The organism is Candidatus Microbacterium phytovorans, assembly GCA_029202445.1.
Classification (GTDB): domain Bacteria; phylum Actinomycetota; class Actinomycetes; order Actinomycetales; family Microbacteriaceae; genus Microbacterium; species Microbacterium phytovorans.
The window spans coordinates 1,198,332-1,255,523 of sequence record CP119321.1 but is presented as its reverse complement, the minus strand read 5'-3'; the positions used below and the strand labels follow the sequence as shown (position 1 = coordinate 1,255,523).

Annotated in this window: 55 protein-coding genes and 1 riboswitch (2 of these 56 running past the window's edge); of the genes, 30 read left to right on the top strand and 25 right to left on the bottom strand. The window is 69.3% G+C overall.

Annotated elements, in window-relative coordinates:
- The 5 genes from P0Y48_06035 to ilvA all read left to right on the top strand — a co-directional run.
- Positions 1-411, top strand: the 3' end of a protein-coding gene (locus P0Y48_06035) for an alanine racemase (protein ID WEK14751.1). Its footprint begins 822 nt before the window's first position; 411 of the gene's 1,233 nt are visible here — the last part of the coding sequence; its start codon lies beyond the left edge, outside the window; the stop codon is at positions 409-411.
- Positions 408-1,721 (top strand): D-arabinono-1,4-lactone oxidase, encoded by a 1,314-nt coding sequence (locus P0Y48_06030; GenBank protein ID WEK14750.1) that lies wholly within the window; start codon positions 408-410, stop codon positions 1,719-1,721. Before P0Y48_06035 ends, P0Y48_06030 begins: the two co-directional genes overlap by 4 nt.
- A 77-nt stretch (positions 1,722-1,798) precedes the next feature.
- The gene (locus P0Y48_06025) at positions 1,799-2,365 is read left to right on the top strand and encodes a LemA family protein (protein WEK14749.1); all 567 of its coding nucleotides are present in this window, start codon (positions 1,799-1,801) and stop codon (positions 2,363-2,365) included.
- Between the two features lie 77 nt (positions 2,366-2,442).
- Entirely contained in the window at positions 2,443-3,624 is a 1,182-nt protein-coding gene (locus P0Y48_06020) for an AI-2E family transporter (GenBank protein WEK14748.1), read from the top strand.
- On the top strand, positions 3,624-4,865 hold the full coding sequence (ilvA, locus tag P0Y48_06015) for a threonine ammonia-lyase (GenBank protein WEK15022.1): 1,242 nt from the start codon (positions 3,624-3,626) through the stop codon (positions 4,863-4,865). The genes P0Y48_06020 and ilvA overlap by 1 nt, the downstream gene beginning before the upstream one ends.
- A gap of 18 nt (positions 4,866-4,883) precedes the next feature.
- Here ilvA and greA read toward each other — a convergent pair whose 3' ends face one another.
- Positions 4,884-5,375 (bottom strand): transcription elongation factor GreA, encoded by a 492-nt coding sequence (gene greA / locus P0Y48_06010; protein WEK14747.1) that lies wholly within the window; start codon positions 5,373-5,375, stop codon positions 4,884-4,886.
- 81 nt (positions 5,376-5,456) lie between these two features.
- Positions 5,457-5,858, bottom strand: coding sequence for a DUF4307 domain-containing protein (locus P0Y48_06005; GenBank protein ID WEK14746.1), 402 nt, complete (start codon positions 5,856-5,858; stop codon positions 5,457-5,459).
- 66 nt (positions 5,859-5,924) lie between these two features.
- On the opposite strand from P0Y48_06005, the gene P0Y48_06000 reads away from it, so the two are divergent.
- Entirely contained in the window at positions 5,925-6,236 is a 312-nt protein-coding gene (locus P0Y48_06000; GenBank protein ID WEK14745.1) for a hypothetical protein, read from the top strand.
- Here the strand turns inward: P0Y48_06000 and P0Y48_05995 are convergent.
- Positions 6,208-6,912 carry a hemolysin III family protein gene (locus P0Y48_05995; GenBank protein ID WEK15021.1) on the bottom strand — a complete coding sequence of 235 codons (705 nt, stop codon included), beginning with the start codon at positions 6,910-6,912 and terminating at the stop codon, positions 6,208-6,210. The two genes, P0Y48_06000 and P0Y48_05995, sit on opposite strands and share 29 nt — an antisense overlap.
- A 101-nt stretch (positions 6,913-7,013) precedes the next feature.
- On the opposite strand from P0Y48_05995, the gene P0Y48_05990 reads away from it, so the two are divergent.
- The 3 genes from P0Y48_05990 (at position 7,014) to P0Y48_05980 (ending at position 10,501) form a co-directional block, all read left to right on the top strand.
- Positions 7,014-7,799 (top strand): isoprenyl transferase, encoded by a 786-nt coding sequence (locus P0Y48_05990; GenBank protein ID WEK14744.1) that lies wholly within the window; start codon positions 7,014-7,016, stop codon positions 7,797-7,799.
- 44 nt (positions 7,800-7,843) lie between these two features.
- Positions 7,844-8,980, top strand: a complete 1,137-nt coding sequence (locus P0Y48_05985; GenBank protein WEK14743.1) for an aminotransferase class V-fold PLP-dependent enzyme — start codon at positions 7,844-7,846, stop codon at positions 8,978-8,980.
- A 165-nt stretch (positions 8,981-9,145) separates the two neighbouring features.
- Positions 9,146-10,501, top strand: coding sequence for a PhoH family protein (locus tag P0Y48_05980; GenBank protein ID WEK14742.1), 1,356 nt, complete (start codon positions 9,146-9,148; stop codon positions 10,499-10,501).
- A gap of 85 nt (positions 10,502-10,586) precedes the next feature.
- On the opposite strand, the gene P0Y48_05975 is transcribed toward P0Y48_05980, so the two are convergent.
- The 8 genes from P0Y48_05975 to xseA are packed head-to-tail and all read right to left on the bottom strand — an operon-like array spanning position 10,587 to position 17,357.
- A complete protein-coding gene (locus tag P0Y48_05975; protein ID WEK14741.1) occupies positions 10,587-11,465 on the bottom strand; it encodes a metal-dependent hydrolase in 879 nt (292 codons plus the stop codon).
- 4 nt (positions 11,466-11,469) lie between these two features.
- Positions 11,470-12,123 (bottom strand): response regulator transcription factor, encoded by a 654-nt coding sequence (locus P0Y48_05970; GenBank protein ID WEK14740.1) that lies wholly within the window; start codon positions 12,121-12,123, stop codon positions 11,470-11,472.
- On the bottom strand, positions 12,120-13,097 hold the full coding sequence (locus tag P0Y48_05965; protein ID WEK14739.1) for a HAMP domain-containing sensor histidine kinase: 978 nt from the start codon (positions 13,095-13,097) through the stop codon (positions 12,120-12,122). The genes P0Y48_05970 and P0Y48_05965 overlap by 4 nt, the downstream gene beginning before the upstream one ends.
- A 10-nt stretch (positions 13,098-13,107) precedes the next feature.
- Positions 13,108-14,502 (bottom strand): class II fumarate hydratase, encoded by a 1,395-nt coding sequence (locus P0Y48_05960; protein WEK15020.1) that lies wholly within the window; start codon positions 14,500-14,502, stop codon positions 13,108-13,110.
- 50 nt (positions 14,503-14,552) lie between these two features.
- Positions 14,553-15,152 carry a carbonic anhydrase gene (locus P0Y48_05955; protein WEK15019.1) on the bottom strand — a complete coding sequence of 200 codons (600 nt, stop codon included), beginning with the start codon at positions 15,150-15,152 and terminating at the stop codon, positions 14,553-14,555.
- Between the two features lie 38 nt (positions 15,153-15,190).
- Positions 15,191-15,808: a DUF4245 family protein gene (locus tag P0Y48_05950; GenBank protein WEK14738.1), complete on the bottom strand. Its 618-nt coding sequence runs from the start codon at positions 15,806-15,808 to the stop codon at positions 15,191-15,193.
- Positions 15,808-16,029, bottom strand: a complete 222-nt coding sequence (locus P0Y48_05945) for an exodeoxyribonuclease VII small subunit (protein ID WEK14737.1) — start codon at positions 16,027-16,029, stop codon at positions 15,808-15,810. The genes P0Y48_05950 and P0Y48_05945 overlap by 1 nt, the downstream gene beginning before the upstream one ends.
- Entirely contained in the window at positions 16,026-17,357 is a 1,332-nt protein-coding gene (gene xseA, locus P0Y48_05940; protein ID WEK14736.1) for an exodeoxyribonuclease VII large subunit, read from the bottom strand. Before xseA ends, P0Y48_05945 begins: the two co-directional genes overlap by 4 nt.
- Positions 17,358-17,416: 59 nt before the next feature.
- Here xseA and P0Y48_05935 point away from each other — a divergent pair, with 59 nt between their 5' ends.
- The 3 genes from P0Y48_05935 (at position 17,417) to P0Y48_05925 (ending at position 21,193) form a co-directional block, all read left to right on the top strand.
- Positions 17,417-18,478 carry a 4-hydroxy-3-methylbut-2-enyl diphosphate reductase gene (locus P0Y48_05935; GenBank protein ID WEK14735.1) on the top strand — a complete coding sequence of 354 codons (1,062 nt, stop codon included), beginning with the start codon at positions 17,417-17,419 and terminating at the stop codon, positions 18,476-18,478.
- On the top strand, positions 18,475-19,017 hold the full coding sequence (locus tag P0Y48_05930) for a DUF6264 family protein (protein WEK14734.1): 543 nt from the start codon (positions 18,475-18,477) through the stop codon (positions 19,015-19,017). The genes P0Y48_05935 and P0Y48_05930 overlap by 4 nt, the downstream gene beginning before the upstream one ends.
- Before the next feature lie 133 nt (positions 19,018-19,150).
- Positions 19,151-21,193: a peptidoglycan DD-metalloendopeptidase family protein gene (locus tag P0Y48_05925; protein ID WEK14733.1), complete on the top strand. Its 2,043-nt coding sequence runs from the start codon at positions 19,151-19,153 to the stop codon at positions 21,191-21,193.
- 109 nt (positions 21,194-21,302) lie between these two features.
- Here P0Y48_05925 and fbaA read toward each other — a convergent pair whose 3' ends face one another.
- On the bottom strand, positions 21,303-22,331 hold the full coding sequence (gene fbaA, locus P0Y48_05920; protein WEK14732.1) for a class II fructose-bisphosphate aldolase: 1,029 nt from the start codon (positions 22,329-22,331) through the stop codon (positions 21,303-21,305).
- A 199-nt stretch (positions 22,332-22,530) separates the two neighbouring features.
- On the opposite strand from fbaA, the gene glpX reads away from it, so the two are divergent.
- Together glpX and P0Y48_05910 are read left to right on the top strand one after the other, a co-directional pair.
- On the top strand, positions 22,531-23,520 hold the full coding sequence (gene glpX / locus P0Y48_05915) for a class II fructose-bisphosphatase (GenBank protein WEK14731.1): 990 nt from the start codon (positions 22,531-22,533) through the stop codon (positions 23,518-23,520).
- Between the two features lie 128 nt (positions 23,521-23,648).
- Positions 23,649-23,840 carry a UDP-N-acetylmuramyl pentapeptide phosphotransferase gene (locus tag P0Y48_05910; GenBank protein ID WEK14730.1) on the top strand — a complete coding sequence of 64 codons (192 nt, stop codon included), beginning with the start codon at positions 23,649-23,651 and terminating at the stop codon, positions 23,838-23,840.
- 18 nt (positions 23,841-23,858) lie between these two features.
- On the opposite strand, the gene P0Y48_05905 is transcribed toward P0Y48_05910, so the two are convergent.
- Together P0Y48_05905 and P0Y48_05900 are read right to left on the bottom strand one after the other, a co-directional pair.
- Positions 23,859-25,121: a DNA recombination protein RmuC gene (locus tag P0Y48_05905; GenBank protein ID WEK14729.1), complete on the bottom strand. Its 1,263-nt coding sequence runs from the start codon at positions 25,119-25,121 to the stop codon at positions 23,859-23,861.
- Positions 25,122-25,167: 46 nt separating this feature from the next.
- Positions 25,168-25,770, bottom strand: coding sequence for an exonuclease domain-containing protein (locus tag P0Y48_05900; protein ID WEK14728.1), 603 nt, complete (start codon positions 25,768-25,770; stop codon positions 25,168-25,170).
- 81 nt (positions 25,771-25,851) lie between these two features.
- Between P0Y48_05900 and P0Y48_05895 the strand changes: the two genes are divergently transcribed.
- The 5 genes from P0Y48_05895 to P0Y48_05875 all read left to right on the top strand — a co-directional run bounded on the left by P0Y48_05895 (position 25,852) and on the right by P0Y48_05875 (position 29,754).
- A complete protein-coding gene (locus tag P0Y48_05895; protein ID WEK14727.1) occupies positions 25,852-26,598 on the top strand; it encodes a class I SAM-dependent methyltransferase in 747 nt (248 codons plus the stop codon).
- A 1-nt stretch (position 26,599) separates the two neighbouring features.
- Positions 26,600-27,211: a dihydrofolate reductase family protein gene (locus P0Y48_05890; protein WEK14726.1), complete on the top strand. Its 612-nt coding sequence runs from the start codon at positions 26,600-26,602 to the stop codon at positions 27,209-27,211.
- Positions 27,212-27,291: 80 nt separating this feature from the next.
- On the top strand, positions 27,292-28,032 hold the full coding sequence (locus P0Y48_05885) for a hypothetical protein (protein WEK14725.1): 741 nt from the start codon (positions 27,292-27,294) through the stop codon (positions 28,030-28,032).
- 58 nt (positions 28,033-28,090) lie between these two features.
- Positions 28,091-29,164 (top strand): redox-regulated ATPase YchF, encoded by a 1,074-nt coding sequence (gene ychF / locus P0Y48_05880; GenBank protein ID WEK14724.1) that lies wholly within the window; start codon positions 28,091-28,093, stop codon positions 29,162-29,164.
- An 86-nt stretch (positions 29,165-29,250) separates the two neighbouring features.
- Entirely contained in the window at positions 29,251-29,754 is a 504-nt protein-coding gene (locus P0Y48_05875; GenBank protein ID WEK14723.1) for an AAA family ATPase, read from the top strand.
- 263 nt (positions 29,755-30,017) lie between these two features.
- Here the strand turns inward: P0Y48_05875 and P0Y48_05870 are convergent, their stop codons facing one another.
- A complete protein-coding gene (locus P0Y48_05870) occupies positions 30,018-30,566 on the bottom strand; it encodes a type 1 glutamine amidotransferase (GenBank protein ID WEK14722.1) in 549 nt (182 codons plus the stop codon).
- A 274-nt stretch (positions 30,567-30,840) separates the two neighbouring features.
- Here P0Y48_05870 and P0Y48_05865 point away from each other — a divergent pair, with 274 nt between their 5' ends.
- Positions 30,841-32,172, top strand: coding sequence for a CotH kinase family protein (locus P0Y48_05865; protein WEK14721.1), 1,332 nt, complete (start codon positions 30,841-30,843; stop codon positions 32,170-32,172).
- 24 nt (positions 32,173-32,196) lie between these two features.
- Here P0Y48_05865 and P0Y48_05860 read toward each other — a convergent pair whose 3' ends face one another.
- Together P0Y48_05860 and P0Y48_05855 are read right to left on the bottom strand one after the other, a co-directional pair.
- Positions 32,197-32,787, bottom strand: a complete 591-nt coding sequence (locus tag P0Y48_05860) for a carboxymuconolactone decarboxylase family protein (GenBank protein ID WEK14720.1) — start codon at positions 32,785-32,787, stop codon at positions 32,197-32,199.
- A gap of 72 nt (positions 32,788-32,859) precedes the next feature.
- Positions 32,860-34,362 (bottom strand): MDR family MFS transporter, encoded by a 1,503-nt coding sequence (locus P0Y48_05855; GenBank protein WEK14719.1) that lies wholly within the window; start codon positions 34,360-34,362, stop codon positions 32,860-32,862.
- Between the two features lie 121 nt (positions 34,363-34,483).
- On the opposite strand from P0Y48_05855, the gene P0Y48_05850 reads away from it, so the two are divergent.
- Both P0Y48_05850 and P0Y48_05845 read left to right on the top strand, forming a co-directional pair.
- Positions 34,484-35,122: a DUF1345 domain-containing protein gene (locus tag P0Y48_05850; GenBank protein WEK14718.1), complete on the top strand. Its 639-nt coding sequence runs from the start codon at positions 34,484-34,486 to the stop codon at positions 35,120-35,122.
- Between the two features lie 66 nt (positions 35,123-35,188).
- On the top strand, positions 35,189-37,114 hold the full coding sequence (locus tag P0Y48_05845; protein ID WEK15018.1) for an ABC transporter ATP-binding protein: 1,926 nt from the start codon (positions 35,189-35,191) through the stop codon (positions 37,112-37,114).
- A gap of 27 nt (positions 37,115-37,141) precedes the next feature.
- Here P0Y48_05845 and P0Y48_05840 read toward each other — a convergent pair whose 3' ends face one another.
- The 6 genes from P0Y48_05840 to P0Y48_05815 are packed head-to-tail and all read right to left on the bottom strand — an operon-like array spanning position 37,142 to position 43,871.
- A complete protein-coding gene (locus P0Y48_05840) occupies positions 37,142-38,116 on the bottom strand; it encodes a glycosyltransferase family 2 protein (protein ID WEK14717.1) in 975 nt (324 codons plus the stop codon).
- The gene (locus P0Y48_05835; protein WEK15017.1) at positions 38,113-39,279 is read right to left on the bottom strand and encodes a cysteine desulfurase family protein; all 1,167 of its coding nucleotides are present in this window, start codon (positions 39,277-39,279) and stop codon (positions 38,113-38,115) included. Before P0Y48_05835 ends, P0Y48_05840 begins: the two co-directional genes overlap by 4 nt.
- A 1-nt stretch (position 39,280) precedes the next feature.
- On the bottom strand, positions 39,281-40,183 hold the full coding sequence (gene nadC / locus P0Y48_05830) for a carboxylating nicotinate-nucleotide diphosphorylase (protein WEK14716.1): 903 nt from the start codon (positions 40,181-40,183) through the stop codon (positions 39,281-39,283).
- Positions 40,183-41,847 (bottom strand): L-aspartate oxidase, encoded by a 1,665-nt coding sequence (gene nadB / locus P0Y48_05825; protein WEK14715.1) that lies wholly within the window; start codon positions 41,845-41,847, stop codon positions 40,183-40,185. The genes nadC and nadB overlap by 1 nt, the downstream gene beginning before the upstream one ends.
- Positions 41,844-43,163, bottom strand: coding sequence for a quinolinate synthase NadA (gene nadA / locus P0Y48_05820; protein WEK14714.1), 1,320 nt, complete (start codon positions 43,161-43,163; stop codon positions 41,844-41,846). Before nadA ends, nadB begins: the two co-directional genes overlap by 4 nt.
- Before the next feature lie 3 nt (positions 43,164-43,166).
- Positions 43,167-43,871 carry an NUDIX domain-containing protein gene (locus tag P0Y48_05815; protein ID WEK14713.1) on the bottom strand — a complete coding sequence of 235 codons (705 nt, stop codon included), beginning with the start codon at positions 43,869-43,871 and terminating at the stop codon, positions 43,167-43,169.
- Between the two features lie 119 nt (positions 43,872-43,990).
- Here P0Y48_05815 and P0Y48_05810 point away from each other — a divergent pair, with 119 nt between their 5' ends.
- From P0Y48_05810 to gcvP, 4 genes are all read left to right on the top strand, one after another.
- Positions 43,991-45,175, top strand: a complete 1,185-nt coding sequence (locus P0Y48_05810; protein ID WEK14712.1) for a MarP family serine protease — start codon at positions 43,991-43,993, stop codon at positions 45,173-45,175.
- Positions 45,176-45,230: 55 nt separating this feature from the next.
- Positions 45,231-45,326: riboswitch (glycine riboswitch) on the top strand.
- Between the two features lie 154 nt (positions 45,327-45,480).
- Entirely contained in the window at positions 45,481-46,620 is a 1,140-nt protein-coding gene (gene gcvT, locus P0Y48_05805) for a glycine cleavage system aminomethyltransferase GcvT (protein WEK15016.1), read from the top strand.
- Entirely contained in the window at positions 46,617-46,997 is a 381-nt protein-coding gene (gene gcvH / locus P0Y48_05800) for a glycine cleavage system protein GcvH (GenBank protein ID WEK14711.1), read from the top strand. Before gcvT ends, gcvH begins: the two co-directional genes overlap by 4 nt.
- 53 nt (positions 46,998-47,050) lie before the next feature.
- On the top strand, positions 47,051-49,864 hold the full coding sequence (gene gcvP / locus P0Y48_05795) for an aminomethyl-transferring glycine dehydrogenase (protein WEK15015.1): 2,814 nt from the start codon (positions 47,051-47,053) through the stop codon (positions 49,862-49,864).
- Here the strand turns inward: gcvP and P0Y48_05790 are convergent.
- Entirely contained in the window at positions 49,861-50,646 is a 786-nt protein-coding gene (locus P0Y48_05790; GenBank protein ID WEK14710.1) for a type II CAAX endopeptidase family protein, read from the bottom strand. The two genes, gcvP and P0Y48_05790, sit on opposite strands and share 4 nt — an antisense overlap.
- A 156-nt stretch (positions 50,647-50,802) precedes the next feature.
- On the opposite strand from P0Y48_05790, the gene P0Y48_05785 reads away from it, so the two are divergent.
- The 3 genes from P0Y48_05785 (at position 50,803) to P0Y48_05775 (ending at position 55,608) form a co-directional block, all read left to right on the top strand.
- Positions 50,803-52,674 carry an ABC transporter family substrate-binding protein gene (locus P0Y48_05785; protein WEK14709.1) on the top strand — a complete coding sequence of 624 codons (1,872 nt, stop codon included), beginning with the start codon at positions 50,803-50,805 and terminating at the stop codon, positions 52,672-52,674.
- Between the two features lie 218 nt (positions 52,675-52,892).
- Positions 52,893-54,428: an ABC transporter permease gene (locus P0Y48_05780; protein ID WEK14708.1), complete on the top strand. Its 1,536-nt coding sequence runs from the start codon at positions 52,893-52,895 to the stop codon at positions 54,426-54,428.
- 1 nt (position 54,429) lies between these two features.
- Positions 54,430-55,608, top strand: a complete 1,179-nt coding sequence (locus P0Y48_05775) for an ABC transporter permease (GenBank protein ID WEK14707.1) — start codon at positions 54,430-54,432, stop codon at positions 55,606-55,608.
- Here P0Y48_05775 and P0Y48_05770 read toward each other — a convergent pair.
- Positions 55,599-56,204: a PH domain-containing protein gene (locus P0Y48_05770; GenBank protein WEK14706.1), complete on the bottom strand. Its 606-nt coding sequence runs from the start codon at positions 56,202-56,204 to the stop codon at positions 55,599-55,601. The genes P0Y48_05775 and P0Y48_05770 overlap by 10 nt on opposite strands.
- Before the next feature lie 29 nt (positions 56,205-56,233).
- Between P0Y48_05770 and P0Y48_05765 the strand changes: the two genes are divergently transcribed.
- A protein-coding gene (locus P0Y48_05765; protein ID WEK14705.1) for an ABC transporter ATP-binding protein crosses the window boundary here: on the top strand, positions 56,234-57,192 show its 5' portion. Its footprint extends 811 nt past the window's final position; 959 of the gene's 1,770 nt are visible here — the first part of the coding sequence; it begins with the start codon at positions 56,234-56,236; its stop codon lies off the right edge, out of view.

The following is a 57,192-nucleotide window of genomic DNA, read 5'->3' as shown; positions in this document are numbered from 1 at the left end:
ACCACGGCCGGCAGCGGACTGCTCGCCGGGCATCTCTTCGACGGCTACCGCGCGTTCGAGCCCGCACCCGCGGCGGCGTTCGCGCTCGAAGTCGTCCGCAAGCCCACCGCCGACATCGCGACGGTGCTCGGCGGCGGATGGGTGGCATCCGGTCCGCCCCTCGCATCCCGTCAGGCGCGGCCGGTCTGGCCGGAAGGGCTGCGCACCCTCGACCGTGAGGGCACAGGCGAGGTGCAGACCCCCCTCCAGGGTGAGGCGGCGAAGTCGTTGCGCGTGGGCGACCGCGTATGGTTCCGGCACGCGAAGAGCGGCGAGCTCGCCGAGCGCGTCGATCGTTACCTCTTGACGTCCGGCGCAGCGCTTGTCGGCGACACCCCCACGTATCGAGGCGAAGGGAAGAGCTTCCTGTGACCCGACCCGGCGGCCTTTGGCAGAACTGGTCCCGCACCGAGCGCGTGCGTCCGCAACGCGTCGAGTATCCGCCCACGGTGGCCGCCGTCCGCCGCTCGGTGGTGGCGGCGGCGGCCCGTGGGCTTCCGATCAAGGCGGTGGGCGCGGGCCACAGTTTCACCGGCATCGCCGTCTCGCCCGGGGTGCTCCTCGAGCTCGACGATCTGTCGGGTCTCGTCTCGGTCGATCGCGAGCAGTCGCGGGTGCGGATCCTCGCGGGTACACGACTCCACCGCATTCCCGGCCTCCTCGCGCCGTACGGGCTCGCGATGGAGAACCTCGGCGACATCGACCGGCAGTCCATCGCCGGTGCGATCTCGACCGGCACCCACGGAACGGGCAGTCGCTTCGGGGGCATCGCCACGCAGATCGTCGGGGCCACGCTGGTGACCGCGGACGGTGAGCTGCTGACGGTCGATGACGAGGAGAACCCGGAGCTCCTGCCTGCGGTGGCGCTGGGGCTCGGGGCGCTCGGCATCCTCGTCGATGTCACGATCCAGTGCGTGCCGGCATTCGTCGTGCAGGCGGTGGAGCGGCCGGAGCCTCTCGACGACGTGCTCGCGCACCTCGAAGAGCGTTTCGCGGACGCCGATCACTTCGAGTTCTACTGGTTCCCGCACACCGACGTCGCGCTCACCAAGACGAACACCCGGCTCCCCGCCGACACCCTCACCGCTCCGCAGCCGCTCCTGGCACGCTGGGTCGATGACATCCTCGTGGGCAACGGCGTCCACCAGGCCGTCTGCTCGGTCGGGCGCACGGTCCCGGCCGCAGTGCCCGCCATCAACCGGCTCTCCGCGAAGGTGTGGGGCGACCGCTCCTTCTCCGATGCCTCGCACCGCGTCTTCGCGACCGCGCGCGGCGTGCGCTTCCGCGAAATGGAGTACGCCGTGCCCGTCGACCGGCTGGGCGATGCGTTCCGCGGCCTGCAGCGTGTCGTGGCGGAGCACGGCCGACCTATCGAGTTCCCCGTCGAGGTCCGCACCGCGGCCGCGGACGACCGCTGGATGTCCACGGCCTACGGCCGGGCGAGCGGCTACATCGCCGTGCATCGATACTGGCGAGCCGACCCGACCGCGTACTTCGCCGCCGTCGAAGAGGTGATGCGCGCCCACGGAGGCCGACCCCATTGGGGAAAGATGCACACACAGGATGCCGCGAGCCTCCGCGCGCTGTATCCGCGCTTCGACGACTTCGTCGCGCTCCGCGACCGCCTCGATCCGCAGCGCCGCTTCCGCAACGCCTATCTCGACCGTGTGCTCGGTGGGTAAGGCCTGGGAGTGGGGTCCACGCGCGTCGGAGGCCCCCGCAACCCCGGCTAGGATGAGCACACACTGATGGGAGCCGTATGGAAATCCTGATCCCCGTATTGATCGTCGTCGGTCTCGCCGTGATCGTCGGGATCTACCTGTGGGCCACATACAACTCGCTCGTCGCGCTCAACGTGCGCGTCGACGAGGCCTGGAGCGACATCACGGTGCAGCTGAAGCGGCGAGCCGACCTCCTGCCCAACCTCATCGAGGCGGTCAAGGGTTACGCAGCGCACGAGAAGGCGGTCTTCGAGAACGTCACGCGGGCCCGGGCCGAAACGCTCACCGCGTCGTCGCCGGTGGATGCCGGTGTCGCGGAGGGGCACATGCAGCAGGCGCTGAAGTCGCTGTTCGCGGTCGCCGAGGCATACCCGCAGCTGCAGGCGAGCCAGAACTTCTTGCAGCTGCAGCAGTCGGTCGTCGACACCGAGGACAAGATCCAGGCGTCACGCCGGTTCTACAACGGCGGCGTGCGCGAGCTGAACACGAAGATCAAGGTGTTCCCCAACAACCTGTTCGCCCGCAACCTGGGCTTCTCGGAGCGTGAGTTCTTCGAGGTCGTCGACGGTGCGGCGATCGCCGAACCCCCGCGCATCCAGTTCTGAGATCCCTCGCGACGTCACCCGGGTGCCGGTTCGTCTCCGTGCCCTTTCGGGTATACAGCGGGTCGTAGACTGACGAGATGACCGATCCGAAGCCACGCGGGTCCCTCCTCGACTCGCTCCGCTCGCGGACGGTGTCGACGGAGATCGGCGGTTCGTTGCCCCGCGGGCTGCGGGTCGCGACGGCGTATGCGTGGCGCTTCGTCGTGATCGCGGCGGCGGCCGCCATCTTCATCTGGATCGTCATCCAGTTGAAGCTGCTCGTCATTCCGCTGCTCATCGCCCTGCTCGTCACGGCCCTCGTCTGGCCGGCCTTCACGTGGATGCTGCGGCACCGCGTCCCGAGGTGGCTCGCGCTCATCGTCAGCGTCGTCGGCACGATCGCGATCGTGTCCGGTTTGCTGTACCTCGCGATCTGGCAGATCACCCGGGAGTGGGCGTCGGTGCGATCGCGCACGGTCGAGTCGGTGGCGCAACTGCGCGACTACCTCATCGACGGGCCGCTGCACCTGACCGCCCAGCAGATCGACGGCCTTCTCGCCCAAGGCTGGACCCTGCTTCAGCAGCAGGCGGAGCTCCTCCTGTCGGGGGCGCTCGTCATCGGGTCCACCCTGGGTCACGTCGTGACGGGCGCGCTGCTGACGCTGTTCATCCTGCTGTGCACGCTGGCCGACGGCGGCGGTATCTGGCGGTGGGTCGTCAGGCTCTTCCCGTCGCGTGCCCGCGAGGCTGTCGACGGGGCCGGCCGCTCCGGCTGGGTCACGGTCGTCACCTACGCGCGCACGCAGCTGTTCGTCGCGACGATCGACGCGCTCGGCATCGGACTCGGCGCCTTCCTCCTCGGGGTGCCCCTCGCCATTCCCGTGGCGGTGCTCGTCTTCCTCGGGTCGTTCATCCCCTTCGTCGGCGCGGTGGTGACCGGCGCACTCGCGGTCTTCCTCGCCCTCGTCTACAACGGCCCGTGGGTGGCGCTGTGGATGCTGCTCGTCGTCCTCGGTGTCCAGCAGCTCGAAGGCCACGTCCTGCAGCCGCTCATGATGGGCGCCGCGGTGAAGGTGCATCCGCTGGCCGTCGTCCTCGTCGTCGCCGGCGGCGCGATGATCGCCGGCATCCCCGGAGCCCTCTTCGCCGTCCCTCTCGCCGCATTCATCAACGTCGTCGCCCTGTATCTGTCGCGACGGCAATGGGAGACCGGCGGCATGCCCGGACCCGAAGATCTCATCTGGAGCACCGTGCCCCGCCCGAGGAGGACGCCCGCGTGATGGAGTCGACGCAGCTCACCCACCCCACCCTGACGGAGTTCGAGGATGCCGCCGCCTTCCTGCGGGATGTCGCCGTGCGCACGCCGATCGACCTGTCCGAGCATCTGAGTGATGTGCTGGGTACGACGGTCCACCTGAAGCTCGAGAACCTCCAGCGCACGGGCTCTTTCAAGATCCGTGGCGCTGCCTACCGCTTGTCGCGCCTCACGGCGGAGGAGCGGGCGCGCGGAGTCGTCGCGGCTTCGGCGGGCAACCACGCGCAGGGAGTGGCCCGCGCCGCGCAGAAGCTCGGCATCGCGGCGACCATCTTCATGCCGCTCGGTGTTCCCGTGCCCAAGCTCCTCGCCACCCGCGGTTACGGCGCAGACGTCATTCTCGAGGGAGAGACGGTGGAGACGCCGCTGCGCTTGGCGGCTGAGTTCGCGGCCCGCACCGGCGCCGTGCTCATCCACCCCTTCGATCACCGTGACGTCATCGTCGGCCAGGGCACGTTGGGGCTGGAGATCTACGACGACGTCCCCGACCTCGACACCGTCGTGCTCGGGATCGGCGGCGGCGGCCTCATCGCCGGTGTCGCTGCAGCAGTCAAGGCTCGCGCTGCCGCCGAAGGCCGCACCGTTCGGGTGATCGGCGTGCAGGCCGCCAACTCGGCCGCGTACCCGTCGTCGCTGGCGGCGGGGGAGCCGCTCACGGTCGAGACGACGCCCACGATCGCCGACGGCATCGCGGTGGCGCGTCCGGGCGACGTGCCGTTCGAGGTGATCCGCGACCTCGTCGACGAGGTGGTGACGGTCACCGACGACGACATCGCACGCGCGCTCCTCGTGCTGCTCGAACGCGCGAAGCAAGTCGTCGAGCCCGCAGGTGCCGTGGGAGTCGCGGCGATCCTCGCCGGGAAGGTGGCCGCGACCGGGACGACTGTGGCTGTGCTGTCCGGCGGCAACATCGACCCGCTCCTGCTCCAGCGCGTCGTCGCACACGGGCTCGCGGCATCCGGTCGCTACATGACGCTGCAGATCCCGCTGCCCGACCGGCCAGGCCAGTTGGCGCGCGTGTCCGAGCTCCTGTCCATCGCCGGTGCCAACGTCACCGAGGTGCTGCACACGCGGCACGGGCAGGGGCTTCAGATCAGCGAGGTGATCCTGCAGCTAAGCGTCGAGACCAGGGGCGAGGAGCACCGCGCCCATGTCATCTCGGTGCTCGAAGGCGCGGGTTTCCAGCCGCGTGTCATGCCCGACTGAGGCGACAGGCCTCCCGGCTCACTGACCCGCGTAGGTCTCGACCTTCACGACCTCGACGGCGATCTCACGGCCGTTCGGCGCGGTGTACGAGGTCTTCTCGCCCTCACGGAGGCCGAGGATCGCGGCACCCAGCGGAGAAGCTTCGCTGTAGACGTCGAGCTCGGAGTTTGCGGCGATCTCCCGGTTCCCGAGAAGGAAGATCTCTTCGCCGCCCGCGACGATCGCGGTGACGACCGTGCCGGACTGCACGGTGCCGTCGGACTCCGGCGCCTCGCCCACCTGCGCGTCCTTCAGGAGGTGCTGGAGTGTGCGGATGCGCGCCTCCTGCTTGCCCTGCTCGTCCTTTGCGGCGTGGTAGCCGCCGTTCTCCTTGAGGTCGCCCTCTTCGCGGGCGGCCTCGATGCGCTTGGCGATCTCCTCGCGTCCCGTCGTGGAGAGGTGCTCGAGCTCGGCGACGAGCCGGTCGTAGGCGTCTTGGGTGAGGAAGGTCACGGTGCTGTCGCTGGACACGTCGACTCCTTGGTGGTCGTGTTCGGTGGTAAACCGAACGCCCCGGCGAACGTGCCGGGGCGTGAAAGGTGTCGGATCAGACTACGGGATCCAGCAGGAGGTCACCAAACCGGTGGTGGCCAGCGCCGTCGTGGGGATCGTCTCGCTGAAGCGCCGTGCGTGAGCCGGGTCGGCGGGATACTCGACGATTCGCCAGCCGACGATCCCGTGTTCGGTGTCCTGCGCCTCCAGCGCGCAGGCGACGGGCTCTCCGGCGCGCAGTGTCACCTGGAAGTCCACGGTGATGCCGTGCGCGTCGACGGAGTGGAAGCCCGTGGTGTCGACATCGACGGAATCCATGGTGCGCGCAACGGTCGTCCAGCCGAAGTACCCGATCACGACGGCCGCCAGCACACCGCCTACGATCCAGCGTGTCCGGCGGACTCGCGACGACACGCGCCCGTACCGATCGTCGAGCAGGGCGGTGGTTTCGGGGGAGGTCATCTCGGCATCCGTGACGTTCTAGGCTGGACTTCCAGGCTATGCGCTCTGCGCGCGGAACGAGGACAGATGCAGCCGCTCACGTGGATAGCGACCAACACTCCGTTCGTGCCGTCGCCGTCGCCGTCCGTGAACCCCGACACCGTGACACCGGGTGTGGCGGGCTTCATCGCGATCGCCGTCATCGCGCTGGCCGTGGTCTTCTTGCTGATCGACATGATCCGCCGCATCCGCCGGGGCCGGTACCGTGCGGAGATCGCGGAGCAGCTCGACGCCGAAGAGGCCGAAGAGGCCGCCGCCCGCGCCGCGGAGGAGGCTGCCGCTGTCGACGGTGACGCGGCCGGCGACGACGTCACCCCGGAAGGCCCAGCGAAGGGCTGAAAGGCTCCAGCGCGATCAACAGGCACGCCGTCCAGTGGCAGAGGAACGCCAGGACCGTGCAGACGTGGAAGATCTCGTGGAACCCGAAGTGGCCCGGCCACGGATTGGGACGCTTGAGCGCGTAGACGATCGCGCCGCCGGTGTACAGGAGGCCGCCGACGATGACGAGCACCATCATCGCGGCGTTGGCGTTCAGCAGGTCGACGAGGTACATCACCGCCGCCCATCCGAGCAGCAGGTAGAGCGCGACGTAGAGCCAGCGCGGCGCGTGGATCCAGAAGACGCGGAACAGGATGCCGACCAGCGCTCCCGACCACACCAGGATCAGCAGCAGCGTGCCCTTGTCCGGAACGAGCGCGAGCACGGCGAGCGGCGTGTACGTGCCCGCGATCAGCAACAGGATGTTGGCGTGGTCGATCCGTTTCAGGACGGCTTTGGTCTTCGGCCCCCAGTCGAAGCGGTGGTACAGCGCCGAGTTACCGAACAGGAGGAGGGACGTCGCCATGAAGACGGCGCTGGCCCACTTCGCGGTAGCGCCCTCGGCCACGACGATCAGCACGATCCCGGCAGCGATCGCAACGGGGAACGTGGCCGCGTGGATCCAGCCCCGCCAGGTCGGCTTCAACTCGACGTGGGCACTCGCGGAGGCCGCGTCGATCAGAGGGAGCTGGGGCATCTCGGCCCCGTCATCGGTGGCGGTCACGCTTCCGAGCCTACGCCGCGCGGTATGCCGCGTCTCACATACGGGACAGAGGTTGCGAGCGGTAGCGTAGAGCCGTGACGGCGAACCGCGCGGGTGAGGGCAAAGGGCTGCTCTACCGTCTCTACAGTTCGCGTCTTCGACGCCGACTCACGCCGCAGACGGTGCCGCACCATGTTGCGATGATGATCGACGGCAACCGGCGGTGGGCACGCCAGGCCGGGTACGCGACGGTCGCGCACGGCCACCGTGCGGGTGCCGCCAAGATGCGGGAGTTCCTTCGCTGGTGCGACGACCTCGGCATCCGGGTCGTGTCGCTCTATCTGCTGTCGACCGACAATCTCTCCAAACGTGACTCGGAGGAGCTCGCCGACCTCATCGAGATCATCGCCGAGCTGGCCGACGCGATCTCTCACGAACCCGACTGGCGCGTCCAGCACGTGGGCCGCGCCGAGATGCTGCCCGCGGATCTGGCACGCGCGCTGCGCACCGCGGAGGAACGAACGGCCGGCAATACGGGTCTGCACGTCAACCTCGCGGTCGCGTACGGCGGTCGCAGCGAGATCGTGGATGCCGTCCGCCGCATCATCGGCAAGCATCAGGAACGCGGCGGTTCTCTCGAGGAGCTCGCGGCGAGTCTCACCCCCGAGCAGATCGGCGAGCACCTGTACACGGGCGGCCAGGCCGATCCTGACCTCGTCATCCGGACATCGGGGGAGCAGCGGCTCAGCGACTTCCTCCTGTGGCAGTCGGCGCATTCGGAGTTCTACTTCGTGGAGGCGCTCGGACCCGACCTGCGCGAGGTCGACTTCCTCCGGGCGATCCGCGACTTCGCGTCGCGAGATCGCAGATTCGGCAGCTGACCCGGCCGACAGTGCAGCTTCATCCTCCGTGACAGACTGGAGGGGTGATCGAGTTGGAGTCGTACCTCGAGACGTTCGACGAGGAGCCGGGGTATCTCGACTGGGCCGCGTTCGGGCCGCTGTCGCCGGCGGTGCAGGCAGAAGCGGCCGCCGATGCGGAGCTCCTCGCCACGGGACGTCGATCGGGCATCGGTCTCGTGGCCGGCCGCGTCGACGAGGCGCGGACGCTCGTAGCCGAACTCCTCGATGCGCCGGTAGAGGAGGTCACCCTCCAGCCGTCCACCTCGGTCGGCCTTCTGCACGCCTTCTTCGGACTCACCGGCGATGTCCTCGTCTCACCCGCAGAGTTTCCCGCGCTGACAGTGGCGGCGCGCCGCGCGCAGGACGCCCTCGGGACGCTCCGGGTGCGCGATCTGCCCGCGGACTTCGTCACCCCGGGGAGCGTGCGTGACGCACTCACCGACGAGGTGACCGCCGTCGCGCTCAGCCTCGTCGACTACCGCACGGGGCACGTGGCCGACCTCACCGCGATCCGCGACGTCATCGGCGACCGCCTGCTCATCGTCGACGCGATTCAGGGGTTCGGGGTCACGGAAGCCGACTACGCGGCAGCCGACGTCGTCTGCGGGCACGGGTACAAGTGGCTGCGCGCCGGGCGAGGGACCGGGTTCGCCCGATTCTCGGCTCGGGCACGCGAGCGGATCGCTCCCGTGCTGTCGGGCATCTCCGGCTCGGACGACGACATCGGAGCCCCGGGAACGCCGGTGCCGGCGGCGGGTTCCGGTGCCTACGAGATCTCCCGCGCCGATCCGCTCGCGGCATCCCGGCTCGCGGCCGCCCTGCGCGAGATCCGTGACGTCGGCGTCGCGAACATCGCCGCGACCGTGCGCGACCGGGCGCGCCACATGATGGCGCTCGCAGACCGCTACGGTGTGCCGGTACTCACCCCGCGGGACAGTCACGCGGGGATCGTCTCCCTCGTCCCCGACGGGCCGGATGGCAGCGCGCTCGCTGCGGCGCTGGCCAATCACGGGGTGACGGCGACAGCGCGTGGCGGGATCGTCCGCGTGAGCGCGCACGCGGGCACCGTCGCCGATACGCTGCGGCTCTTCGGCGACGCGTTGGCCGATGTCGCAGGGCATCGCCTGATGCCGTCCGCCCTCGCGGTCGTGGAGAGTTAACGCACCGGACACATCGCGCGGCGTGTCGCGGACCGTGCGCGACACGGCGGCGACGTACGGTCATCACATCGGGCAAGGCGCCCGTTCGAGTCGGCCATCCACGACTCGTGGCCCCTGGTCGACTCGTGACAGCCGGGTGAACACCACCCGGGGCGGGAGTGGGTTGTGACCACACGAGCACCAGAGCAGCAGCGCCGCGTCAGCACCGGCGGGAGCACCGCCGCCGAACAGGATCTGAGGACCTACATCCTCGACACTTCGGTTCTTCTGAGCGACCCGCGTGCGTTCTTCCGATTCGCAGAACACTCCGTCGTCGTCCCCGTGGTGGTCATCACGGAACTCGAGGGCAAGCGTCACGATCCGGAGCTCGGCTACTTCGCCCGCCAGGCGCTCCGGCACCTCGACGAGTTGCGCATCGAGCACGGCCGACTCGACTTCCCCGTCGCGGTGGGAGACGGCGGAACACTGCGTGTCGAGCTGACCAACACCGACCCGACGATCCTCCCGGCCGGCATGCGCCTGGGCGACAACGACACCCGTATCCTCGCGGTCGCGATGCACCTCGCGCAGGAGGGTCACGAGGTGACCGTCGTCTCGAAGGACCTTCCGATGCGCGTCAAGGCCGCCTCCCTCGGCATCTACGCCGAGGAGTACCTGGCCGAGCAGGCTATCGACTCCGGCTGGACCGGCATCGCGTCGATCGACGTGTCGGGAGACGATGTCAGCGACCTCTACGAGAGCGAAGTGGCCCTCAGTGAGGACGTGCGCGGGCTTCCCGTCAACACAGGCCTCGTCATCCACTCCGAGCGAGGCTCTGCGCTGGGTCGCGTGACCGGCGACGGCGAGTTCCGACTCGTGCGCGGGGACCGAGACGTGTTCGGGTTGCACGGCCGTTCGGCCGAGCAGCGCATCGCCATCGACCTCCTGCTCGACCCCGAGGTCGGAATCGTGTCGCTCGGCGGGCGAGCCGGCACCGGCAAGTCGGCGCTCGCGCTGTGCGCCGGCCTCGAGTCCGTCCTCGAGCGGCAGCAGCAGAAGAAGATCATCGTGTTCCGGCCGCTGTTCGCCGTCGGCGGCCAGGAGCTGGGCTATCTCCCCGGGGACCAGTCCGAGAAGATGAACCCCTGGGGTCAGGCCGTCTTCGACACCCTCGGTTCGGTCGTCTCGGGCAACGTGCTCGAGGAGGTCGTCGAGCGCGGGATGCTCGAGGTGCTGCCCCTCACGCACATCCGTGGCCGGTCCCTTCATGACGCCTTCGTGATCGTCGACGAGGCCCAGTCGCTCGAACGCAACGTGCTGCTGACGGTTCTCAGCCGCATGGGGCAGAACTCCCGCGTGGTCCTCACCCACGACGTCGGACAGCGCGACAACCTCCGCGTCGGACGCCACGACGGGGTGGCGAGCGTCATCGAGACGCTCAAGGGACACGATCTCTTCGGTCACGTGACCCTCATGCGTTCGGAGCGTTCGGCGATCGCCGCTCTCGTCACCGACCTCCTGGAACAGGGCGAACTCAGCTGACCCATGCGACGGCCCGGCGGCATCGGTGAAGACCGACGCCGCCGGGCCGTCGCTCGCGCCGAGGACGTCGTTCGTGCCGACGGTCTCAGTGCGAGTCGCGAAGGGTGACCCGGGTGACCATCTCGAGTTCCAGGCCGCCCTCGACCTCGCTCGTGCGGAGCTCCACGGCGACAGCCTCGATCTCCGCGAGAGACGCGAGGTGCGTGCCCCCGCACGGAATGGACACGTCGCCGTCGGGGAGCGCACACACCCAGGTGCGGCGCGCGGACAGGTGGTCAGCCGCACGATCGATGCGCACGGCGCCGCCGTGTCCGATCCAGGCCGCCAACTGCGCATCGACCTCCGCGGCGATCGGTGCGAGGTCCGCGAGCACGCTCGGGTCGAATCCCTTCCGGCGCAGCGACTTGCCGATCCGGTAGGCGTCCACCGAGCCGCCCGTCACGATGCGGGAGCGCTGGATGGCCAGCTGATCGAACGCGGGCGCCCCTCGTGCGTCGAGCGGTGGCGACTTCGTCCACGCTCCCGCCAGGGCGGAATCCAGCGCGAGGGATGCCAGATGGCATCCGGTGTGCCCGGCCGACAGCGCCAGGCGGTGGGCGGCGTCGACCTCGACCGTGACCGCACGGCCGATCTCGGGCGCGTCGCCCTCGACGACGTGGGCGACGACGAACGTCCAGCCCTCCGTTCCGCCGCGGACGGGCAGGTGGGCGCCGACATGGAGCGCCTCGTCATGGATGCCGCCCGTGAGGCCGTCGAGTACGGGCCAGACGTCGTCGCCGTCGCGGAGGACACCACGGTCGGTGGGCTGATCCGGCCATGCCGTGTCGACGGGATGGAACGCGGTGCGATCGAGGAGGACGGCGGAACGTCCGCCGCCGAGGGGCTGGACGTGGACCACGGTGCCGGTCGACGTCGTGGCTCCATCGGGATACGTCACGAGGGTGTCGTGTCGGGGAAGCGCCACCGGTTCAATCCCAGCGGTAGCCCTCGCCACGCACGGTGACGATGTTGTCGGGCCCCAGCTTGGCGCGCAGGTAGCGCACGTACACGTCGACGACATTGGAGCCCGGATCGAAGTCCATGCCCCACACGCGGCTCAGCAGCACCTCGCGCGTGAGCACCTCGCCCGGATGCCGGAGGAACTGCTCCGCGAGCGCGAACTCCCGGGCCGACAGGTCGACCTCGCGGTCGGCGACCGTCACGCGGCGGGCGAGGACGTCGAGAGACACGTCGCCCCGCGTCAGCAGCACCGGAGCCGTCGAGGACTCCCGCAAGCGCGAACGCACACGGGCGAGGAGCTCGGCGACCGCGAAGGGCTTCGCCACGTAGTCGCTCGCCCCGGCATCCAGGCCCTCGATCGTGTCGCTCGTGCCGCTGCGCGCTGTCAGCATGATCACGGGTATCGCGCTGCCGCGGGCGCGCAGGTGCCGCAGCACCTCGAAGCCGTCCATGGAGGGCAGTCCCACGTCGAGGACGACGAGGGCGATGTCGGGCTCGAGAGCGCGTTCCAAAGCCTCCGCACCGTCTTCCGCGACGACGGTCTCGTAGCCGTCGGCGTGCAGACTGCGCGTGACGAGGGAGACGATGTGGGGTTCGTCATCGACGACGAGGATGCGTGTCATCCGGTGGCCTCTCGTTGCATCAGGACATCGCCGGCGCGCACCGGCGAGGGAACAGCGGCCTTGGTGCCGACCGGGATCTCCAGGGTGAACGTCGCGCCGCCCCCGGGCGTGTCGGCGATCGCGCAGTGACCGCGGTGCGCCTTCGCGATCGCGTCGACGATCGCGAGGCCCAGGCCCGAACCTCCGACCGAGCGCTTGCCCGTTCCACGATCGAAGCGACGGAAGATGCGGTGGCGAAGGGCAGGAGGGATGCCGGGGCCGTGATCGCGCACCCACAGCTGCACGCCGCCCGCGTGGACGGCGCTGCCCACCTCGATCGCACTTCCGGCCGGCGTGTACTTCGCGGCGTTGTCGGCCAACTGCAGCCAGGCCTGGAGGAGCCGGTCGCCATCGCCGCGGATCACGGCATCCGCGCTCTGCTCTACGCTCCACGCGTGGTCGGGGATGACCGTCACGAGCTCGCCGACGCGCTGCGTGAGCTGGGCGAGGTCGACCTCGGACATCGTGAACTTGTCGGTCTCCACGGCGGCGAGCAGGTCGATGTCGCCGATGAGCCGCGTCATCCGGTCGAGTTCGGCCATGCCGAGGTCGCGGATCGCTGCGGCATCGGTCGGATCGTTGGGGTCCATCACCTCGAGATGGCCCCGGACGATCGTGATCGGGGTCTTCAGCTCGTGCCTCACGTCGTCCAGCAGCCGGCGCTGCGCTTCGTAGGCCGTCTCGTCGCGGTCGCTCGAGAGATGCTCGGCGGGGACGGTCGGGAGGATCGTCCAGCCCACGATGCCGATCACGACAAGCGTCGCGACGGAGACCGTCGCGTAGACGGGGATGGCCGCCCAGGGGAGAGGTTGAGCGGTGACCACGTGAACGAGCACGACGCCGAGCGCGGCCAGGGCGAAACCGGCCGCGACGACGGCGACCAAGAGTCCGAGGGTGCGCGTACGCCGGGAGTGCACGCTAGTCGCCCGATTCACTCTCCGATTATCAACCCGCGTGGGTCATCGACAGGAGATCGAGTTTCTCGTCGAGCTGCGCTTCGGTCAGCTCGCCGCGCTCCACGTACCCCAGGTCGATGACGGCCTCGCGCACCGTGATGCCCTTGGCGACGGAGTGCTTGGCGATCTTCGCCGCCGCCTCGTAGCCGATGAGCTTGTTCAGCGGTGTCACGATCGACGGCGACATGCCGGCGTAGGCGGCCGCGCGCTCGGTGTTGGCCTGCAGGCCGTCGATCGTCTTGTCGGCCAGCACGCGCATCGCGTTCGACAGCAGGCGAATCGATTCCAGCAGAGCCGTTCCCATGACCGGGATCGCCACGTTGAGCTCGAACGAACCGGAAGCGCCCGCCCACGCGACCGTCGCGTCGTTTCCGATGACCCGCGCGGACACCATGAGCGTGGCCTCGGGGACGACGGGGTTGACCTTCCCCGGCATGATCGAGGACCCCGGTTGGAGATCGGGAATGTGGAGCTCGGCGAGGCCGGTGTTGGGGCCGGAGCCCATCCAGCGGATGTCGTTGTTGATCTTGGTGAGCGACACCGCGATGGTCCGCAGGGCCCCGGATGCCTCGACGAGGCCGTCGCGGTTGGCCTGGGCCTCGAAGTGGTCCTTGGCCTCGGTGATGGGAAGCTCGGTCTCGGCCTGGAGCAGTGCGATGACCTTCTGCGGGAAGCCCAGCGGCGTGTTGATGCCCGTGCCCACGGCCGTGCCGCCGAGCGGCACCTCGCCCACGCGGGGGAGGACGGCCTGCACCCGCTCGATGCCGAGACGCATCTGACGGGCGTACCCGCCGAACTCCTGGCCGAGGGTGACAGGCGTGGCGTCCATCAGGTGGGTCCGACCCGACTTGACGGCATCCTTCCAGAGCTCCGCCTTGGCTTCCAGGGCGACCGCGAGGTGGTCGAGGGCGGGGATGAGGTCGTCGATGAGCGCCTGCGTGACCGCGATGTGCACCGAGGTCGGGAAGACGTCGTTGGACGACTGCGACGCATTGACGTGGTCGTTGGGGTGCACGGGCGCGCCGAGGTGACGCGTCGCGAGAGTGGCGAGCACCTCGTTCATGTTCATGTTCGACGACGTGCCCGAGCCGGTCTGATACGTGTCGACGGGGAACTCGCCGTCGTGCCGCCCCGTGATGACCTCATCAGCGGCCCAGGCGATTGCCTCGGCGATCGCGCCGTCGAGCGTGCCCAGCTCCTTGTTCGCCAGTGCCGCAGCCTTCTTGATGCGGGCGAGCGCGGCGATCTGCGTCGACTCCAGTCCGCTCCCCGAGATCGGGAAGTTCTCGACGGCACGCTGCGTCTGCGCGGCGTACAGCGCGTGTTTCGGCACGCGGACCTCGCCCATCGTGTCGTGCTCGATGCGGTACTCGGTGTCGGTCATGTCGGTCACGTCCTCGTTTCCTGTGGCTGTCGCTGAGTTGTCGGTGAAGGTCAGTCGTCGAGTCCGACGCTGACCTGCGGCACGGCGGTTCCCTCGCCGAGTCGATAGTTGGCCCCGACGATCGCGAGCCGCCCCTCGGCCACGGCGTCGGCGATGAGGCGGGAGGACGCCAGGAGCTCGTCGACCGTGCCGCGCAGGTGCTCGGCGCCGACGGCCTCGGCATCCACCGTCTCCGCCGTCGCGTCGGGCGCGGTGCGCAGGACGCGCTTCACGGCCGGGACGATCTTGGCGATGAGTCGCCAGATGTGCGGCGGCAGTTCCGGGGCGTCGAGTGCGGTGGAGTCGATGGCGGCGCGGACGGCCCCGCACTGGTCGTGAGCGAGCACGATGATGAGGGAGACGTCGAGCACCGCGACGGCGTACTCGATGCTGGCGATCGCCGAGTCGGACACGACCTGGCCGGCGTTACGGACGACGAACAGATCACCGAGGCCCTTGTCGAAGATGATCTCGGCCGCGAGGCGCGAATCGGAGCAGCCGAAGAGCACGGCGCGCGGCTTCTGGGCGCTCTCGAGCTCGTGACGCCGCTCGACGTCCTGGCGGGGGTGACGCGGCTCGCCGGCGACGAAGCGCGCGTTGCCGCGGCGCATCTCGTCCCAGACGGTCGTCGGAGTGGGTCGTTCGTCGCTCACGGTGTCTCCTCCCGAAGGGTGCGGATCTGGTCGGCCAGCCCGGCGGCGGCCGTTTCGGCGGTCTCTGCCGACATCGAGCCGTAGACGGCCACCGTGTCGGCACCGGCATCCGTCACGAGCGCGTAGCGGATGCCCGCGTCGCCCGGGAGGTCGTAGACGTCCCAGGTGATGCCGTCGACGGTCGTGGTGCCCGTCGGCGCGTAACCGCCGAGCAGTGTCGTCGGCCAGTCTTCGGCCGCGTCGAAGCCCTGCGCGATGCGCACGAATCCCTTCGGCGGCGCGTAGACGACCGTCCAGGCGCCGTCCTCGACGCGTGCGGCGTTCGCGCGCCAGGATGCCGGGACCTCCGGCTCGACGACGGGGCGGTCTCGTTCGCTCGCCACGACGGAGGCCGCGGCGGCGACGTCGACGGGTTCGGGCGCGGGCGGGTTGCCCCGCGGAACGCCGAAGTACACGACGGCGACGACGGCGACCGTGACGATGAGCGCCGCGATCAGATTGCGGAACGTCTGGCTCGACCGGTAGACACGCGAGGACTCCGCCTTGCGGGCGGCCGTCTCATCGGGGGTCTCGGGGCGACCCAGCTCGGCGACGATCCGAGGACCGGATGCCATCACGACTCCGTGTCGGCGGAGCGGGCCGCATCGAGGCGCCGCTTGGCGCCCAGCAGCCACTCCTCGCACCGCGCCGCGAGCGCCTCGCCCCGCGTCCAGAGGGTCAGAGAGTCTTCGAGCGTGGGAGCGCCCTGTTCGAGCTCGGCGACGACTCGAACCAGCTCGTCGCGCGCCTGTTCGAACGACAGGTTCGCGACATCGGTGGCGCTGTCGCTCGTCATGATTCCATCCTACGGTCCTGCGCGGGCGTCGCCGAGGCACCGTCAGCCCGCTCGGTGCCGGGGTCGGCGGCGAGCTCGCCGTCGGAGTGCGTCGTGAACGATCCGCGGGCGACCGTGACGACGACCTCGGTGCCGGCGGGCGCCTGCGCCGCGTCACGCACGATCACTCCCTCGCCGACGTGAGCGATGGCGTAGCCCCGGGCCAGGGTCGCGCCCGGCGAGAGCGCGCGAAGGCCCGCGCGCAACTCGGCGGTGGCGGTGGCGGCGGCATCCATCCGGCGGCGTACGAGTTCCCGCCCGCGCGACTGGAGGGTCCAGACCTCCTGCGCCCTGCCGGTCAGAAGCGACTCGGGGTCGCGCAGCACCGGACGTGAGCGGAGTTGCTCGAGCTGGGCGACGTCGTGGGAGACGCGCTGGGTGAGCCGGGTGCGGGCGCGGCTGCGCAGCTGCTGCACGAGGGCGCGCTGCTCGGCGACGTCGGGCACCACCTTCTTCGCGGCGTCGGTAGGGGTGGACGCGCGGAGATCGGCGACGTCGTCGAGGAGGGGGTGGTCGTTCTCGTGCCCGATAGCGGAGACGACCGGAGTCGCCGCGCCCGCCACGGCGCGCAGCAGGCGCTCGTCACTGAAGCCCAAGAGCGTCTGGGGGTCACCGCCACCGCGCGCGATGACGATGACGTCGACGTCGGGATCGGCGTCGAGCACCTTCAGTGCAGCGATGGTCTCGGGCACGCAGCGGTCGCCCTGCACGGCTGCATGGATCGTCCGGAACCGCACCTGCGGCCAGCGGAGCTCCGCGTTGCGGTGGACGTCCTTCTCGGCGTCGCTGCGCTCCCCGGTGATCAGGCCGATCACGTGAGGCAGGAACGGTACCGCGCTCTTGCGCGCCGCGTCGAACAGTCCCTCTGCCCGCAGCTGAGCACGCAGGCGTTCGAGTCGCTCCAGCTGGTCGCCGAGGCCCGTGTGACGCATCGAGGAGACGGTGAAGGTGAAGTCGCCGCTCTTGACGAAGTAGTCGGGCTTCACGCACGCGACGACGCGATCGCCGACCTTCATCTGCTCGGGCAGGCGCTGAAGCGTCGAAGACCAGAGTCGGAACGAGATGGCGGCGTCGCCGGAGGCATCCTTCAATCGACCGAAGACGTGACCGCCCCGTACGTTCCAGGAGGTCACCTCGCCCTCCACCCAGACCGAGTTCCATCGCTGCACGAAGTCGCGGATGGTCTCGTTCAGCCGGGAAACGGACGTCGGGACCTGCGCCGAGGAGTCCCGCGGGTGCACCGAATCGGGCGGCGGTGTCTGGCCCTCGGCCGGCTCGAACGACGTCACATACTCTCCTTCGGCGGGCGCTCAGGCCGCTGCCATCCAGCGCCTCGTAGAATCGGAGGGTGAGTGCCTCCGTCGTCCCCCTGCCCCTGCCCCGCATACCGGGGCCGCGTGGGCGGCTCCAGGATAACCCGGTGTCCGGACAGAAGCGGGTGCTCCTGGCATCCCCGCGCGGCTACTGCGCCGGTGTCGACCGCGCCGTGATCGCTGTGGAGAAGGCGCTGGAGCGCTACGGCGCCCCCGTGTACGTGCGCAAGCAGATCGTGCACAACATCCACGTCGTGACCGAGCTCGAGGCGCAGGGGGCGATCTTCGTCGAGGAGGTCGACGAAGTCCCCGAAGGCGCGAACGTCGTCTTCAGCGCGCACGGCGTCTCGCCCGCGGTGGTCTCGGCCGCGGCGGATCGCGGACTTCACGCGATCGATGCGACGTGCCCCCTCGTGACCAAGGTGCACCGCGAGGCCGTGCGCTTCGCTCGCAGCGACCACGAGATCCTCCTCATCGGCCACGAAGGACACGAAGAGGTCGAAGGCACGGCGGGGGAGGCCCCCGACCACGTCACGGTCGTCAACTCTCCCGAGGAGGCCGATACGGTCGTCGTGAAGGACCCCTCACGCGTCGTCTGGCTGTCGCAGACCACGCTCTCGGTCGACGAGACCATGGAGACCGTGCGCCGGCTCCGCGAGCGCTTCCCGCAGCTGCAGGACCCGCCCTCCGACGACATCTGCTACGCCACGCAGAATCGCCAGGTCGCCATCAAGAAGGTCGCGAAGGATGCCGACCTGGTCATCGTGGTGGGTTCGGCGAACTCGTCCAACAGCGTGCGTCTCGTGGAGGTCGCCCTCGAGTACGGGGCCAAGGCCGCGTATCGCGTCGACTACGCGCACGAGATCGAGCAGTCCTGGCTCGACGACGTCGAGACTGTCGGGGTGACCTCGGGCGCGTCGGTGCCGGAGGTGCTCGTCCAGGAGGTGCTCTCCGAGCTGGCCGGCGCGGGTTACCGCGACGTCGAGCAGGTGCGCACCGCCGAGGAAGACCTCATGTTCTCGTTGCCCAAGGAGCTGCGCCAGGATGCCAGCGGGCGTCGCGACGATCGTGCCCTCGGCGGTCGGTCGAGCTCGTGACAGGGGAGCCTCGCCCGGCCCCGCAGTACGGCGAGTACGCGACGCCGGAGGAGCAGCAGGAGATCATCCGACGTTCGGGCGGCGCACCCGTCTCACCCCTCGCGCCGACGCCTGAGCCGGTCGCGACGCCCACGGCATCCGGTTCTGCCGTGCCGGACGCTGCCGCCCCGACCCGACGCCGGGACCGCTTCATCACGGTCGCACTCCTCGCGTACGGTCTGTTCACCGTGGTGACGACCATCCCGCAGCTCATCGACTACTCCTCGTTCGCCGACATGTGGCTGCAGATGGCGGGGATCGACGCGTCGTTCACCGCGACCGCCGAGGGGCGCGCGTGGGGCACCGCGGCGGCGCTCATCTTCGCGGCGGGCTGGATCGCCTCCGCCCTGCTCTCGTGGTGGGCCATCGTGCGAGGCGCCCTGTCCTGGTGGATTCCGCTCGCCGGCGCCGTCGTGACTTTCACCCTCGTGAGCCTCTGCCTGAGTGTTCCCCTGCTGAGTGACCCCGCGGTCATGGAGGGCGTGCTCCGAGCCGGCTGATACCGGCTGCTCTCCGACGCGACCTGAAATCACATTCGTCTCGGCACGTCACTTCAGTCACACCAGTCACATCTGGTACCGTGACGCTGCGCCTGCGGCGCGCGCCCCGACACCCCCCGGGAGGGAGCCAGTGATGCCACGTGCCCTCCCTCGGCGTGCCGTGGCGGTGCTGACCGGGTTCGCCCTGGTGCTCGCCGGCGCGGTCGCCGTCTCGCCCGCAACCGCGGCCCCACGACCGCAGAGTGCGGTGAGCCCGTCGCCGACCGCGACCGCCACCCCGACTCCGACACCCACTCCCGCGCCGTCGAAGTCGTTCACGTCGGTAGGGAAGCCCACCGTCTCGGGTTCACCGACGGTCGGCCGCACGCTCACCGCAGCGCCCGGCAGTTGGGCGCCCACACCCTCATCCGTCCGCTACCAGTGGCTCCGTGCCGGTGTCGCGATCACCGGGGCGACCTCGGTCACCTACGTGGCGACGAGCGATGACATCGATCAAGACGTGGCGGTGCGCGTGACCGCGACGCGGTCGGGATACACGACCACCCGGGCCACGAGCTCCGCAGTCACCGTGCTGCGAGCCTTCTCATCGGCGCCGACCCCTTCCATCAGCGGGACGATCGCCGTGGGGCGGACCGTCACGGCCGCCCATGAGTCGTGGGCACCCACGCCGACGACCCTCTCCTATCAGTGGTACCGCGGCAGCAGCGCCATCGCCGGAGCGACCAGCCGCACCTACAAGCTGACGACCACGGACGCCGGCGCCTCCGTCTCGGTCAGAGTCACGGCGGGCAAAGCCGGCTATACGACGACCAGGAGGACGAGCCCGGCGGTGAAGGTGCCGCGTGTGCTCACCGTTCCGTCTCGGGTGGCTATCAGCGGAACCCCCACCGTCGGCTCCACCTTGACGGCGTCTCCGGGAACCTGGGGACCGTCGCCGGTGACCCTGCGTTACCAGTGGCTGCGCGACGGGGTCGCGATCACGGGCGCGACCGCCAAGACCCGCACCCTCGTCACGGCCGACGCGGGCCATGAGATCTCCGTCCGCGTGTCGGGGTCGAAGTCCGGGTACACATCGGTCAATCGGACCAGCGCCGCCGTGGATGCCAAGTACGGCTTCACGTCGGCGCCGACCCCGACGGTGAGCGGAAGCGTCGCGGCCGGACGCACACTCACCGCCGTCACCGGCACATGGGCTCCGACTCCCCAGCTCGCCTACCAGTGGCGCGTCGACGGCGCGGTCGTGGCGGGCGCCACCGCGGCGACGTGGAAGGTGCCGGAGTGGGCAGCCGGGCGGACGATCACCGTCACCGTCACCGCGACCCGTAGCGGCTACCTGACCGTCACTCGCACGTCGCCGAAGCGCACGGCATCCTGGTCCCTCGGATCGACCCTCCGACCCGGAGTGCCGATGCGCACCGGCACGTACTTGGCCTCACCGAACGGTGTCTACCGGTTCACGGTGCAGGGCGACGGCAACGTCGTGCTCAGCAAGAACGGTGTGCCCCAGCGCACGACCCGGACGACAGGAACGATCGACTCGATCCTCCTCCTCCGCGAAGACGGCGCCCTCGGCGTGTACTCGTCGGGGAGGACGACGCCGGAGTGGAGCGCGGGTACTGCCGGATACGCGGTGGTCGCTCTGACGCTCGACAACTCGGGTGCGCTGCGGCTCGTCGAAGTCGACGGCGTCTCCACCTGGACCGGCAAGAAGCTCGCCGCATTCTCCGACACGTCGGCGGCGACTGCCAGCGTGCCGGGCAAGTACGGTTGGGCGTTCCCCATCCGTCCGTCGGCGAGTATGACGACCTACTCGGGGCACAGCGGCGACGACTTCGCCGCGCGCACCGGCACGCCGGTGTATGCCATGCGCGGCGGCAAGGTGACCGTGCAGGAGATCTGGATCACGTCGGGCTGCCCGTCGTGGGCGCCCAACAATACGCGCCAGAAGCAGGTGCTCGTGGAGACGAAGATCGACGGCACCAGCTTCGTGCTCACCTACGCCCACCTGAGTGCGTTCTCCGTGAAGAACGGACAGACGGTGAAGGCCGGCCAGAAGATCGGCGAGGTCGGGTCCACGGGCTGCTCCACGGGGCCGCACCTGCACCTGGCGATGAAGGTCGACGGGGTCGCGAAGCTGCTCTACCCGCGCGACGTGCTGCTCGGCGCGACGTACTGACCCGGGTTCCCCGCCGGGCGCTCGGGCGGAGCTCCGCACGAACGGCGCTCGCGCAACAGCACGGCGCCCCGTGTCGTCGCGGGGACGAGACGGGGCGCCGTGGTGAAGCTCAGGACTGCGACTTGCCGTGGGAACCGAGCTGCCTGGTCGCCTCGACCACGCGGGCGGCCATCGCCGACTCGGCGACCTTGCCCCAGGCGCGCGGGTCGTAGGCCTTCTTGTTGCCCACCTCGCCGTCGACCTTCAGCACGCCGTCGTAGTTCTGGAACATGAAGCCCGCCACCGAGCGGGTGAACGCGTACTGCGTATCGGTGTCGATGTTCATCTTCACGACGCCGTTGGCGACCGCGAGGGCGATCTCCTCGTCGGTCGAGCCCGAGCCGCCGTGGAAGACGAGGTCGAGGGGCTTGGGCCCGGTGCCGAACTGCGACGCGATGCCTTCCTGGATCTCGCCGAGGAGTTCGGGGCGGAGCTTGACGTTGCCCGGCTTGTAGACACCGTGGACGTTGCCGAAGGTGAGCGCGGCGATCCAACGGCCCTGGTCGCCCAGTCCGAGAGCCTCGACGGCCTTCGCCACGTCGGCGGTCGTCGTGTACAGCGCGTCGTTGGAGCCTTCGTGCTTGACACCGTCCTCCTCGCCGCCGACGACGCCGATCTCCACCTCGAGGATGGCGTTGATCGCCTTGATGCGGGGGAGGAGCTCCTTGGCGATGTCGATGTTCTCGTCGAGCGGTACGGCCGAGCCGTCCCACATGTGCGACTGGAAGATGGGCTGTCCGCCGTCGGCGACGACCGCCTCGGAGGCCGCGATCAGGGGGAGCACGAAGTCTTCGAGCGCGGGCTTCGGGCAGTGGTCGGTGTGGAGCGCGACCGTGATGGGGTAGCTCTTGGCGACCTCGTGCACGTACGCGGCGAAAGCGAGTGCGCCGGTCGCGCGAGCCTTGACCGTGTGTCCTGCGAAGTAGTCGGCACCTCCCGTGGTGACCTGGAGGATGCCGTCGGAACCGGCTTCGGTGAGACCTTGCAGGACGGCGTTGACCGACTGCGAGCTGGCGGCGTTGATCGCCGGGTAGGCGAATCCACCGGCCTTCGCGCGATCCAGCATTTCTGCGTACTGCTCAGGGGTGGCGACGGGCATGACAGCTCCTAGCGATGTGTCTGTGCGGCGGTGATTCCATCGGCCACTTTATCGAAGCGCGGGGGGAGGCGTACGGTCGGTGACCGGGAAAAGGCGTGCGGCCACTGAGCCCTTCCCCTGTGACAAGAATCGCGTTTCCTTCGCTCTGAGAAGCGCGAAAGTCACGGCGGTGCCCGGCGTCCGCGCGTAGTCTGGCGGAATGGTGAGTCTGACCGCGGATATGAGCCCGCTGCATCCCGATCGCAACTTGGCCCTCGAGCTCGTCCGCGCCACCGAGGCGGCGGCGATTCGCTCGGTGCCCTTCATCGGACGCGGCCAGAAGGAGCTCGCCGACGGGGCTGCCGTCGATGCGATGCGTGCTTTCCTCTCGACAGTGAACTTCGACGGCGTCATCGTCATCGGGGAGGGAGAGAAGGACAACGCTCCCATGCTGTTCAACGGCGAGCACGTGGGAACGGGGCGCGGGCCGCAGTGTGACATCGCGGTCGATCCCATCGACGGCACGACGCTGACGGCGGAGGGGCGCAACAACGCACTGTCCGTGCTCGCCGTCGCCGACCGCGGCGCGATGCTCGACGCGTCGTCGGTGTTCTACATGGACAAGATCGTCACTGGTCCTGCCGGTGTCGGCGTCGTCGACATTCGGCTGCCCGTCGCCGAGAACATCCGCCGCCTCGCGGCGGCGCTCGGCAAGCCGGTCGACGAACTCGTCGTGTCGGTGCTCAACCGGCCTCGCCACGCCCGGCTGATCGAGGAGATCCGTGAGGCGGGGGCGGGGACGCGCCTCATGAGCGACGGCGATGTTGCCGGCGGCATCAACGCGGCGCGCCACAACGCCCGTACGGACATGTGCATCGGTATCGGCGGCAGTCCCGAGGGCATCGTGACCGCCTGCGCCATCAAGGCGCTGGGTGGGCACATCCAGGGCCGCCTGTGGCCGCGCGACGACGAGGAGAAGCAGCGCGGGCTCGACGCGGGCCTCAAGGTCGACGATCACGTGTACGAGGCCGACGACATGGTGAAGGGCAAGAACACCATTTTCGTCGCCACCGGCGTCACCAACGGTGAGCTCGTCGCCGGTGTCCGACGAGACGGCGACTTCATCTACACCGAGTCGGTCGTGCTGCGCGGTGCATCCGGAACACTTCGACGGATCTCGTCGGAGCACCTGACGTCCAAGTGGCTGTGAACGGGCGGGCGTGACCTGATCGAGACGGTCTTCTGCGTGGCGACACCTTCGAGGTGTGACCGCATCTGGCAGAATGGACCGCGGTGTCACCGGCGACACGTCGCCGTCTACACAGCCCAGGAGTCGTGATGTCCGCAGCAACGAACAGTCCGAAGACCGGACAGATCGCGGTTCCCATCGACCCTGCACGTCGGCCCGACGTGCTTCTCCGGCGTCGTGCGCCCGAGGGGCATCAGGTGAGCGCCTGGTGGATGATCGGCGCCTTCGTCGCCGTGTCGCTCGCTGTCGTCAGCGCGATGAGCCTCCTTCCTGGCGGCTGACTCTTCCGTTCGCCGTGGTCATAGTCGATCTCGGAGGTCTCCGACGTCGGCACCGAGCTCCGGGCTGAGGAACTCTGTCGCCGTGAGCGGACGCGGTGCACTCTCGATGGCCTGGGGAGGAGCAACCGCGTCGAGCTTCGTCTCGTCGATACCGGGAAACCGCCGCGCGCTGACGAGCACACGCGATTCCAGTGCGCCGGCGAAGCGGTTGTAGCTCGCGACCGTGCGCTCGATCGCCCGCCGAAGGTCGTCGGTGTGCCGGGCGAGCCCTCCGAGGCGGTGATACAGCTCGTTCCCCAACTCGAACAGCGTGCGCGCCTCGTCGGATACGTCTTGCTGTGTCCAGGTGTAGGCGACCGTCTTCAGTACCGCCCACAGGTTCACAGGTGACGCGAGAGCCACCCGCCGCCCGAACGCATAGTCCAGCAGTGAGGGGTCTTCCTCGAGCGCCGCAGCCAGCAGGGACTCGCTCGGGATGAAACACACCACGAACTCGGGACTGGCGCTCAGCCCGGCCCAGTAGGACTTCTTCGCCAACGCATCGACGTGCGCACGCACGGCCTTGACGTGCCGCTCCAGGAGCAGCTTGCGCCGCGCTCCCTCCTCGCCCGTCGCCGTCACCGGGATGGCGCTGGCCTCGAGATAGGCGTCGAGCGGCACCTTCGCGTCCACGGCGAGAGCCTTGTCTCCCGGCAGACGGACGACGAGATCCGGCCGGCCGGCCCCGGCATCCGACACGACGGAGGCCTGTGTGTCGAAGTCGACATAGCGCGTGAGGCCCGCCGATTCCACGATCCGCCGCAACTGCGTCTCGCCCCACACGCCGCGAGCAGAGTTGGAGCGGAGGGCGCCCGCGAGCGCTTCGGTCGTCGAACGCAACGACTCGCTCTGCGTGTGCGCGTGGCGCAACTGCTCGGCGATCGTGCCGTACTGCTGGCGCCGGTCGCGCTCCAGTTCGTCGACCTTCGCCTGCATCGCCTGCAACGAGTCCTGCACGGGTGCCAGCGCGCGGAGGACCTGTTGCTCGCGTCGCTCACGCTCGTCGCGGATCGCCTGGTCGTTGCGCGCCTGCGCGGCCATCTCCCGCGTCAACATGCGCTGCTGTTCCAGCTGGGCGGCAAGCGCGGCGCCCTCGGCCTCCGCAGCGGCCAGTCTCGCTCCGAGCGCCGCTCGCGCAGCCGACCCTCTCTCCGCGGCGCGCGCGGCACCCGCGAACCAGCCGGCGAGCAGCCCGGCGACCAGACACGCGACAGCGGTCGTGGTAACGAGAACGAGATCCATGCCGTCAGGATGCCGGTGGCCACCGACATCGGCCGGTCCCGGGCGCTCAGGCGACGGCGACCGCCTCGACGACGGGGGCGGGCAGCGGTACCTGCGGGATGCGTAGCCCCAGCAGCATGGCGAGCTCGACGGCATCCTGAGCGCCGTGGCGGGCTGCCGCATCGATGACGATGTGCGCGCACGCCAGCGCGTCGGCGGAGGCGTCGTGATGAGCGAAGTCCAGATGCCCGACCGCGGCGGCTACTACGGGGAGCCGGTACGACTCCAGGTCGTAGGTCTTGCGGGCGACCTGCAGGCTGCACAGGTATCGATACGACGGGTAGGCATCGCCGGTCACCTCGCAGGCCCTGCGTAGCACCGTCATGTCGAACCCGGCGTTGTGTGCGACGAGGATGTCGTCTCCCGCGAACGCGAAGAGATCGGCGAGCTGCGCCGACCAGCCGGCCGCGTGTGCCACGTCGTCCTCGCGGATGCCGTGGATGCCGACGTTGAGCTCGAAGAACCGGTCGTGACCCGCGGGTGGGCGGATCAGCCATCCCGCCGTGGCGACGACCTTGCCATCGCGGACGCGGGCGAGGCCGACGGCGCACGCGGACGCGCTCGAGGAGTTCGCCGTTTCGAAGTCGATCGCGGTGAAGTCCAGGGGCACGTCCTCAGACTCACCCGGAGGGTGGTGACGGTTGGGGAGGCGCGCCGCACACCGGCGAAGGCGCGGGCGTAGGGTCGGACCATGGTCGATGCGCAGAAGCTCTCCCGATCGTTCGGTCGCGCGGCCGCCGTATACGAAGCCGGCCGCCCGGGTTACCCCGAGGAAGCGGTGAGGTGGCTGCTGGAGCCCGTGTCGCGTACCGCGCGCGTACGCGTCGCGGACGTCGGTGCCGGTACGGGAAAGCTGACGCACACGCTTCTGGCCGTGGGCGCCGAGACGGTGGCCGTCGATCCCGATCCCGACATGCTGAGGGCCCTCCATGCGACCCTTCCCGCGGTTCCGACGTTCGTCGGCACGGCGGAGGAGCTGCCGTTGCCAACCGCCGCCCTCGACGCCGTCGTCCTCGGCCAGGCCTGGCACTGGGTCGATCCCGCATCGGCATCCGCGGATTCAGCGCGCGTACTGCGCCCCGGTGGTGTTCTCGGACTCGTGTGGAACCTCCGTGACGAGTCCGTGCCGTGGGTCGCCCGACTCACGAGCGCGATGAAGGGCAGCCACGCCGAAACGATGCTCGGGGGGGACGGCCCCGACGTGCGGGCGCCGTTCGGGGCGCTCGTCGAGAAGCGCTGGGCCTCGGAACGCCCGGTCACGCGCGAGACGCTCACCGCGATGGTCCACTCTCGCAGTTACGTCATCACCGCCGAAGCCGTCGAGCGCGCCCGGATCGAGGAGGAGACCGCCGCACTCTTCGACGAGATCGGCGCAGTGGGGGATGCCGAGGTGAATCTGCCCTACATCACTCGCGCCTATCGAACAGTGAGGCCTTGACATGCGCACCCTGACGGTCTGCAACTTCACCACGGTCGACGGCGTCTACGAGGACGACGCCCACGACATCGGCTCGTTGTTCGAACATTGGCACCCCGACTATCACGGCAGCGACACGTTCGACTTCCTCAACACCGAGCTGCTCCACGCATCCGGCACCCTGCTCCTCGCGGGCAAGCGCTCCTTCCTCGGCCAGGTCGCGTACTGGTCGAGCGTGCGCGGGAACCCGGATGCCACGGCGATACGCCGCGCGTTCGCGGAGCGTTTCTTAGAGATCGACAAGGTCGTCGTGTCCGACACTCTCCAGGAGAGCGACCTCGTGGATGCTCCCCGCACGCGGATCGTTCCCCTCGCGGACAGCCGCGAGGTCGTTCGCGAGCTCAAGGCGCAGCGCGGCGACGGTATCCTGGTCATCGCGGGGAGGCTTCTGTGGAACGACCTCATGCACGCGGGTCTCGTGGACGAGCTCATCCTCGTCACCTTCCCGCTCATCGGTGGTCGCGGTGTGCGGCTGTTCGACGAGCGACCGCCGGTCGCCCTCAAACTTCTCGCCACGCGGGTCTGGGAGGAATCCGGGCACGTGATGATGCGCTGGCGCGTCGACCCGGCATGACGGGGTGTGCGGAGTCACGATTGAATGACGACCGACTGCGCTGACGTCGTGGCGGTCTCCGACTCTGGAACGCTGGCAACATGCCTGCCACTCGACGCCGCAATCTTGTCTTCGCGCTGATCGCCGCCGGCGTACTCGTCGTCGCCGGGGCGGTTGCGCTCGTGCTGGCGCTATCTCAGAGCGCGCCTACGACGGTACCGACGCCCACGGCATCCGCGACCACGGCGACCGTGGCGCCTTCCGAGTCGTCGACCCCGACACCGACCCCGACCGTCACCGCCGAGGCTGGTGGCGAACTCGCTCTGGGTGCGGAGGGCTTCGAGCTCACCGCCGACGGCGAGACGGTCTCCTTCCGCTGGGCGGACGATCCGACCGAGGCCGTCGCTGCGCTCACCACGGCCATCGGCAGCGAGCCCGTCGAAGGTCTGCAAGAGGGCGATGGCTCGCACTTCCCCGACTACACCGTGTGGTCGTGGCCAGGGCTCGAATTCGGGAGCATGGTCGAGACGCCCGACGGTAAGCCCCGCTCGGAGTACAACGCTCCGGCGTGGGTGAGGTTCTCGGCCAACGAGGTGGGGGGCGTCGACGTGATCGCCGAATTCGACCTCGCCATCGGAATGAGCGTCGATGAGGTGCGGGCGGCCGGTCCCGACGAAGAATTCGCGTCGCCCTACGAGGACGGGCCGCGGTTCATCTTCGCCGACGACCGCTCTTTCACCTCGGAAGACGACCCGCAGCCTCAACAGGTCAGTGTCATCGTCGACGCAGACGACGACGACGGAGTCGTCACGATCGCGTACCAGTACGCCTCAAAGCTCTGAGGACCCGTCGCCGCGGGACGAGAAGGCGGGCTCGGCGGGACACGTAGACTGACATCCCGTGGCTCTTACCATCGGAATCGTCGGTCTCCCCAACGTCGGCAAGTCGACGCTCTTCAACGCACTGACCAAGAATCAGGTTCTCGCGGCGAACTATCCCTTCGCGACGATCGAACCGAACGTCGGTGTCGTGAACCTCCCCGACCCGCGTCTGCACACGCTCGCGGAGATCTTCCACTCTGAGCGCATCCTCCCGGCCGCGGTGTCGTTCGTCGACATCGCCGGAATCGTCCGCGGCGCCAGCGAAGGCGAAGGACTCGGCAACAAGTTCCTCGCCAACATCCGCGAGGCGGACGCGATCGCCCAGGTCGTCCGCGGCTTCGCGGACGGCGACGTCGTCCACGTCGACGGCAAGGTCGATCCCGCCTCCGACATGGAGACGATCAACGCCGAGCTGCAGCTCGCCGACCTCGAGACGCTCGAGAAGGCGATCACCCGCTACGAGAAGGAGGTGCGGGGCAAGAAGCTCGATCCCGCCGTCCTCTCGACCGCCGAGGCCGCCCGCGACGCCCTCCAGCGCGGGGAGCTGCTCTCGGCATCCGCCATCGACCTCTCGCCCATCAAGGAGCTCGGCCTGCTGACGGCCAAGCCGTTCATCTTCGTCTTCAACGTCGACGAGGCCGTGCTCACCGATGCGGCGCGGAAGGCGGAGCTCGAGGCGCTCGTCGCCCCCGCCAAGGCCGTCTTCCTCGACGCGAAGATCGAGTCCGAACTCATCGATCTCGATCCCGAGGATGCCGCGGAGCTCCTCGCCTCGACCGGTCAGGAGGAGTCGGGTCTCGACCAGCTCGCCCGCATCGGGTTCGACACGCTCGGGCTGCAGACCTACCTCACGGCAGGGCCCAAGGAGGCCCGGGCGTGGACGATCGGCAAGGGGTGGAAGGCGCCTCAGGCGGCCGGTGTGATCCACACCGACTTCGAGAAGGGCTTCATCAAGGCCGAGGTGATCTCCTTCGCCGACCTCGTCGCCACCGGCTCCGTCATCGAGGCCCGCGCGAAGGGCAAGGCCCGCCTCGAAGGCAAGGACTACGTCATGCAGGACGGCGACGTCGTGGAGTTCCGCTTCAACAACTGACCCCGACCCCGGTCGTTGAGCGAGCGAAGCGAGACGAAACGCGTCAACCTAGGCTGGATTCCAGACACGGCCTGGAGGCGGAAGCTTTGACCATCACGGACGATGCCGGATTGGCTCGCATGAGCGGTCAGCTTGTCGTGATCTCCGGCCTTCCCGGTGTCGGAAAGACCAGCGTCGCGGAGATCGCCGCTGCACTCGTGGGCGCAGTACACCTGTCCATCGACGTAGTGGAGGAATCGATGCTCGCTTGTGGACTACCGGCGAGTTGGCGAGTCGGTGTCGCTGCCTACGAGGCGAGTCGCGCGATTGCGGAGTTGAACCTGCGGCTCGGTCGCAACGTCGTGGTCGATGCGGTCAACGACAGTGAAGAGGCTCGGCAGACCTGGCGGACCGCGGCCTCGCGCACCGGCGCACGGCTCGTCTTCGTGCACCTTGTGATCACGGACGCGAGAACACACGAGCAGCGGCTCCGCGACAGGGATCGCGGTCTCACTCATGTCGGCGAACCCACCTGGGCGGACGTTGAGCGGCGTCGTGCCGATTACGCGGCGTGGTCCGATGAGGCCTTGGAGTTGGACACGACAGCATGAACGGCGGATGAGGTAGCAGACGCGCTCGTATCCTGGCTCACTGCGAAGTAGGGAACGGACAGAGCCACCCGGTGTCATGCCTATCCGTGAGGTAACCCGGTGGAGTTCCGCTTCAACAACTGATCTCAGTCGCGGCGATGCACTCACCGGCGCACGCGGTGACGTGAACAGGGCGAATGGCCGCGTGGGCGTCTCGACGCAGGCTGCGGAGCCCGATTCCCCTGTTCACGTCACCGGATTCTCCCGTCACCGGCTTCGTCGCGTCAGGTGGTCTGCTCGGAGTGCGTGCCCTCGGCGATCTCCTCGACCACCTTCGCGTTGAACGCCGGCAGATCGTCGGGCGTGCGGCTCGAGACGAGCCCGGCGTCCACGACGACCTCTTCGTCGACCCACGTGGCGCCCGCATTGCGCAGATCGGTCTGCAGGCTGGGGTAACTCGTCAGCGTGCGGCCGTCGAGCACGTCGGCCTCGGCGAGGATCCAGGCCGCATGGCAGATCGCTGCGACGGGCTTGTGCTGTGCGAAGAAGTCACGCGTGAAGTCCACCGCGGCCGTGTCCATACGCAGGTGGTCGGCATTGACGACGCCACCCGGAAGGACCAGGGCGTCGAAGTCGGAGGCGTCGACGGCATCCGTCGTGGCGTCGACCGACTGCTCGTGCCCGTTCTTGCCCGTGATGGCCTCCGACGACGGTGCGATCATGACGGCCGTCGCGCCGGCCTCCGTCACCGCGCGCCAGGGCGAAGTGAGCTCGCTGTCTTCGAATCCGTCGGTCGCGAGGAACGCGATCTTCTTTCCTGTGAGAGTTGCCATGATGTGAGGCTACGGACCGGCGATACAGACACGGAGGGGGTTGACAGGCCTGCTGCGAACAGGCGGCGTAGGATGCTGTCATGGCCACCTCGAACCTCCCGACCCCCCAGCTGCAGCCCGTCTCCGACGACAAGAACCTCATTGAGGTCGTCTCGGAAGGCGCCTCCTGCTGCGGCGGCGGCTGCTGTAGCTGACGCTGCGCGCACCCTGACTTCCTCACTGCGCCACACGCTCGACCTAGGCCCCGCATAGTCGCGCCGCCTTCAGTAGAGGGATGTCGTCCCTCAAAACCCGTACAGTTCGCTCCCTCCTCGTCGCCGGTGCAGCCATCGGTGCTCTCACCGGCTGCTCTGTCGTCTCCGCGTCGACTCCGACCGCGACGCCATCCGCCACGAGCGTTGCCGCGGATGCGGATGCCACATCCTCGCTCTGGGACTCGTCTTCGGTGCACGAGATCTCCGTCGAGTACGAGCAGAGCGACTACGACGCGGCGATCGCCGAGTATCTCGACTCGGGCGAGAAGGTGTGGATCTCCGCGACCGTGACGATCGACGGCGACACTCTCGAGAATGTCGGACTCAAGCTGAAGGGGAACTCCTCGTTGCGGTCGCTGTCCGCGACGGATGACGCCGAGGATCTGCCCTGGATCATCCGCCTGGACAAGTTCGTGGCCGGCCAGAACCTCGACGGCGCGACGGAGTTCGTCGTTCGGGGCAACAGTTCGGAGACCTCGCTCAACGAAGCCCTCGCCCTCGACCTGCTGGACGCGTCCGGTCTGGCGGCGGAGCAGGCGATAGCCGTGCGCTTCAGCGCCGGGGGCTCTGAGCCCACGCTACGGCTGGTGGTGGAGAATCCGGGCGACGAGTGGGCGGAGAGCGAGCTCGGAGACGTCCTGCTGTACAAGGCGGAGGCCGGTGGCGACTACAGCTATCGGGGCGACGACGAGGAAGCCTACGTCGATGTGTTCGATCAGGAGGCCGGGGAGGACGACCTGACACCGCTCATCGCGTTCTTGGAGTGGATCAACGAGGCCGACGACGAGACCTTCGCCGACGGCCTCGACGAGCATCTCGACGTCGACGCGTTCGCGACCTACCTCGCATTCCAGGAGGTCGTCGACAACTTCGACGACATCGACGGTCCCGGCAACAACTCGTACCTCTCCTACGATCTGGCGACGGGGCTCATGACCGTCGTCACGTGGGATCTCAACCTCGCGTTCGGCGCGAGTCCCACCGGCGGGGGAGGTGGTCGGGCTGGGGGAGGCGGCGGGGAGCGCCCCGACCAGCCGAGGGATGCCGACACGACGGATGACGGATCGACCGATGCCGCAGGGACAGCGGGAACCCAGGACGCGGCCGTTCGCGGCGGGGGCGGTCCGGGCGGCTCGAACATCCTCGCGGAGCGTTTCCTCGCCGTCGATGCCTTCGCCGACCTCTACACGTCGGAGGTCTCCCGCCTCCGTGCCGAGCTCATCGAGTCGGGCGAAGCGGCATCCCTTCTGGACGCGTGGTCGGAGGTGCTGTCGTCGCAGGCGAGCGACCTCGTCTCGGCCGCGACGATCAGAGAGGAGGCCGAGGCGCTCGCGGGCAAGCTGGACGGCTGATCGCGGCTGCGGAGCCTCGGTCCGTCAGTCGTTCAGGGGTGACAGGAGCGCGTCGCGCAGTCGCGGCGACAATCCGACGAGTTCTGTCTCGACCGGTACTGCGAGTGCCTGCAGCGCGCGGCTGAAGTAGTTGCGAGCCGCCGCCGCCAGCGTGATGTCGACGATCTGCCGGTCGTCGAACCCGACATCGCGCAGCGCCTGACTGTCGGCGTCGGTCATGGCGGACGCAGCCGTGGATACCTTTCGCGCGTGTCGCATCACCGCTCGGTCGGCATCGGACAGGCCGCCGATGTCGACCAGCTCACCGGCCCGGGCGACCGCCTCGAGCTGATCCTCGTCGAGCGCTCCGGCCCGCAGCGCCTTGCGCCCGTGGGCCAGCAGACAGTGGGGCGACTGCAGAGCGGCCGCGGCAGCCAACGTCGCGAGCTCGTAGGTGCGGACGCCTATCGAGGGCACGATGGCGTGGATGAGTGCCTCGAAGGCTGCGAGGGCCTCGGCGTTCGCCGCCATGGCGCGCGTGTGGCTGAAGACGAAACCGTCGTCTTCGAGGTCGCCACGATAGAGCTCTGCGACGTAGCCTTCGGCAGACTGCGGGTCGGGTGTCTGGATGATCATTCGGTGCCCTCCTGGTGCCGGCTGCTACCGGCCTACTCCCAGGAGGGCGCCCGCGCCACCCCAGATACCTCGCTAGTGGCCCGAGGGCATCCCCTCGCCCGCAGGTGCGTCGGCGGGCTTCTTGATGAGGAAGGCGCCGATCAGCAGCGGGAGGGAGATGATCGCTGCCAGCAGGAACGCCGAGTGGGCGCCCTGTGCTTCTGCGACCGCTTCTGTCACGCCTCCGTCTTGAGCGGATGCGGAGACCGCCGACATGATCGCGATCATCACCGCGATGCCCGCGGCGCCAGCCACCTGCTGCACGGTGCCGAGGACCGCGGACCCATAGGAGTAGAACCGCGGCTGGAGAGAGCCGAGCGAGGCGGTGAACAGCGGCGTGAAGGAGAGCGCGAGGCCCAGCGAGAGGAAGACCTGCGCGACGACGATGAACCACAACGGGGTGTCGATGGTGAACGTTGCGGCGAACAGCCACAGCACCGAGACGGCGAGGATGGCGCCCGGTACCAGGAGCACGCGCGTACCGCGAGCGTCGTAGATGCGCCCGATGAAGGGCCCCGCGAGCCCCATGAGGAGCGATCCCGGCAGCACGGCGAGGCCCGTCTCGAGGGCGGTGTGACCGAGAGCGCGCTGCATGTACAGCGGCAGGACGGTGATCGTTCCGAAGAACGCCAGCGACAACAGCGCCATCTGGCCGATCGCGAGCGAGAAGTTGCGGTCGCGGAAGACGCGCAGATCGAGCAGGGCGTCGTCAGCCTTCTGCAGGCGAACCTGACGCCAGAGGAAGAGGCCGAGAGCGACGAGACCGACCACGAAGGACACGACGAGCGCGACGGTCGAACTGCTCTGCGCCGCCGAGTCCGCGGCCGTGGTGCCGTGGGCCGCCGCGCCGCCGATCTGACTCAGCCCGTACACGATGCCGCCGAATCCGAAGGCCGACAGCACGATCGACAGCACATCGATGGGCGCTCGGGTGGACTCGCCGATGTTGTGGATCCACCGGGCTCCCATACCGAGGGCGAGGAGAGCGATCGGCAGGACGATCCCGAAGATCCAGCGCCAGTTGAGTGTTTCGAGGAGAACCCCCGAGAGGGTCGGTCCGATCGCGGGCGCCAGCGACATGACGATCGAGACGCGACCCATCATCCGGCCGCGCGACTGCGGAGGGACGATCGTCATGAGCGTCGTCATCAGCAACGGCATCATGATCGCCGTGCCCATCGCCTGGACGACCCGGGCCACCAGCAGCACGGAGAATCCCGGCGCGAGCAGAGCGATGAGCGTCCCGAGCGAGAACAGGCTCATCGCGGTGATGAAGACCTGCCTCGTTGTGAACCGACGCAACAGGAACCCGGTGATCGGGATGACGACCGCCATCGTGAGCATGAAGGCTGTCGTGAGCCACTGCGCCGACAGGGCGGTGATGCCGAGGTCGTCGATGAGGTGCGGGATCGCGACGCCCATCGTCGTCTCGTTGAGGATCGCGACGAACGCGGCTGCCAGCAGGAGCCACACGATGCGGCTCTCGGCGGGACCCAACAGCGGGGCGGCGGTGCGCGTGGTCGTCGCAGACGTCATGGGTCTCCTCGAAGAAGGGAAGGGGGCGTGGAAGGCGGAAGCGCGCGCACGAAGGGGCGCTTGGTCGACTGTAACCACGTCCCCCGACACGGCATTCCTGATCCGTGGAACGATATCGCTCATGGCCACCCCGCACCACACCCGAGCCCGACTGCGTGAAGCGGCGGCGGTGCTCGCCGGAGCCCTCGTCGCAGCGGTGGCGACGGCTCCGCTCGGACTGGCCGGAGGGCTCCTGGCCGGGTGGGCCGCACTCGCGCTCGTCGACGTCGTGTGGGTGCTGTCGGTGATCTGGCGGATGGATGCCGAGCAGACGCGAGCGCACGCCCTGATCGAGGATCCCGGTCGCCCTGTGGCGCGGATCGTCGCGGTCTTGGGCAGTGTCGCGAGCCTCGGCGCCGTCGCGGTCGTCCTTCTTCAGACGAGGGATGCCGATGAGCTGACGGCCTTCGTCCTGGCGGGCGTGGCGGTGGTGGCGGTGGCGTCGTCGTGGGCCCTCATCCAGGTGGACTACCTGCTGCGCTACGCGCGGCTGTACTACACCCCGCCGGAGGGCGGGATCGACTTCAACCAGTCCGAGGCGCCCGTGTACACGGACTTCGCGTACTTCTCACTCGGGCTCGGAATGACCTATCAAGTTGCCGATACGAATGTCACCCGGGGCGAGGTGCGCCGGGTGGTGATCGCTCAGACGCTCCTGGCCTACCTGTTCGGAGCGGTCATCCTCGCCACCGTCATCAACCTCGTCACCTCCCTCGGCTGACACCCCGGGGTTGTCCCCACAGCCGACCCCGGTGTCCGCGCGCGTGGTTAGGCTGAGCGGATGAGTATGGGCGGCATGGGCGGCCGCGGCGGGTTCCGCGGGGTCGACGAGGAAGCCCAGCGACGGCTCAACGCCGAAGCGCCGCACGTACGTGATCTCGGGCGTCGCGTCGTCGCGCTTTTCCGTCCGTACCGCGGGCGTATCGCCATGACCGGCATCCTCGTCGTGCTCGGCGCCGCGATCGCGGTGATCCCGCCGCTGCTCGTGCAGCGCGTCTTCGACGACGCGCTGTTCCCGGTCGACGGCTCCGGGCCCGACCTCTCGCTGCTGGGCATCCTCGTCGCGGGCATGATCGGTCTCTTCCTGCTGTCGGCCGCCCTGGGCGTGCTGCAGACCTGGCTCACCTCGACGGTCGGCAACGAGGTCACGGGCGACTTGCGCGTGCGCCTCTTCGAGCATCTGCAGTCGATGGAGCTGGGCTTCTTCTCGCGCACCAAGACCGGCGTGATCCAGTCGCGCCTGCAGAACGACGTCGGCGGCGTCTCGGGCGTCCTGACGAACACGGTGACGAGCATCCTCGGCAACGCGGTGACGGTCGTCTCCGCGCTCGTGGCGATGATCCTCATCGACTGGCGTCTCACGGTCATCGCGGTCGTCCTCATGCCGATCCTCGTGGTCGTCCAGCGCCGCGTCGGTCAGGTGAGAGCCCGTATCGCCGGGCAGACGCAGGAGTCGCTCTCCGAGTTGACATCGATCACGCAGGAGACGCTTTCGGTGTCCGGCATCCTGCTGTCGAAGGCGTTCAACCGGCAGCGCACCGAGTCCTCGCGCTATCAGGAGGAGAATCGCAACCAGGTCGTGCTGCAAGTGCGCCGCGCGATGAGCGGGCAGGGCTTCTTCGCCGTCGTCCAGGTGCTCATGGCATCCGTCCCCGCGGTCATCTACCTCGTGTCCGGCTACCTCATCGCGGGCGAGGCGGGCGTGCTCACCGCCGGCACCGTCGTCGCCTTCACGACGGTGCAGGCGCGTCTCCTGCAGCCCCTCATGGGCCTCATGCGCGTCGCCCTCGACCTGCAGACGTCGCGCGCCCTGTTCGCTCGCATCTTCGAATACCTCGACCTCACGCCGGCGATCGTCGATTCATCGGGCGCGCGTGACGTCGCCGATGCCCCGGGGCCCGTCGGACGCATCGAGTTCCGCGACGTCGTCTTCCGCTACCCCGACGCGGCGCCCGACAGCCGCCCGACCCTCGGCGGGGTGAGCTTCGTCGCCGAACCCGGTCGCCACGTCGCGTTCGTCGGACCGTCCGGCGCGGGCAAGACGACCATCCTCTACCTCGCTCCGCGCCTCTACGAGGCGTCGGAGGGCACCGTCCTGTTCGCGGGGGAGGATGTGCGCCAGCTCACGCAGGAGTCGATCGTCGATCGGGTCGGGATCGTGTCTCAGGAGACCTACCTGTTCCACGCGACCATCCGCGAGAACCTGCGGTACGCCAAGCCCGACGCGACCGATGCCGAGCTGGAGGCCGCGTGCACGGCCGCGAACATCCACCACATCATCACGGGCTTCGAGCGCGGATACGACACCGTCGTGGGTGAGCGCGGCTACCGGCTGTCGGGCGGGGAGAAGCAGCGCATCGCGATCGCGCGGGTGCTGCTGAAAGACCCGCCGATCCTCCTGCTCGACGAGGCGACGTCGGCACTGGACACCGTGTCGGAGCGGGTCGTGCAGGAGGCGCTGGACAACGTGGCCAAGGGGCGCACCACCCTCACCATCGCCCACCGGCTCTCGACGGTCATCGGCGCCGACGTCATCCACGTGCTCGACGGCGGACTCATCACCGAGTCGGGCACCCACGCCGAGCTCATCGCCGGCGGGGGGCTCTACGCGGAGCTGGCCGCCCAGCAGATGGCGGCGGCCCGCATCGAAGGGATCGACGAGGATCAGCCGCCCGCCGATCACCCGGAACGCCGAGCCGACCGATCGCCCTGAGCCCGCCGCCGAGCCCGGGCTCGAGCGTCACCAGAGCTTCGCGGCGGCGAGCAGAGACGCGGATGCCGGGTCGAGGCGCATGCCGTCGGCCTCCGCGCGCGCCGTGAAATCGCGGACGAACGTGCCCAGCGCACGCCGGTACGCGTCGTCGGGGTGCTCCTGCGCGATCCGGACGAGGGGAGGCGTGTCCATGTCCAGCACGAGCCGCACCCGCGCACTCGCCGCCGCGCGCTGCGAGGCCGCGTCGAGCACGGCGAGGCCGCCGCGCAGGGCATCGAGGTAGTCGGTGAGTACCGGGACGGCATCCTTGTGCTGCGTGATCGACGACCCGTCGGCCCGTTCCCGCCAGCGCACGACGACGTCGGGAACGACGTCGATCGCCCGCGCGAAGGTGTACATCCGCTGCGCGACGATCTGATCCTCGTAGAGCTTTCCCTCGGGGAAGCGCAGGCCGTGGCGGCGCCACAGCTCGATGCGGCTCACCTTGGACCACGCGACGATGTTGCCCGACACCTCGGGGTGCTCGGCCAGCGAGGTGCCGCGTCGTTCCGGATCGGTGGCGGCAGCGACCCACGGCTGGACGATGCCCTCCGTGTAGGTCACGCTGCCGTCGGCGCCGCGCTCGGGGCGCAGGCGCACGTAGGCGCCGACGACGAGATCGCTCCCGGTGGCATCGATCGTGCCCACCAGCCGAGCCAGGGCATCGGGGGTGAGCTCGTCGTCGGCATCCAGGAACCCGACGAGCGGCGTCTCGACGAGATCGAGCGCCGTGTTGCGCGCGGCACCCAGACCCCGCGACTGTGCGTGGCGGACGACGGTGAATCGCGCGTCGTCGGCCGCGGCGCGATAGAAGATGTCGGTCGTCTCGTCGGTCGAGCCGTCGTCGACGAGGATGGCGCGCCAGTGCGGCAACGACTGTGCGCGGAGCGAGTCGAGCGCCTGCTCGGCGTAGGGCGCCACATCGCGGCCGGGGACGATGACGGTGACGACGGGCGTGCTCACTCGCCCGATCGTACCGCTGCGACGGATGCCGAGACCGCCTCGGCCACGGCGAGGAGATCTGCATCGACAGCGTGACCGAACGTGAATCGCACCGACGTGCCCGCGACCTCGGGCGGGATGCCGAGCGCGATCAGCACGTGCGAGGGCTCGTCGCTGCCCGCGGCGCATGCCGATCCGCTGGAGGAGACCACGCCGCGTCGCTCGAGTTCGAGGAGGACGGCCTCTCCGGAGACGCCCGCGAATGTGAAGCTCGCCGTTCCGGGGAGTCGATGAATCGGGTCGCCCGTCAGCCGCGCCGCAGGGACGAGCTCGAGCACCCGTGCGATGAACGCATCGCGCAGAGCGGTGACGCGCGCCGCGGCGGTCGTTCGCTCCGCCTCGGCGAGTTCCAGGGCCAGAGCGAAGCCGACGGCACCGGCGACGTTCTCCGTGCCGCTGCGGCGCTCGCGTTCCTGCCCCCCGCCGTGCAGGAGAGGCTCGAGCGGCAGCCGACCGCGGACGGCGAGCACCCCGGTGCCCTGTGGGGCGCCGACTTTGTGCCCGGCGATCGAGATCGCGTCGGCGCCGGTTCCCGCGAGGGGGAGCCAACCAGCGGCCTGTACCGCGTCGAGGTGGAGGGGAACCCCGGCGGCGGCGCAGGTCGCCGCGATCGACGCGGCATCCTGGGTCGTGCCGATCTCGTTGTTCGCGTAGCCGACGGTGACGAGAGCGGTAGCCGGTGCGTCGCCGCCGTCTGCGTGGCCGGCGAGCACGTGGGCCAGCTCCTTCGGGTCGAGGAGGCCCGTGGAAGACACCGGCATCCGGGTCACGGCGAACCCGTGCACGCGTTCGAGGTAGTCGCACGAAGCGAGGATGGACTCGTGCTCGATCTGCGTCGTGACGACGTGGACCGGTCCGCCGCGCCGCAGCGACGCGCCGAGCGCGAGACCTTTGACCGCGAGATTGTTGGCCTCGGTGCCGCCCGAGGTGAACACGACGTCGGAGACCCGCATGCCGACGATCGCGGCGACACGACGCCGCGCGTCGTCGAGCACCCGCGCCGCGTCTTCGCCGACCGTGTGATGGCTGGACGGGTTGCCGAAGCGCGCACCCAGATGGGGGAGCATCGCCTCGACGACTTCGGGACGCACCGGGGTGGTCGCGGCGTGATCGAGGTAGAGCACGTCAGCGACCGGCCGTGGGCGCGTCGCCCGCGGGAGCGACCTCATCGGTGATGCGGACATCGAGTCCGAGATCGAGCGCGGGCGCCGAGTGGGTCAGCGCGCCCACCGAGATGACGTCCACACCCGTCTCCGCGATCGCCCGCACGGTCGTCAGATTCACGCCTCCGGAGGCCTCGACCGTCGCCGCACCCGCGATCCGTGCGACGCCGGCGCGGAGGTCGTCGAGCGAGAAGTTGTCGAGCATGATGGTGCCCACCTCCGCCGCCAACACCGCGTCGATCTGATCCAGCCGGTCGACCTCCACCTCGACGTGCGTGGTGTGCGGCAGGCGCGCGATCGCGGCACGGAGAGCGTCGGTGACCGGCATTCCCGAGGTCTGTCCGCCCGTGAGCACAGCGAGATGGTTGTCCTTGGCCATGACGGCGTCCGACAGGGAGAACCGATGATTGTGGCCGCCGCCGCTGCGCACCGCGTGCCGCTCGAACGCCCGCAGCCCGGGTGTCGTCTTCCGAGTGTCGGCGATCCGCGCGCCCGTGTGCGCGACCTCGGCGACATAGCGGGACGTCAGTGTCGCGATGCCCGTCATGCGCTGGACGAAGTTCAGACCGATCCGCTCCGCCGTGAGCACCCCGCGCGCAGGACCCGAGACCGTCGCCAAGCGCGCCCCCGCATCGAAGGCGTCGCCGTCGGACGCCAGGACGACGACCTCGATGCGGGGGTCGGTGAGGCGGAAGGCGGCCGCGAACACGTCGCCGCCGCTGAAGACACCCGCCTCGCGCGCGACGAGATCCGCCGTCGCCACCGCAGACGCGGGAAGCAGGTAGTCGCTCGTGAGATCGCCCCAGGGCGCGTCCTCCTCGAGAGCGGCCGAGACGACACGGTCGATGTGAGCAGGGGAGAGCATCAGGCGGGGACCTTCCGGGAACCGTCGGCGGCACCGCGACGTGCGGATGTGCCGGAGGAGAGAGCGACGCGGTGGTCGATGGTGTGCGAAGCCTGCGACGCCGGTGAAGCGGCAGTCACCCCGACGGCATCCACCCCGACGGCATCCGAGCGGTAATGCGCGCCGACCGAGTCCCGGCGGGCCAGGGCAGCCGCCACGAGGTGACGGGCGACCAGCAGGAGGTTCGCGTCCTCGACCTCGGCGGCGGTCACCTCCGGCCGGCTCTCCGCGCTCCACGCGGACAGTACGGAGGCCGCCGCCGTGAGGCCGGCCCTGTCGCGCACAAGCCCCGCGTGCGTCCACAGGAGGTCCTGGAGCGCGGCGCGGCTGAACGGCGACGCGGGCGACGAGGGGGCGACGTCCGGAAGCCAAGGCGCGGATGCCGTCGGCCGCACCGGCCAGTCGCCGCGGCCGACGTCGGCCCGAATCGCCCCTCCCACCCGGGCGCCGAAGACCGCTCCTTCCAGCAGCGAGTTCGACGCGAGGCGATTCGCGCCGTGGGCGCCGGTGCGCGCCGTCTCGCCGGCGGCGTACAGCCGCGGGAGGGTCGAGCGACCGGACAGGTCGGTGGTGATTCCGCCCATCAGGTAGTGCGCGGCGGGGGTGACCGGGATCGACCGGCGAGACCAGTCCCATCCGCGCTCGCGGACCGTGCGGTCGATCGTCGGGAAGCGGTCGGCGAGGAAGGCGGAGGTCGTCGGCGCACCGAGTGCGGTCGCATCCAACTGCACGGGCCGGCCGCCGTGCCGCGCCATCTGCAGGGCGATCGCCCGTGCGACGACATCGCGCGGTGCGAGTTCGGCGTCCGGGTGCACATCGGGCATGAACCGGTGGCCCGCGGCATCCCGCAGCACGGCCCCCTCACCCCGCACGGCCTCCGACACCAGGAAGGAGGCGTGCTCCCCGTCTGCCGGCAGCACCGTCGGATGGAACTGGAAGAACTCCAGGTCGCGCACGTCGGCACCGGCGCGCAGTGCCGCAGCGATGCCGTCGCCGGTCGCGACCGTGGGATTGGTCGTGTGCGCGAACAGCTGGCCGGCGCCGCCGGTCGCGAGGACGACGGCATCGGCCGACAACCGGGTGCGCTCGCCGCCCGCGGAGTCGTCGCGCAGAACGTCGACACCGCACACGACGCCGTCGCGGACGACGAGGTCGAGCAGGAGCGTGTGTTCCAGGACGACGGCGTCGCTGCGGCGGACCTGCCGCACGAGCGCGTCTTCGATCGCGGCGCCCGTCGCGTCGCCACCGGCATGCAGGACGCGGGGGAACGAGTGCGCCGCTTCCAGCCCGCGGCGGAGGTCGCCGCTCTCGTCGCGGTCGAACGCGACCCCGAGGTCGATCAGGTCGCGGATGCGGTCGGGGCCCTCGCCTACGAGGACGTCGACGGCATCCGCGTCCGACAGGCCCGCACCGGCCGTGAGGGTGTCGCGCGCGTGGTCGGCGACGTCGTCCTCGTCGAACATCACCCCCGCGATGCCGCCCTGCGCGTACCGCGTGTTCGACTCGGGGAGCGACGACTTCGTGACGAGGGTGACGCGGCATCCGTCGTCGAGGGCGTGCCGTGCCGCCGTGAGGCCGGCGATACCCGAGCCGACGACGACGACGTGGACCTGGCCCTCGGTCACGGGCGCGCCGCCAGCATCCGTTCGAGTGCGACCCGGGCGGGCTCGGCCACGTCGGGGGAGACCGTGATGCGGTTGCGCACCTCGCCCGCAACGAGCCCTTCCAGCACCCACGCGAGATACCCCGGGTGGATGCGGTACATCGTGGAGCAGGGGCAGACGACCGGATCGAGGCAGAAGATCTCGTGCTGCGGGTTCTCGGCGGCGAGGCGCTGGACGAGGTTGATCTCCGTGCCGATGGCGAACGTCGTCGGTTCGGTCGCCCCCTGGATCGCCCGGCGGATGAGGTCGGTCGACCCGGCCTCGTCGGCGGCATCGACGACGTCCATGGGGCACTCGGGGTGGACGATCACACGCACGCCGGGGTGCTCGGCCCGTGCCTGGTCGATCTGCGCCACGGTGAAGCGACGGTGGACGGAGCAGAACCCGTGCCACAGCACGACCCGCGCGTCGCGGAGCTCTTCCTCTGTCGAGCCACCAAGGGGTCGACGCGGGTTCCACATCGGCATCTGCTCCAGGGGAACCCCCATGGCCTTGGCGGTGTTGCGCCCCAGGTGCTGGTCGGGGAAGAACAGCACACGGCGGCCGCGCGCGAACGCCCACTCCAGCACGGTGCGCGCGTTCGAGGACGTGCACACGATGCCCTGGTGGCGCCCGACGAAACCCTTGATGGCAGCGGAGGAGTTCATGTACGTGACAGGGATCACGGGGAGGAGGCCCTCGGCATCCGGGGTGTCGAGATCCCCGTAGACCTCCGCGAGCTGCTCCCAGCATTCCTCGACCTGGTCGATGTCGGCCATGTCGGCCATGGAGCACCCCGCCGCGAGGTTCGGGAGGATCACCGACTGCTCCGGGCGTGACAGGAGATCGGCGGTCTCGGCCATGAAGTGGACGCCGCAGAAAACGATCGCCTCGGCGTCGGGGTGGGCCAGTGCCGCATTGGCGAGCTGGAACGAGTCGCCGACGTAGTCCGCATGCGTCACGACCTCCTCCCGCTGGTAGAAGTGCCCGAGCACGACGACGCGGTCCCCGAGTGTCGCCTTGGCGGCGCGGATGCGATCGGCCAGCTCCGACTCGGATGCCGTCCGGTACTCCTCCGGGAGCTCTCCCTGCCGCGGCGCCCCCGTGGGGATGACGTCGCCCATCGACGAGCCGGGACCGTAGCCCGGCCGGCTGTCGAAGGTCCAGGGTGCTGCGGCGAGATCGGTGTTGCAGGTCTCCGCCGCCAGCTCACCCGACACGATCGCCTGGATCTCGTGATCGACACTGGGATCGATGCCGGCGGGGCGGACGGGGATCGTGAGAAGCGTGGCAGCCATGCGTCAGTCCTTCGCTGTTCGGCGCTGGGGGAGCGGGCCGCGATCGGCGAGCTCCACCTCGTGGTTGTAGTGGTAGAGCCGCGCGGGCCGGTGACTGCCGGTGCGGAACTCGTCGGTCGGGATGAGGGTGTCGGAGTTCTCGACCTGGCGTCGGAAGTTCGCGGGGTCGAGCCGGCGTCCGAGGATCGCCTCGTACACCTCGCGCAGTTCGCCGAGCGTGAAGCCCGCCGGCAGGAGGCCGTGGGCGATGCGGCTGTAGCCCACCTTGTTGCGCAGGCGCCACAGGGCGTAGTCGATGATGTGGGCGTGGTCGAAGGCGAGCGCCGGCAGATTCTCCGTGTCGAACCAGGCGACGTTGTGCTGTTCCGAGCCGAGGGAGACGTCTTCGCGGACGAGTGCCCAGTACACGATGGAGACCACGCGGCTGGGTGAGCGGTCGACATCGCCGAAGGCGTAGAGCTGCTCCAGGTAGCTCGGCGCCAGGGTCGTCGTCTCGGCCAGCGTGCGCGATGCGGCCTCCTCGAGGTTCTCGTCTTCGTCGAGCCACCCGCCCGGAAGTGCCCACAGCCCCTCGTACGGATCGCGGGTGCGTCGGACGAGGGGAAGGACGACGCGCGGGCGCTCGCCGTCGACGCCGCGGCGGAGACTGAAGATGACCGTCGAGACGGCGACGCGGAGAGCGTCGTCGGGGGTGCGTGTTCTTGTCATGATGACCATAACCTCCCCGCCATCTTATAGTCGCCATGACCCGAAGGGCAAACCGTGCGGGCCGGGCAATCAGGGATGCCGCAGCCGCACCAGGTAGCGTGGCCCGTCAGGAGGTCGTCATGCCGATCGTCGACATCATCGCCGTCGTCGCACTCCTGGGCGCCTTCGTCACCGGCATCGCGCGCGGGTTCTTCGCGAGTCTCGGGACCCTCGTCGGGATGGTCGCCGGGGCCTTCCTCGCGCTGTGGCTCGTGCCGGTGGTCACCCCCGCGATCTCCTCCGTCATCCCGGTCGGCCTCTGGCGGAGCGTCGCGCTCGCCGCCGTGGCGATCGGCATCCTGCTGGCCGTGACGGCGCTCGGCACCGCGATCGGGGCGTGGGTGCGCAGCGGCGTCGACCGCACGCGACTGCGGTGGGTGGAGCGATTCCTGGGCGGGCTGGTCAGCACCGTCGCGACCGCGCTCGTGCTCTTGATGGTCGCCGCCGGCGTGACGGCATCCGGCACGCCGGTCGTGTCCTCTGCCGTTGCGTCCTCACAGGTCCTGCTGGCGCTCGACCGCCTCACACCGGCGCCGCTGGACGACGCCCTCGCCCAGGTGCGCGGCTTCGTCGTGACCGACACACTGCCGCGCCTGGGCACCGTGATCGGCACCGTCGTCACGCCCACGGGACCTCCGGTAGAGCTGGACGATCCCGAGCTCCAGGCGGCATCGGCATCCGTCGCACGCATCAGCGGCACCGCCTACGCGTGCGGCGTGTCGATGACGGGGTCCGGGTTCGTCGCGGGCGACGACCTCGTCGTCACCAATGCGCACGTGGTGGCGGGAGTCGATGCCCCGGTCGTGGAGCTTCCGGGCGGCCGTGTGCGCGAGGGCAGGCTCGTGTACCTCGACCCCGAAGACGACCTCGCCGTCATCGCGGTCGACGGGCTGGACGGCGCGCCTCTCGTGATCGCCGACCCGGTGGATCCGGGCACGCAGGCCGCGGTCCAGGGCTATCCGCTGGGCGGTCCGTTCACGAGTTCGACCGCCGCCGTCGTATCGGTGGGCGAGGTTCCTGTGCCGGACATCTACGAGTCGTCGACCAACCTGCGCGACGTGTACGCCCTCGACGCCGACGTGCGTCCGGGTAACTCCGGCGGTCCTCTCCTCGACCAGGACGGGCGCGTCATCGGCGTCGTCTTCGCGCGAGGCGCGGACGGCGAGGACCGCGGCTACGCGATGACGACGCGCGAGCTGCGTCCCGTGCTCGACGCGGTGGGCGCCGACGACCCCACCGTCTCGTCGGGTCGATGCGCCGCCTGAACCGAACACCGCCGTCGGCCGCGCTATGCTGGCCCTGCAACTGAAGACAGGCCGCATGACGTGTGCGGGAGAGCTCCGGGCGGCGACGTCCGGGCACCGAAGGAGCAAGCCTCCCCGCCAATCTCTCAGGTCCGCGTACCGCTCGCGTCCGGCCGCTCTGGAAAACGTCCCTCGACGGGGCGTGCCGACGGTGAAAACCCGGCGTGCGCCTCGGCGCCGCGGGTGAAACTCTCAGGCCAATGACAGAGGGGGAGTTCACGGATGCCGGGTCCCCGGCATCCGCCCGCCCGAGCACGGGAGAACTCATGACCGATCCAGCCCTCCTCAGCGGGTCCGACCTGCCCCGCGAGACGCCCCTCGCCGCGCGACACCGCGCGCTGGGCGCGTCGTTCACGGACTTCGGCGGGTGGTCGATGCCGGTGCGCTACACGTCGGACCTCGCCGAGCACCACGCTGTCCGCACGACGGCCGGCCTCTTCGACATCTCGCACATGGCGGAGTTCACGGTCGTCGGCGCGCATGCGGGAGCCTTCCTCGACTATGCCCTGGCCGGCCGGCTCTCGACGCTGCCGGTCGGGAAGGCGAAGTACAGCCTCCTGCTCGCGGAGTCCGGCGGCATCGTCGACGACCTGATCGTGTACCGCCTCGGCGACGAGGAGTTCTTCGTGGTCGCCAACGCGGGCAACCGCGGCCCGGTGTCGGCGGCGCTCTTCGAGCGGGCAGGCGGCTTCGAGGTCACGGTCACCGACGACACCGACGCGTTCGCGCTCATCGCGGTGCAGGGCCCGGTCGCGCGCAGCGTGCTCGCCGCAACGCACGGTCTCGGCGAGGAAGAGCGGTCTCTGGACGAGCTGCCGTACTACGCCGCGACGCGTGCGCAGTTCGACGGCGCACCCGTCCTGATCGCCCGCACCGGGTACACCGGCGAAGACGGATACGAGCTGTACGTCGGCAACGATCGCGCCGACGATCTGTGGGAGGCGCTCACGGCGGCCGGCGCGCCGCTCGGGCTCGTTCCCGCCGGCCTCGCCGCGCGGGACACGCTGCGGCTGGAGGCGGGGATGCCGCTGTACGGACACGAGCTCTCCCTCGACATCGTGCCGGCGCAGGCGGGCCTCGGCCGCGTCGTCGCCGTCGGTAAGGACGACTTCGTCGGCAAGGCGGCGCTGGAGTCGGTCGTCGCGACCGAGGCGCCCGTGCTCGTCGGACTCGTCTCCGAAGGGCGTCGCGCCGGTCGCGCCGGATACGCCGTGCTCGGTCCCGACGGCGAGGTCGTGGGGGAGGTCACGAGCGGCGCGCTGAGCCCCACGCTGGGCCACCCCATCGCTCTGGCCTTCGTCGCCCCCGCTCTTTCCGCCGTCGGCACCGAGCTCGCGCTCGATGTCCGCGGCACCCGCATTCCCGCAACCGTGAGCCCGCTGCCTTTCTACCGGAGGACGAAGTGACCGATCTCGACAGCCTGAAGTACACCGACGAGCACGAGTGGATCGCCCTGGAGGGCGACGTCGCCACCGTCGGCATCACCGACTACGCCGCCGACAAGCTGGGCGACGTGGTCTACGTCGACCTCCCCGCCGTCGGCTCGACCGTCAGCGCGGGCGATGTCTGCGGCGAGATCGAGTCCACCAAGTCGGTGGGTGAGTTGTACGCCCCCCTGACGGGCGAGGTGCTCGAGGTGAACGACGACGTCGTCGCCGATCCCTCGCTCGTGAACGCCGACGCCTTCGCCGGCTGGCTCGTGCGCCTACGGGTGACGGCATCCGACGTCGACGGCCTGCTCGACCGTGCCGCGTACGTGGCGCTCACGGGCGGCGAGGAGTGAGCGTCCCGTTCACCCAGCGGCACATCGGCACCGACGCTTCGGCCCAGGAGCGGATGCTCGGCGTCCTCGGGTACGGCAGCGTCGACGCGCTCGTCGAACGGGCAGTGCCGGCCTCGATCCACGCCACTCCGCTCGGCGACGCGTCGGTCATCCCGCCCGCGGCGACCGAGGCGGAGACCCTCGCCGAACTGCGCGACCTCGCGGCGCAGAACCGCACGGCCCGGTCGTTCATCGGCCTCGGCTACTACGACACGCTGACGCCCTCGGTCATCGTGCGGAACGTGCTCGAGAACCCGTCGTGGTACACCGCGTACACGCCGTACCAGCCGGAGATCTCGCAGGGGCGCCTCGAAGCGCTCATCAACTTCCAGACGATGGTCACCGACCTGACGGGCTTGCAGACGGCCAATGCGTCGATGCTCGACGAGTCGACCGCCGTCGTCGAGGGCATGCTCGTCGCTCGCCGGGCCTCACGCAGTCGCTCCCAGGTGTTCCTCGTGGATGCCGATGCGCTTCCGCAGACCAAGGCCCTCCTCGCGCACCGTGCCGCCGCGCTCGGCATCGAGATCCACGAGACGGCCTACGACGTGTCTCCGCCGCCATCGGACCTCGACGTCTTCGGGGCGTTCGTCCAGTACCCCGGCGCATCGGGTCGGGTCTGGGACCCCTCCGAGGTCATCGGTGCGGTGCAGGCCCAGGGCGGCCTCGTCGTCGTCGCCGCCGACCTCCTCGCCCTGACGCTGCTGCGCTCGCCCGGCTCCCTCGGGGCGGACATCGCGGTCGGCACGACCCAGCGCTTCGGCGTGCCGATGGGCTTCGGCGGGCCCCACGCCGGCTATATGGCCGTGCGCGCGGGCCTCGAGCGACAGCTCCCGGGTCGCCTCGTCGGCGTGTCGCAGGATGCCGTCGGCCATCCGGCCTATCGCCTGTCCCTCCAGACGCGCGAGCAGCACATCCGGCGCGAGAAGGCGACGAGCAACATCTGCACCGCGCAGGTGCTGCTGGCGGTCATGGCATCCATGTACGCCGTCTACCACGGGCCGGACGGGTTGTCGCGGATCGCGACGACCGTCGCCGGTCACGCGGCACTGCTGCGCGACTGGATCGTCGAGGCCGGGGCCGAGGTTCTCCACGAGCACTTCTTCGACACCCTGGTGGTCCGCACGCCCGGCCGGGCGGAGGAGATCGTGGCCGCGGCACGCGCCCGGGGGATGCAGTTGTGGTTCCGCGATACCGACTCGGTGGGCGTCTCCGTCGACGAGACGACGACCGTCTCCGAGCTGCACGCGCTCGCGCAGGTGTTCGGCGCACCGGAGAGTCGCGCCTTCGCGTTCGTGCCGCGCGGTCTCGGTGCGCAGGTGCCGGAGTCGCTCGTGCGGGAGGACGAGTTCCTCACCCACCCCGTCTTCCACACGCACCGCTCCGAGACGGCGATGATGCGCTACCTCAAGCAGCTGGCCGACCGCGACTACGCGCTCGATCGGGGCATGATCCCGCTCGGCTCGTGCACGATGAAGCTGAACGCGGCGACGGAGATGGCCGCCGTGTCGTGGCCCGAGTTCGCCCGCGTGCACCCGTTCGCGCCGGCCGACGACGTCGCCGGATACCTCGTGCTGATCGACCAGCTCGAGGCGTGGCTGGCGGAAGTCACCGGTTACGACGCGGTGTCCCTGCAGCCGAACGCGGGTTCGCAGGGCGAGCTCGCCGGGCTCCTCGCGATCCGCGGCTACCACCACGCCAACGGCGACGTCCACCGCGACGTCTGCCTCATCCCCTCGTCGGCGCACGGCACGAACGCCGCATCCGCCGTCCTCGCCGGCATGAAGGTCGTCGTCGTCGCGTGCGACGAGGCGGGCAACGTCGACCTCGACGACCTGCGCGCCAAGATCGCCGCCCACGCCGACGCCCTCGCGGCGCTCATGATCACCTACCCGTCGACGCACGGCGTGTACGAGCACGACGTGGTCGAGATCACGAATGCCGTGCACGCCGCGGGCGGTCAGGTGTACGTCGACGGCGCCAACCTGAATGCGCTCCTGGGCTTCGCCCGGTTCGGAGACCTCGGTGGCGACGTGTCGCACCTGAACCTCCACAAGACGTTCGCCATTCCGCACGGCGGTGGCGGTCCGGGCGTAGGTCCGGTCGCGGCGAAGGCGCACCTTGCGCCCTTCCTGCCCTCGCACCCGCTCGCGCAGCGTGCAGAGCACGCCGGCGGCTTCGTCTTCGACGGCGGGCCGATCTCGGCGGCGCCGTACGGGTCGGCGTCCATCCTGCCCATCTCGTGGGCCTACGTCCGCATGATGGGCGCCCCGGGGCTGCGGGAGGCTACGGGGGCCGCGGTCCTCGCGGCGAACTACGTCGCGCACCGCCTCAAGGACCACTATCCGGTGCTCTACGCGGGGGAGGGCGGGCTCGTCGCCCACGAGTGCATCCTCGATCTGCGTCCCCTGAAGGAGCAGACCGGCATCTCCGTCGACGACGTCGCGAAGCGGCTCATCGACTACGGCTTCCACGCGCCGACGATGTCGTTCCCGGTCGCGGGCACCCTCATGGTCGAGCCGACCGAGTCGGAGGACATCGGCGAGCTCGACCGGTTCGTGGAGGCGATGATCGCGATCCGCGCCGAGGCGGCTCGCGTGCAGGCCGGTGATTGGCCGGCATCCGACAACCCGCTCGTCAACGCCCCGCACTCCGCGGAGGCCGTCGTCGTGGGGGAGTGGGAGCACTCCTACACGCGGGAGGAGGCCGTGTACCCGGTGCGCAGCCTCGTTCGCACGAAGTACTGGCCGCCGGTGCGTCGCATCGACAACGCCTTCGGCGACCGCAACCTCGTGTGCGCCTGCCCGCCCGTGGAGGCCTTCGCCTAGAACAGGTCCGGCCACCACGCGGCGGCGAGCGGGTATCCGACGAACGCGATCACGTCGATCACGACGTGGGCGATGACGAGCGGCATGACGCGTCCCCACCGGTGGTAGACCCACCCGAACACGACGCCCATCGCGACGTTGCCGACGATCGATCCGAAGCCCTGGTACGCGTGGTACGCGCCGCGGAGCGTTGCCGTGGAGAGGATGATCGTCCACGTGCTCCAGCCGAGGCGGCGCAGGCGATCGAAGAGGTATCCGAGGAAGATGACCTCCTCCGTGAGCCCCGCGCGAAGCGCCGCGAGCAGGAGGAGCGGGATCGTCCACCACGAGGAGTCCAGCGGCGCGGCGTCCACCTGTACCGTGATCCCGAGCGCACGCCCCGCGGCGTAGAGGCCGAGGCCCGGGATGCCGATGACCGCCACGAGCAGCACGCCGGCGCCGATGTCGCGCCCGAACATCCGGAAGTCCAGCCCGATCCGGCGGGAGGCGGACCGCCCGGGTTCCCACAGGAAGTAGATCGCGAGTGCGACGGGGACGAGAGCGAAGAACTGGGACAGGAACTGGTACAGGACGTCCCAGAACTGCTGCGCGTCGGCGCCCGGGTTGAGCGAGGTCGACTGATCGCCGAGCGCCTCCTCGCGGGTCAGCGCCTGCACCAGGGAGAGCACCGAGTACAGCGCGGAACGCCCGACCGACAGCGCGAGCACCAGCGCGATCTCCCACCACAATCGCGCGGACGAGTGAGCAGAACTGGGCGAATATTCAGCGCGTGTGTCGGTCACGTTGTCAGATTGTCACAGGCATGTTGATTTCAGTAAAGGATCTGTAACGGTTCCCCGAGTCGGTTTGTCCGGTGCCGGGCCGCGTGCTTATGGTGTGTCGTATCCGTGCCCAGGGCTTTCTCAGGCTGGGCACATCACCTTTGCACAGGAGGAAATGTGAAGATCGCACGTCTCGCGGCGGGCGTGGGCGTTGTAGCGGTGGGGGCCCTCGTGCTCTCCGGCTGCGGCAACCCGTACCAGTCGGACGTTCAGGAAGGCACCGAGATCTTCGTTGCCTACAACGAGGGCTTCATGGCCTTCAACTCGAGCAGCAGCGCGGGCAACAACACCGCCAACTCGAACGTGAAGTACATCACCGACTCGGCGTCGTCGTGGGGCTACTACGACAACACGCCGAAGTGGGTCCGCAACACGGACTTCGGTACGTACGAGAAGACGAGCGACGACCCGCTGACCGTCGACTACAAGATCACGGCCGACGCGGTCTGGTCCGACGGCGTGCCGATCGACGAGGCCGACATGCTCATGGCATGGGCCGCCCTCTCGGGCAATGTCGAGGGTGGCTGGGCTCCGGCCGCCACCACCGGCTACGCGCTGATCACCAAGACGCCCGTCACGGGCGAGAAGGAGATCACCCTCCAGTACGACGAGCCCTACGTGGACTGGGAGCTCGTCCAGCCGCTCACCGTCTCGGCTCACGGCACGTACGCCCTCGCGTACCCCGACGAGTACGCCGACGTCCAGGCGGCGTGGGACACCTACAAGTCCGACGACTCCGACGACAACTTCACGAAGTACACCGACGCGGCGAAGAAGTTCGCCGAGGGCGCCAAGGAGAAGGTCATCTCGGCCATCACCGACGGTGACACCGAGGTGCTCACGGCGCTGGCGACCGCGTGGAACGACGCGTACGTCTACACCGAGATGCCCGACAGCCCCGCTGCGTTCCTGACCGCCGGTCAGTACAACCTGCTGGACACGAAGGAGGACGAGTACACCACGCTCGTCGCCAACCCGCTGTTCACGTGGGGCGAGTCGCCGCAGTACGAGAAGATCACGATCCGCGCGATCGCCGACTCGACCACGGCGCTGCAGGCCCTCCAGTCGGGTGAGCTCGACATCTGGACCGGTCAGCCGACGTCCGACATCCTCGAGCTCGCCAACGGCATCGAGAACGCGAACGTGCAGACCGGTGTTCAGGCCTCGCACGAGCACGTCGACCTGACGTTCAACAACGGTGGTCCCTTCGACCCCGCCACGTACGGCGGAGACGCGGACAAGGCGCTCAAGGTTCGCCAGGCGTTCCTGAAGACCATCCCGCGCCAGGAGATCGTCGACAAGATCATCAAGCCGCTGAACCCGGACGCCACCGTCCGCAACACGCACCTGGTGAGCGCGTCCGACACGGTCCGCTACCCGATCCTCTCGGAGTCCAACGGCTCGGCCGACTACGCCGAGGTGGACATCGACGGCGCGAAGGCTCTCCTCGAAGAGGCCGGCGTGACCGGTGAGGTCGAGGTCGGCTTCTGGTACCCCGAGGGCAACGTCCGTCGTGCCCAGGAGTTCGAGCTGATCGCCGCGTCGGCCGCGAAGGCGGGCTTCAAGCTCGTCGACCAGAGCGAGCCGAACTGGGTCTTCACCGACCCGTCGCAGGAGCCGATCAACCCGCACGACGCGACGATCTTCGCCTGGTCGCAGACATCGCTCGCCGTGGGCGGCTCGGACCAGATCTACGCCTGCTACGACGACCCGATGGCCAAGGGTGGAAACTACAACGGTTTCTGCAACGACGCCACGACCGAGGCGCTCAAGACGCTCAACACGACGTCTGACGCCGACCAGCAGACCGAGCTCCTGAAGACGGCTGAGGCCGGCATCTGGGCCGACGCTGCGTCCATCCCGATCTACCAGTTCCCCGGCCTGCTCGTCTCGAGCGACCGCGTGACCGGTGTCAAGATCATGCCGCTGAGCCCCGACTACTTCTGGAACTTCTGGGAGTGGGCGCCGGCCGGCGCTGCATCGGAGTGATCTCGCGCTCCGGGTGGGCGGCATGCCCGCCCACCCGGAGCCTCCGCTCTGACAGATGACTGTGGGTGCCGAGGTGACCCCTCGGCACCCACAGTCGTGTCGGCGCACGGGCACGTCGATCGTGTCCTCCGCACCGGCGCGTAGTACTTTTGAGGCTTACCCGCCTCGTTGCGAATGGAATTACCCATGTCCTCAGCCACCCCACTGAGAGGCTGCACGTGCTGACCTTCATCCTGCGTCGGCTCGGCGCCATCCTGTTGGTCCTCCTCGTCGCCTCGTTCATCGTCTACACCCTGACGTCGATCGGGTCCGATCCGCTCAGCGATCTGCGCGGAAGCAATGCGCCGAACCGCGAAGAGCAGATCGCTCAGCGGATCGAGAAGCTCAGCCTCAACACGCCCGTCGTCATCCGCTACTTCCTGTGGCTCGGCGGAGCGTCGAAATGCCTCATCGGTCAGTGCGACCTCGGCATCGCGTTCAGCCGCAGCGACCAGCCGGTCACCGAAGCCGTGGCCAACGCCGCCAACTCGACGATCCAGCTCGTCACCGCCGCGACGATCATCGCGATCATCGTCGGCCTCACGATCGGTATCCTGACGGCCCTTCGGCAGTACAGCGGATTCGACTACACCGTGACGTTCCTCACGTTCATCGTGTACTCGCTCCCCATCTTCTGGATCGCGGTGCTCCTCAAGGAGTTCGGCGCCATTCAGTTCAACCAGTTCCTGGCGAATCCCAACATCCCGATACCCGTGATGCTCGTCACGGGACTGGTCGTGGGCTTCATCTTCATGAGCATCCTCGGAGGAGGCGCAAGGAAGCGTCTCATCACGTTCGGTTCGGCCTTCGCGGCGACCGCGCTGCTCCTGGCCTTCCTCCAGATCACGAACTGGTTCGCCTCGCCGTCGATCGGCATCGTCGGCGTCATCATCACGGGCCTCGCCGCGGCCGTCGGTGTGACCGCGATCTCGACGGGCCTCGCGAACCGCCGCACGCTGTACTCCGCCCTGATCGTCGTGGCCCTGTGGGCCGCGCTCTACCAGCCGCTGCAGTACCTCTTCTTCTTCGTCCCGCAGGGGTGGATGCTTCTCGCGCTCTACGTCGTCGCGATCGGCGTCGGCGTGGGCGTCGGACTCCTCGTGGGTGGCGATGGAAAGAAGGAGGCCGCGCGGACGGCGGCGATCGTGAGCTTCATCACCGTCTTCACGATGGTGATCGACCGCACGATGCTCGTCTACGAGGACTACCTCCGGAAGATTCCGCAGTCCGGTGCGATCGCGACGATCGGTTCGCAGACCCCGAACCTCTCGGGCGACATGTGGTTCCAGATCATGGACGGCTTCACGCACCTGCTGCTGCCGACGATCGCGCTCGCGCTCGTCTCGATCGCGGCGTACACCCGCTACGCGCGGTCGAGCCTCCTGGAGGTCATGAACCAGGACTACGTGCGCACAGCGCGCGCGAAGGGCCTCAGCGAGCGCACGGTCATCGTGCGTCACGCCCTCCGGAACGCCCTGATCCCCATCGCGACGATCATCGCGTTCGACATCGGCGCCCTCATCGGCGGCGCGGTCATCACCGAGACGATCTTCGCGTGGAAGGGAATGGGCTCGCTCTTCGTGGACGGCCTGCGCCGAGGTGACGTGAACCTCGTCATGGGGTTCTTCCTCGTCACCGGCGTCCTCGCCGTCGTCTTCAACCTCGTCGCGGATCTCTTGTACTCCGCCCTCGACCCCCGGATTCGGGTGAGCTGACATGTCGACCACACCACTTCCCACCGACGCTCCTCAGGACCGCGGCTCGGAGCAGTCCCTCGAGCAGAAGGCCCTTGCCGGCCTCAGCCAGGGTCAGCTCGTCCGTCGGCGGTTCTTCCGTCACAAGGGCGCGATGATCGCGCTCGTCGTGCTGATCCTCACGATCCTCCTCGCGTTCACGTCCGTCGGCACCGTCGTCGGCGGAACGGGGAACCTGGAGGCCGGCCCCGACGGCGCCCTTCGGGTCAACGGATTCCGTATCGCCGGCTGGTGGCCGCGTGACTGGTTCACGACGTACCCCATCGTCAACGGCGGCCTGCCGACGCTGAACCTCTTCCCGTTCTCGATCGGGGAGCACCCCTTCGGACAGGACACGCTCGGCAAGGACGTGTTCGCGCAGGTCATGCGCGGCACGCAGCAGTCGATCACGGTCATGTTCATCGTCGGCATCGTCTCGCTCGTGCTCGGCGTGCTGATCGGTGCTCTCTCGGGATTCTTCCGCGGGTGGATCGACGCCCTCCTCATGCGGTTCACCGACGTCGTGATCATCATCCCGATCATCGTGCTCGGCTCGATCATCGGAAAGCTGCTCGGCGGCGCGAACGCCTGGGTGTTCGGGCTCTTCCTCGGCATCCTGAGCTGGACGGGTCTTGCGCGACTCGTGCGCGGCGAGTTCCTGGCCCTCCGCGAGCGCGAGTTCGTCGATGCGGCTCGCGTCGCGGGAGCCTCCAACGGTCGCGTGATCTTCCGGCACATCCTGCCCAACGCGGTCGGCATCATCATCGTCAACACGACGCTGCTCATGAGCGCGGCCGTGCTGACGGAAGCCGCTCTCGCGTTCATCGGCTTCGGCATCCAGTACCCCGACGTGTCGCTGGGCCAGATCATCTCGGAGTACCGAGAGGCCTTCCGCACGCGGCCATGGCTGTTCTGGTGGCCGGGTCTGTTCATCATCATCCTGGCGCTGTGCATCAACTTCATCGGCGACGGTCTGCGTGATGCGTTCGACCCGCGGCAGCAGTCGAAGGTCAGCAAGCGCAAGGCGGCCCGTGCCGTGGCGGCGATCCCGTCGGCGCAGGCTCCGATCTTCGTCGAGGGTCCGACGAGCGCCGACGACCCCGAGGGCGTCGCATCCGACGATCCGGCCGCCGCGGCCCGCGAGCGGGGCGATCAGCCGTGAGCGACCGCTTGCGCCAGACTCACGACGGCCGCCGCGACCAGCGCGACGGTCACCAGGAGCGGAACGACGGCCCACGTCGACACGGTGCCGCCGGGAAGGTTCGGCGCGCCACTGCGGCGGTACTGCTCCAGCCCACGGAGCACGAGCGCGGTCGCGTCACCCGAATCGGTGCCCTCGGCATCCGACGGTCGGCGCGTCTCGCCGTCGCCGGGAGCGCGGCGCACGTCTTCGCGACGGGTGCTGAGCGCCTGCCGGGCACCCGGAGCGGGAGCGGCCCACGCCCGGACGGTGCGCTTGTCGTGCGTGGTGACGGTGAGTGCGTAGCGCGACTCGACGTCGAACACGTCGCCCCACGGCACACGGTGCGTGTGCACGGGATTGACGACCTCGACGAATCCGTCGGTGAGCGTGACGCTCGGGCGGATGTACAGCAGCCAGGCGAGCCACGCGATCGCGACGACCGGCCAGCCCCAGGCCAACAGGCCCAGGATGCCGTCGGTCACGACGATCGAGACGAGCACCGCGAGGCACAGGACGATAGCGACGACGGCGAGAATCACGCCGCCGCGCGGACGGAAGACAACCGGGTGGGGCATCTGCCCATCCTGACACGGGAGGCACGGCGATGACTGCCGAAGACAACCCTCAGACGGCGCCGACGACCGGCTCCATCGCCCACGGGCGCAACTCGCTGCGCACCTACGTCCCGGGTGAGAAGTACGACGGGCCCGCCCTGTCGGTGTCCGACCTGAACGTCGAGTTCTGGGTCGGCGCGAAGTGGGCCGCTGCGGCGAAGCACGTGTCGTACGACCTGCACCCGGGCAAGGTGCTCGCGATCGTCGGCGAGTCGGGCTCCGGCAAGAGCACGAGCTCGATGGCGATCATGGGCCTGCTCCCTCAGAACGCGCGGGTCACCGGCAGCGCGCGGCTGGCGGGCCACGAGCTCATCGGCACATCTCCCGAGCAGCTGCGTCGTGTGCGCGGCGAGGGAATCGCGGCGATCTTCCAGGAGCCGATGACGGCCCTCAACCCCGTCTACACGATCGGGTTCCAGATCGGCGAGACGCTGCAGACGCACCGTCCCGGCATGACGCGCAAGCAGGCCAAGGCTCGGGCGATCGAGCTTCTCGGCCTCGTCGAGATGCCCGACCCCGTCAAGGCGCACAACTCCTACCCGCACCAGCTGTCGGGCGGTCAGCGCCAGCGCGCGATGATCGCGCAGGCGATCGCTCTCGACCCGCGCGTGCTCATCGCCGACGAGCCGACCACCGCGCTCGACGTCACCGTGCAGGCGGAGATCCTCGACCTGCTGCGCAACCTGCACCAGAAGCTCGACTCTGCGATCATCCTCATCACGCACGATATGGGCGTCGTGGCCGACATGGCCGACGACGTCATGGTGATGAAGGACGGCGACGTCGTCGAGCACGGACCGGTCGCGCAGATCTTCGGGGGAGCGAAGCACCCCTACACGCAGGCGCTCATGGCATCCGTGCCGCACCTCGGTCTCGGCGAGGCGACGCCCGACGTCGACCGCATCAGCGAGGACGCCACGGCGGCGCTCTTCCTCGACGGCGTGTCGAT

Coding starts and splice junctions, on each gene's coding strand:
- P0Y48_06025 (WEK14749.1), top strand. CDS start 1,799: ATGGAAATCCTGATCCCCGTATTGATCGTCGTCGGTCTCGCCGTGATC.
- P0Y48_06020 (WEK14748.1), top strand. CDS start 2,443: ATGACCGATCCGAAGCCACGCGGGTCCCTCCTCGACTCGCTCCGCTCG.
- ilvA (WEK15022.1), top strand. CDS start 3,624: ATGGAGTCGACGCAGCTCACCCACCCCACCCTGACGGAGTTCGAGGAT.
- P0Y48_06005 (WEK14746.1), bottom strand. CDS start 5,858: ATGACCTCCCCCGAAACCACCGCCCTGCTCGACGATCGGTACGGGCGC.
- P0Y48_06000 (WEK14745.1), top strand. CDS start 5,925: ATGCAGCCGCTCACGTGGATAGCGACCAACACTCCGTTCGTGCCGTCG.
- P0Y48_05995 (WEK15021.1), bottom strand. CDS start 6,912: ATGCCCCAGCTCCCTCTGATCGACGCGGCCTCCGCGAGTGCCCACGTC.
- P0Y48_05970 (WEK14740.1), bottom strand. CDS start 12,123: ATGACACGCATCCTCGTCGTCGATGACGAACCCCACATCGTCTCCCTC.
- P0Y48_05960 (WEK15020.1), bottom strand. CDS start 14,502: ATGACCGACACCGAGTACCGCATCGAGCACGACACGATGGGCGAGGTC.
- P0Y48_05955 (WEK15019.1), bottom strand. CDS start 15,152: ATGCGCCGCGGCAACGCGCGCTTCGTCGCCGGCGAGCCGCGTCACCCC.
- P0Y48_05950 (WEK14738.1), bottom strand. CDS start 15,808: ATGGCATCCGGTCCTCGGATCGTCGCCGAGCTGGGTCGCCCCGAGACC.
- P0Y48_05945 (WEK14737.1), bottom strand. CDS start 16,029: ATGACGAGCGACAGCGCCACCGATGTCGCGAACCTGTCGTTCGAACAG.
- P0Y48_05925 (WEK14733.1), top strand. CDS start 19,151: ATGCCACGTGCCCTCCCTCGGCGTGCCGTGGCGGTGCTGACCGGGTTC.
- fbaA (WEK14732.1), bottom strand. CDS start 22,331: ATGCCCGTCGCCACCCCTGAGCAGTACGCAGAAATGCTGGATCGCGCG.
- glpX (WEK14731.1), top strand. CDS start 22,531: ATGGTGAGTCTGACCGCGGATATGAGCCCGCTGCATCCCGATCGCAAC.
- P0Y48_05910 (WEK14730.1), top strand. CDS start 23,649: ATGTCCGCAGCAACGAACAGTCCGAAGACCGGACAGATCGCGGTTCCC.
- P0Y48_05905 (WEK14729.1), bottom strand. CDS start 25,121: ATGGATCTCGTTCTCGTTACCACGACCGCTGTCGCGTGTCTGGTCGCC.
- P0Y48_05895 (WEK14727.1), top strand. CDS start 25,852: ATGGTCGATGCGCAGAAGCTCTCCCGATCGTTCGGTCGCGCGGCCGCC.
- P0Y48_05890 (WEK14726.1), top strand. CDS start 26,600: ATGCGCACCCTGACGGTCTGCAACTTCACCACGGTCGACGGCGTCTAC.
- P0Y48_05885 (WEK14725.1), top strand. CDS start 27,292: ATGCCTGCCACTCGACGCCGCAATCTTGTCTTCGCGCTGATCGCCGCC.
- P0Y48_05870 (WEK14722.1), bottom strand. CDS start 30,566: ATGGCAACTCTCACAGGAAAGAAGATCGCGTTCCTCGCGACCGACGGA.
- P0Y48_05865 (WEK14721.1), top strand. CDS start 30,841: ATGTCGTCCCTCAAAACCCGTACAGTTCGCTCCCTCCTCGTCGCCGGT.
- P0Y48_05860 (WEK14720.1), bottom strand. CDS start 32,787: ATGATCATCCAGACACCCGACCCGCAGTCTGCCGAAGGCTACGTCGCA.
- P0Y48_05855 (WEK14719.1), bottom strand. CDS start 34,362: ATGACGTCTGCGACGACCACGCGCACCGCCGCCCCGCTGTTGGGTCCC.
- P0Y48_05850 (WEK14718.1), top strand. CDS start 34,484: ATGGCCACCCCGCACCACACCCGAGCCCGACTGCGTGAAGCGGCGGCG.
- P0Y48_05845 (WEK15018.1), top strand. CDS start 35,189: ATGGGCGGCATGGGCGGCCGCGGCGGGTTCCGCGGGGTCGACGAGGAA.
- nadC (WEK14716.1), bottom strand. CDS start 40,183: ATGCTCTCCCCTGCTCACATCGACCGTGTCGTCTCGGCCGCTCTCGAG.
- nadA (WEK14714.1), bottom strand. CDS start 43,163: ATGGCTGCCACGCTTCTCACGATCCCCGTCCGCCCCGCCGGCATCGAT.
- P0Y48_05815 (WEK14713.1), bottom strand. CDS start 43,871: ATGACAAGAACACGCACCCCCGACGACGCTCTCCGCGTCGCCGTCTCG.
- P0Y48_05810 (WEK14712.1), top strand. CDS start 43,991: ATGCCGATCGTCGACATCATCGCCGTCGTCGCACTCCTGGGCGCCTTC.
- gcvT (WEK15016.1), top strand. CDS start 45,481: ATGACCGATCCAGCCCTCCTCAGCGGGTCCGACCTGCCCCGCGAGACG.
- gcvP (WEK15015.1), top strand. CDS start 47,051: ATGCTCGGCGTCCTCGGGTACGGCAGCGTCGACGCGCTCGTCGAACGG.
- P0Y48_05775 (WEK14707.1), top strand. CDS start 54,430: ATGTCGACCACACCACTTCCCACCGACGCTCCTCAGGACCGCGGCTCG.
- P0Y48_05770 (WEK14706.1), bottom strand. CDS start 56,204: ATGCCCCACCCGGTTGTCTTCCGTCCGCGCGGCGGCGTGATTCTCGCC.